53 protein-coding genes and 3 tRNA genes (1 of these 56 running past the window's edge) are annotated in these 57233 nt (G+C 57.4%); 22 read left to right on the top strand and 34 right to left on the bottom strand.

Annotation, left to right across the window (positions count from 1 at the left end; genetic code table 11):
• The 3 genes from ACIPF8_RS12410 to ACIPF8_RS12420 form a co-directional block, all read right to left on the bottom strand.
• On the bottom strand, window positions 1-1088 hold a 1088-nt coding region (locus ACIPF8_RS12410), incomplete at its 3' end, for a S8 family peptidase (RefSeq protein WP_400421327.1).
• Window positions 1089-1437: 349 nt separating this feature from the next.
• Window positions 1438-1698 (bottom strand): hypothetical protein, encoded by a 261-nt coding sequence (locus tag ACIPF8_RS12415; RefSeq protein ID WP_400421329.1) that lies wholly within the window; start codon window positions 1696-1698, stop codon window positions 1438-1440.
• A gap of 72 nt (window positions 1699-1770) precedes the next feature.
• Window positions 1771-2571 carry an MBL fold metallo-hydrolase gene (locus ACIPF8_RS12420; protein ID WP_400421331.1) on the bottom strand — a complete coding sequence of 267 codons (801 nt, stop codon included), beginning with the start codon at window positions 2569-2571 and terminating at the stop codon, window positions 1771-1773.
• A 290-nt stretch (window positions 2572-2861) separates the two neighbouring features.
• Between ACIPF8_RS12420 and ACIPF8_RS12425 the strand changes: the two genes are divergently transcribed.
• Complete coding sequence (locus ACIPF8_RS12425) at window positions 2862-3212, top strand: DUF805 domain-containing protein (RefSeq protein WP_400421333.1); 351 nt, start codon at window positions 2862-2864, stop codon at window positions 3210-3212.
• A 99-nt stretch (window positions 3213-3311) separates the two neighbouring features.
• Here ACIPF8_RS12425 and ACIPF8_RS12430 read toward each other — a convergent pair whose 3' ends face one another.
• The 4 genes from ACIPF8_RS12430 to ACIPF8_RS12445 are packed head-to-tail and all read right to left on the bottom strand — an operon-like array spanning window position 3312 to window position 7088.
• On the bottom strand, window positions 3312-3719 hold the full coding sequence (locus ACIPF8_RS12430; RefSeq protein WP_400421335.1) for a PPC domain-containing DNA-binding protein: 408 nt from the start codon (window positions 3717-3719) through the stop codon (window positions 3312-3314).
• Window positions 3712-4260, bottom strand: coding sequence for a PPC domain-containing DNA-binding protein (locus tag ACIPF8_RS12435; RefSeq protein WP_400421337.1), 549 nt, complete (start codon window positions 4258-4260; stop codon window positions 3712-3714). Before ACIPF8_RS12435 ends, ACIPF8_RS12430 begins: the two co-directional genes overlap by 8 nt.
• Complete coding sequence (locus tag ACIPF8_RS12440) at window positions 4257-5879, bottom strand: acyl-CoA synthetase (RefSeq protein ID WP_400421338.1); 1623 nt, start codon at window positions 5877-5879, stop codon at window positions 4257-4259. Before ACIPF8_RS12440 ends, ACIPF8_RS12435 begins: the two co-directional genes overlap by 4 nt.
• A 39-nt stretch (window positions 5880-5918) precedes the next feature.
• A complete protein-coding gene (locus tag ACIPF8_RS12445; RefSeq protein WP_400421340.1) occupies window positions 5919-7088 on the bottom strand; it encodes an acetyl-CoA acetyltransferase in 1170 nt (389 codons plus the stop codon).
• Window positions 7089-7542: 454 nt separating this feature from the next.
• Between ACIPF8_RS12445 and ACIPF8_RS12450 the strand changes: the two genes are divergently transcribed.
• From ACIPF8_RS12450 to ACIPF8_RS12465, 4 genes are all read left to right on the top strand, one after another.
• Complete coding sequence (locus ACIPF8_RS12450) at window positions 7543-8568, top strand: TRAP transporter substrate-binding protein (protein ID WP_400421342.1); 1026 nt, start codon at window positions 7543-7545, stop codon at window positions 8566-8568.
• Between the two features lie 11 nt (window positions 8569-8579).
• Window positions 8580-10454, top strand: a complete 1875-nt coding sequence (locus ACIPF8_RS12455) for a TRAP transporter large permease subunit (RefSeq protein WP_400421344.1) — start codon at window positions 8580-8582, stop codon at window positions 10452-10454.
• A 78-nt stretch (window positions 10455-10532) separates the two neighbouring features.
• Complete coding sequence (locus ACIPF8_RS12460) at window positions 10533-11306, top strand: SDR family NAD(P)-dependent oxidoreductase (RefSeq protein ID WP_400421346.1); 774 nt, start codon at window positions 10533-10535, stop codon at window positions 11304-11306.
• Window positions 11307-11320: 14 nt separating this feature from the next.
• On the top strand, window positions 11321-12118 hold the full coding sequence (locus tag ACIPF8_RS12465) for an SDR family NAD(P)-dependent oxidoreductase (protein WP_400421348.1): 798 nt from the start codon (window positions 11321-11323) through the stop codon (window positions 12116-12118).
• Window positions 12119-12148: 30 nt separating this feature from the next.
• On the opposite strand, the gene ACIPF8_RS12470 is transcribed toward ACIPF8_RS12465, so the two are convergent.
• Window positions 12149-13066: a LysR family transcriptional regulator gene (locus tag ACIPF8_RS12470; protein ID WP_400421350.1), complete on the bottom strand. Its 918-nt coding sequence runs from the start codon at window positions 13064-13066 to the stop codon at window positions 12149-12151.
• A gap of 238 nt (window positions 13067-13304) precedes the next feature.
• Between ACIPF8_RS12470 and ACIPF8_RS12475 the strand changes: the two genes are divergently transcribed.
• The 5 genes from ACIPF8_RS12475 (at window position 13305) to ACIPF8_RS12495 (ending at window position 17668) form a co-directional block, all read left to right on the top strand.
• On the top strand, window positions 13305-14333 hold the full coding sequence (locus ACIPF8_RS12475; protein WP_400421352.1) for a sigma-54-dependent Fis family transcriptional regulator: 1029 nt from the start codon (window positions 13305-13307) through the stop codon (window positions 14331-14333).
• A 278-nt stretch (window positions 14334-14611) separates the two neighbouring features.
• The gene (locus ACIPF8_RS12480) at window positions 14612-15166 is read left to right on the top strand and encodes an inclusion body family protein (protein ID WP_400421354.1); all 555 of its coding nucleotides are present in this window, start codon (window positions 14612-14614) and stop codon (window positions 15164-15166) included.
• A 191-nt stretch (window positions 15167-15357) separates the two neighbouring features.
• Window positions 15358-15897 carry a cysteine hydrolase family protein gene (locus tag ACIPF8_RS12485; RefSeq protein WP_400421356.1) on the top strand — a complete coding sequence of 180 codons (540 nt, stop codon included), beginning with the start codon at window positions 15358-15360 and terminating at the stop codon, window positions 15895-15897.
• 206 nt (window positions 15898-16103) lie between these two features.
• Window positions 16104-16190: transfer RNA gene (locus ACIPF8_RS12490), tRNA-Leu, on the top strand.
• A 473-nt stretch (window positions 16191-16663) separates the two neighbouring features.
• A complete protein-coding gene (locus ACIPF8_RS12495; protein ID WP_400421357.1) occupies window positions 16664-17668 on the top strand; it encodes a trypsin-like serine peptidase in 1005 nt (334 codons plus the stop codon).
• A gap of 180 nt (window positions 17669-17848) precedes the next feature.
• On the opposite strand, the gene ACIPF8_RS12500 is transcribed toward ACIPF8_RS12495, so the two are convergent.
• Window positions 17849-18955 carry a substrate-binding domain-containing protein gene (locus tag ACIPF8_RS12500; protein ID WP_400421358.1) on the bottom strand — a complete coding sequence of 369 codons (1107 nt, stop codon included), beginning with the start codon at window positions 18953-18955 and terminating at the stop codon, window positions 17849-17851.
• 364 nt (window positions 18956-19319) lie between these two features.
• On the opposite strand from ACIPF8_RS12500, the gene ACIPF8_RS12505 reads away from it, so the two are divergent.
• Both ACIPF8_RS12505 and ACIPF8_RS12510 read left to right on the top strand, forming a co-directional pair.
• Entirely contained in the window at window positions 19320-20300 is a 981-nt protein-coding gene (locus tag ACIPF8_RS12505) for an aldo/keto reductase (RefSeq protein ID WP_400421360.1), read from the top strand.
• Between the two features lie 115 nt (window positions 20301-20415).
• Window positions 20416-21636 carry a 6-phosphofructokinase gene (locus ACIPF8_RS12510; protein WP_400421362.1) on the top strand — a complete coding sequence of 407 codons (1221 nt, stop codon included), beginning with the start codon at window positions 20416-20418 and terminating at the stop codon, window positions 21634-21636.
• A gap of 18 nt (window positions 21637-21654) precedes the next feature.
• On the opposite strand, the gene ACIPF8_RS12515 is transcribed toward ACIPF8_RS12510, so the two are convergent.
• From ACIPF8_RS12515 to mprF, 3 genes are all read right to left on the bottom strand, one after another.
• Window positions 21655-22683, bottom strand: a complete 1029-nt coding sequence (locus ACIPF8_RS12515; protein WP_400421364.1) for a class I fructose-bisphosphate aldolase — start codon at window positions 22681-22683, stop codon at window positions 21655-21657.
• A gap of 246 nt (window positions 22684-22929) precedes the next feature.
• Entirely contained in the window at window positions 22930-24342 is a 1413-nt protein-coding gene (locus ACIPF8_RS12520) for a virulence factor family protein (protein WP_400421366.1), read from the bottom strand.
• Complete coding sequence (gene mprF, locus ACIPF8_RS12525; RefSeq protein ID WP_400421368.1) at window positions 24339-26948, bottom strand: bifunctional lysylphosphatidylglycerol flippase/synthetase MprF; 2610 nt, start codon at window positions 26946-26948, stop codon at window positions 24339-24341. The genes ACIPF8_RS12520 and mprF overlap by 4 nt, the downstream gene beginning before the upstream one ends.
• Before the next feature lie 158 nt (window positions 26949-27106).
• On the opposite strand from mprF, the gene ACIPF8_RS12530 reads away from it, so the two are divergent.
• Window positions 27107-27241, top strand: coding sequence for a hypothetical protein (locus ACIPF8_RS12530; RefSeq protein WP_400421370.1), 135 nt, complete (start codon window positions 27107-27109; stop codon window positions 27239-27241).
• 177 nt (window positions 27242-27418) lie between these two features.
• Here the strand turns inward: ACIPF8_RS12530 and ACIPF8_RS12535 are convergent, their stop codons facing one another.
• From ACIPF8_RS12535 to cysS, 10 genes are all read right to left on the bottom strand, one after another.
• The gene (locus tag ACIPF8_RS12535) at window positions 27419-27778 is read right to left on the bottom strand and encodes a hypothetical protein (RefSeq protein WP_400421372.1); all 360 of its coding nucleotides are present in this window, start codon (window positions 27776-27778) and stop codon (window positions 27419-27421) included.
• A gap of 83 nt (window positions 27779-27861) precedes the next feature.
• Window positions 27862-28263: a roadblock/LC7 domain-containing protein gene (locus ACIPF8_RS12540; protein ID WP_400421374.1), complete on the bottom strand. Its 402-nt coding sequence runs from the start codon at window positions 28261-28263 to the stop codon at window positions 27862-27864.
• Window positions 28264-28280: 17 nt separating this feature from the next.
• Window positions 28281-28805: a GTP-binding protein gene (locus ACIPF8_RS12545; protein ID WP_400421376.1), complete on the bottom strand. Its 525-nt coding sequence runs from the start codon at window positions 28803-28805 to the stop codon at window positions 28281-28283.
• Entirely contained in the window at window positions 28805-29554 is a 750-nt protein-coding gene (locus ACIPF8_RS12550) for a hypothetical protein (protein WP_400421378.1), read from the bottom strand. Before ACIPF8_RS12550 ends, ACIPF8_RS12545 begins: the two co-directional genes overlap by 1 nt.
• 763 nt (window positions 29555-30317) lie before the next feature.
• Window positions 30318-30411 (bottom strand) — tRNA-Ser (locus ACIPF8_RS12555).
• A 126-nt stretch (window positions 30412-30537) separates the two neighbouring features.
• A complete protein-coding gene (locus tag ACIPF8_RS12560) occupies window positions 30538-31788 on the bottom strand; it encodes an aspartate kinase (RefSeq protein WP_400421380.1) in 1251 nt (416 codons plus the stop codon).
• Window positions 31789-31908: 120 nt separating this feature from the next.
• Window positions 31909-33345, bottom strand: a complete 1437-nt coding sequence (gene tilS, locus ACIPF8_RS12565; protein WP_400421382.1) for a tRNA lysidine(34) synthetase TilS — start codon at window positions 33343-33345, stop codon at window positions 31909-31911.
• Window positions 33346-33359: 14 nt separating this feature from the next.
• On the bottom strand, window positions 33360-34334 hold the full coding sequence (locus ACIPF8_RS12570; protein WP_400421384.1) for an acetyl-CoA carboxylase carboxyltransferase subunit alpha: 975 nt from the start codon (window positions 34332-34334) through the stop codon (window positions 33360-33362).
• Between the two features lie 118 nt (window positions 34335-34452).
• Window positions 34453-35103, bottom strand: a complete 651-nt coding sequence (locus ACIPF8_RS12575) for a DNA-3-methyladenine glycosylase family protein (RefSeq protein WP_400421878.1) — start codon at window positions 35101-35103, stop codon at window positions 34453-34455.
• 4 nt (window positions 35104-35107) lie between these two features.
• Complete coding sequence (cysS, locus tag ACIPF8_RS12580) at window positions 35108-36529, bottom strand: cysteine--tRNA ligase (RefSeq protein ID WP_400421386.1); 1422 nt, start codon at window positions 36527-36529, stop codon at window positions 35108-35110.
• Between the two features lie 200 nt (window positions 36530-36729).
• On the opposite strand from cysS, the gene ACIPF8_RS12585 reads away from it, so the two are divergent.
• The 3 genes from ACIPF8_RS12585 to ACIPF8_RS12595 are packed head-to-tail and all read left to right on the top strand — an operon-like array spanning window position 36730 to window position 38689.
• Window positions 36730-37320: a peptidylprolyl isomerase gene (locus tag ACIPF8_RS12585; protein WP_400421388.1), complete on the top strand. Its 591-nt coding sequence runs from the start codon at window positions 36730-36732 to the stop codon at window positions 37318-37320.
• 48 nt (window positions 37321-37368) lie between these two features.
• Window positions 37369-37860: a peptidylprolyl isomerase gene (locus tag ACIPF8_RS12590; protein WP_400421390.1), complete on the top strand. Its 492-nt coding sequence runs from the start codon at window positions 37369-37371 to the stop codon at window positions 37858-37860.
• A gap of 31 nt (window positions 37861-37891) precedes the next feature.
• Window positions 37892-38689: a UDP-2,3-diacylglucosamine diphosphatase gene (locus ACIPF8_RS12595; protein WP_400421392.1), complete on the top strand. Its 798-nt coding sequence runs from the start codon at window positions 37892-37894 to the stop codon at window positions 38687-38689.
• Window positions 38690-38721: 32 nt separating this feature from the next.
• Here ACIPF8_RS12595 and ACIPF8_RS12600 read toward each other — a convergent pair whose 3' ends face one another.
• The 4 genes from ACIPF8_RS12600 to rnr form a co-directional block, all read right to left on the bottom strand.
• The gene (locus ACIPF8_RS12600; RefSeq protein ID WP_400421394.1) at window positions 38722-39432 is read right to left on the bottom strand and encodes a YceH family protein; all 711 of its coding nucleotides are present in this window, start codon (window positions 39430-39432) and stop codon (window positions 38722-38724) included.
• Between the two features lie 24 nt (window positions 39433-39456).
• The gene (gene cysE, locus ACIPF8_RS12605) at window positions 39457-40206 is read right to left on the bottom strand and encodes a serine O-acetyltransferase (protein WP_400421396.1); all 750 of its coding nucleotides are present in this window, start codon (window positions 40204-40206) and stop codon (window positions 39457-39459) included.
• 163 nt (window positions 40207-40369) lie between these two features.
• Entirely contained in the window at window positions 40370-41113 is a 744-nt protein-coding gene (gene rlmB, locus ACIPF8_RS12610; RefSeq protein ID WP_400421398.1) for a 23S rRNA (guanosine(2251)-2'-O)-methyltransferase RlmB, read from the bottom strand.
• A gap of 38 nt (window positions 41114-41151) precedes the next feature.
• Window positions 41152-43647: a ribonuclease R gene (gene rnr / locus ACIPF8_RS12615; protein ID WP_400421400.1), complete on the bottom strand. Its 2496-nt coding sequence runs from the start codon at window positions 43645-43647 to the stop codon at window positions 41152-41154.
• A gap of 164 nt (window positions 43648-43811) precedes the next feature.
• On the opposite strand from rnr, the gene ACIPF8_RS12620 reads away from it, so the two are divergent.
• From ACIPF8_RS12620 to ACIPF8_RS12630, 3 genes are all read left to right on the top strand, one after another.
• Window positions 43812-43896 (top strand) — tRNA-Leu (locus tag ACIPF8_RS12620).
• A 433-nt stretch (window positions 43897-44329) separates the two neighbouring features.
• Entirely contained in the window at window positions 44330-45631 is a 1302-nt protein-coding gene (locus tag ACIPF8_RS12625; protein ID WP_400421402.1) for an MASE1 domain-containing protein, read from the top strand.
• Window positions 45628-46419 (top strand): alpha/beta hydrolase, encoded by a 792-nt coding sequence (locus ACIPF8_RS12630; RefSeq protein WP_400421404.1) that lies wholly within the window; start codon window positions 45628-45630, stop codon window positions 46417-46419. Before ACIPF8_RS12625 ends, ACIPF8_RS12630 begins: the two co-directional genes overlap by 4 nt.
• 34 nt (window positions 46420-46453) lie before the next feature.
• Here ACIPF8_RS12630 and ACIPF8_RS12635 read toward each other — a convergent pair whose 3' ends face one another.
• Window positions 46454-48778, bottom strand: coding sequence for a patatin-like phospholipase family protein (locus ACIPF8_RS12635; protein WP_400421406.1), 2325 nt, complete (start codon window positions 48776-48778; stop codon window positions 46454-46456).
• A 209-nt stretch (window positions 48779-48987) separates the two neighbouring features.
• Between ACIPF8_RS12635 and ACIPF8_RS12640 the strand changes: the two genes are divergently transcribed.
• Window positions 48988-50124, top strand: a complete 1137-nt coding sequence (locus ACIPF8_RS12640) for a metallophosphoesterase (RefSeq protein ID WP_400421408.1) — start codon at window positions 48988-48990, stop codon at window positions 50122-50124.
• 9 nt (window positions 50125-50133) lie between these two features.
• On the opposite strand, the gene arfB is transcribed toward ACIPF8_RS12640, so the two are convergent.
• The gene (gene arfB / locus ACIPF8_RS12645) at window positions 50134-50553 is read right to left on the bottom strand and encodes an alternative ribosome rescue aminoacyl-tRNA hydrolase ArfB (protein WP_400421880.1); all 420 of its coding nucleotides are present in this window, start codon (window positions 50551-50553) and stop codon (window positions 50134-50136) included.
• A gap of 66 nt (window positions 50554-50619) precedes the next feature.
• Entirely contained in the window at window positions 50620-51366 is a 747-nt protein-coding gene (locus tag ACIPF8_RS12650) for a glutathione S-transferase family protein (protein WP_400421410.1), read from the bottom strand.
• Between the two features lie 131 nt (window positions 51367-51497).
• On the opposite strand from ACIPF8_RS12650, the gene ACIPF8_RS12655 reads away from it, so the two are divergent.
• Complete coding sequence (locus ACIPF8_RS12655; protein ID WP_400421411.1) at window positions 51498-52097, top strand: YceI family protein; 600 nt, start codon at window positions 51498-51500, stop codon at window positions 52095-52097.
• Window positions 52098-52120: 23 nt separating this feature from the next.
• Window positions 52121-53743: a gamma-glutamyltransferase family protein gene (locus tag ACIPF8_RS12660; RefSeq protein ID WP_400421413.1), complete on the top strand. Its 1623-nt coding sequence runs from the start codon at window positions 52121-52123 to the stop codon at window positions 53741-53743.
• 131 nt (window positions 53744-53874) lie between these two features.
• Here the strand turns inward: ACIPF8_RS12660 and ACIPF8_RS12665 are convergent, their stop codons facing one another.
• From ACIPF8_RS12665 to ACIPF8_RS12685, 5 genes are all read right to left on the bottom strand, one after another.
• Complete coding sequence (locus ACIPF8_RS12665) at window positions 53875-54198, bottom strand: chaperone modulator CbpM (RefSeq protein WP_400421415.1); 324 nt, start codon at window positions 54196-54198, stop codon at window positions 53875-53877.
• Complete coding sequence (locus ACIPF8_RS12670; RefSeq protein ID WP_400421417.1) at window positions 54198-55133, bottom strand: DnaJ C-terminal domain-containing protein; 936 nt, start codon at window positions 55131-55133, stop codon at window positions 54198-54200. The genes ACIPF8_RS12665 and ACIPF8_RS12670 overlap by 1 nt, the downstream gene beginning before the upstream one ends.
• Window positions 55134-55245: 112 nt before the next feature.
• Window positions 55246-55647: an OsmC family protein gene (locus ACIPF8_RS12675; RefSeq protein WP_400421419.1), complete on the bottom strand. Its 402-nt coding sequence runs from the start codon at window positions 55645-55647 to the stop codon at window positions 55246-55248.
• A 234-nt stretch (window positions 55648-55881) separates the two neighbouring features.
• Complete coding sequence (locus ACIPF8_RS12680; RefSeq protein ID WP_400421421.1) at window positions 55882-56205, bottom strand: Hpt domain-containing protein; 324 nt, start codon at window positions 56203-56205, stop codon at window positions 55882-55884.
• A 435-nt stretch (window positions 56206-56640) separates the two neighbouring features.
• On the bottom strand, window positions 56641-57233 hold the 3' portion of the coding sequence (locus ACIPF8_RS12685) for a methyltransferase (RefSeq protein WP_400421423.1). The gene runs 553 nt beyond the window's last position; the window shows 593 of its 1146 coding nt (coding positions 554-1146); its start codon lies beyond the right edge, outside the window — the gene reads right to left on this strand; the stop codon is at window positions 56641-56643.

The raw sequence follows: 57233 nt of genomic DNA on the forward strand, positions 1-57233 counted from the left end.
AAATTGATGGTGACAGTCGGCCCCAGCGCCAGCCGCTGATCGAACAACGCCGGGCCGTTGACTGCCTTGCTGGCATTGAGCAGGCCCCAGCCGTACGTAGCCGTATCGCGCATGTCGGTGGCGGTCGACAGGATGGTCTGGCGGATCAAATCGGCGTTCATCCAGGGAAAGGCTTGCTGCACCATGGCGGCGGCGCCGGTCACCGCCGGGGCGGCAAACGAGGTGCCGTAGACGCGTGCGCCGGCGACATTGGAGACGAAATCGCCGGCTGCCGCCAGGCACCAGTTGGCGGCCAGGCCGCAACGGTTGGCGTAGCTGGAGATCACGCCTGGTACGGTGTCGCTGGCTGCGTAGCCACTGCTGCCGCCGGCGCCGTTGACGGCGGTGACGGCGATCCAGCCGGTTTGCAGGTCGGGGAACATCAACGGCAAAGCCGCGTTCAATGACGGCTGCGCGCCGCCGTCATTGCCGGTCGACCAGATAAACAGGCCGTGTTGTGCTACATAAGGTTGATACAGGGCGTGCAAAGCCATCGCCTGACCCGCCGAAGCGCCATTGGCGCTGATGCCGTTCGACTGATTGAAGATGCGCACGCCCTTGGCGAATAGATCCTGATAGATCTGATTGTTGATCTCCAGGTCATCACCACTAGTACCGGCGGCAGCGCCTTGTATGAACACGCCGGGCGCCACGCCTAGCGTACTGCCGGCTAACACTTCCGCCACTTCGGTGCCGTGGATGCTGCCGTCGGCGCCAGCCGGGTTGTAGACCGTCTTGACGATGCGTCCGGCCAACTGTGGACTGTTGACGTTGAAATCGGTATCGACCACGCCGACGGTAACACCGGCGCCGGTATAGCCCTGAGCACGGGCGGCATTGACATTGCTGGGATCGGCCACATTGAGCATGGCTGGTGACGCTGGCGGCGTTACCGATGCAGAATTACCGCTGCTGGTGGCCGGAGGAGGACTGCTTACCGGCGGCGTAGTTGGAACAGCTGGAGAGGCCGGATTGGGATTGCTGCTACCGCCTCCCCCGCCACCGCAACCTGAGATCATTGCCAATACAGCAACAGAGATAATCGACAAGGATCTCCGGGCAGATTGCTCTTTGTCCATAACGCCCCCCATATATGTGCTTTGTCATCGGCCCGATCAATAACCGGGTCATCCGCTTGCAGCATTCACATACTCAGTCGCGCATCAGATTGCAATATCTACATTTATTTCTACACGGCAATTTATTATGCGCGTATTTAGCCGCATTGAACGTATTTTTGTTTCTCTGTGGAAATTTATACACAGGCGTCGAGACTGTCCCGTGGACTGATCTTGGCGCGGCTATAGAGCCGGGGAATTGAGTGGTTTAAGGTGGGGACCGCTGGCGCGTGGGGGAAATGCGAGACGAACGACCTGGATGCCCAAGCCTTTCGGTGTTTTATTGAAAGTCGGCACACTCGATCAAAATCGCTCCATCGACGGCAGTGCAATGCTTGCTTTCCGCCACATCAAGAATACGATCAACGCCATAGCCGAAAGCGCAAATCAATTCAGTGATGGAGCCGTCCCTGGCGCCGAAATACTCATGCAAGACTTCCTGCGACACTTGAAATGACTGCTTGCTACCGTCCGCCAATCCTGCGACAAACGAAATATCGCCACTGGCTGTCAAGATTGGTCCGGCAACAAGAGTCGTCATGCGTATCTCCAAAGCGGTTCTGCCAGAATCCTAGCACGGGCAAACTGAATTGCGAATGCCGCGACGCACGCCTCAAAACTCGCCGCCGGACTGTAACCAGCTAGTCGGCAAGCTATAGTGCCGCTCCGCCAACAAGTCGATGCCACAATCAAGCTGCTCAACCCAGTCAATGAAACTGGCGACCATCTCCCGTCCCTTGAACATGCAGCCGTGCTGCGGCACGATGCACTCGATATCAAGTTGGCGCACCATCGCCGCCCACAGCCGGCAGGCCCGATTGCCGCTCATGTAGCGGCGGTGGAAAGGCAGCATCCGCGGCACATGCGCGGCGAAATCAGTAACGGCTTGGGCGGCATCGGCATTGCTGACCATCGAGGCGCCGAGATCGCCGGAGAACAGTATTTTGCTGAGCGGATCGTAAAACTGAAAATTGCCCTCCGAATGCAGGAAATGCGCCGGCAAGGCAAGGATATGGCTATGTCCGAGCTGAATCTTGAAGCCCTCGTCAGGGATGGCAATGATGCGCCCGGCAGTTTTCCCTGGCGGACAAAAGTGCGGAATGAAACGCGACCAAAGCTTGGATATGACGATCTGGCATGCCGATCCGCTCAACCAGCGGCCGACGGAAGCGACGATGTCAGGGTCCGCATGCGAGGCCAGGATGTATTTCAATTCCTTCGGCGGGAAATAGCGACTCAGTGCAATGAAAAGTTCGTTATAGGTCATCTGCCCACCCGGATCGATCAATGCGCCTTGACCATGGTCGACAATGAAAAACTGGTTGGTCTGCACCACCTCGCCCTCGTCCTCCTCGACCAGATCCGAAAACATCACGCAGGCGTGCTGCCCATCGTTAAAAAGTTCTATTGCCATTGCTATGCCGGGTGAAATTAATGAATGGCGAAGCCTAGCGCGAAGAACAAATATTTCTTTTGATAAATATCAAGGAAGTTATGGATTTGGCCAGAATGGAGCACGCTTGAAAACCCATGCGGTCGCAACATAAGGATGCACCCTTAAAATTGCCAATCATTAATATTTATGTTGGGTTTTCTGCCGACTTTGCTATCATTGCCGCCAGGTAATCCTACCTAAATCCGTCGGCAGGCACGCCGTCTACCAACGCGTGCATTGCCCTTGCAGAAAACTTCAGGGGATCAAAAATGACGTTTACCGAAGCAATCAAAGTCTGTATCTCCAAATACGCCGATTTCAACGGCAGGGCTTCGCGCTCGGAATACTGGTGGTTCATTCTCTTTCTGGTCCTCGGCTCATTCGTGACAGACATAATCAGCCACAAGCTCAGCTTGCTGTTTTCGTTGGCGACATTGGTGCCGTTGATCGCTGCGGCTGCGCGTCGCCTGCATGACTCGAATCGCAGCGGCTGGCTGCAATTGATCGGGATCATCCCTGTTCTTGGTTGGATCGCCATGATCTATTTCCTGGTCCAGGAACCGAAAGAACCTAACAACTTTGGCCCGGCCCCAGTTGATCCGGCCCTGCCTGCTGCCTGATCGCCATCAGCCAAAAGAAGAGCGCCTGCCGAATACCGTTGCGGTAAACGCAGGCGCGCTCCATGCCCTTCCAGCTAGTGCCGGCATTCCCGGCCCGCTTCACATGCCGGCTTTTGCCAGTGCCGGCAACCACTCCTCTAGCGTCACTTCAAAAGTCATGCAAATCGGATTGGCGCCAGCCACAAACGGCCCGCCAAACACGTTGCCTTCGGTATCCGCCACCACGCCGGTCAGCGCGGCGCTGAGCGTGCCATCGTCGTTCGAGCGAACCTCGCCAGCCAGGCTGACAATCTCCACCGCCGGCCCTTTGACTTGCACGCACTTGCCATCCAAGGTGCCCAGGCAAGCATCCACCAGGCTACCCAACGCACCGCGCACAAAGGCATGGCGGAAGCCCTCGGCCAGGCAAAGCTTTTCGACACCCAGCACCAAATCCTCGTTAGGTGCGATACGGGCATAGGCAACCCGCCCCATTGCGCCGTTTTCTACTACGGTTGCGTCATTCATCAATGCTCTCCTCATGCGGTTGCAGTAGCGGTATATTGGTTTCCGGATCGAAGGTGACGCGCAGCTCGAAGCCGTCGAGCGATGTCACCAATACCGGAATCGGCCTGTTGCCGACGATGCAGGTGTGGGTGATGATATGGCCGCCCTTGACCGAACCGTCTTCGGCGCGGATCGCTGCGTGGCAATGCACAATCGGTTCGCCATGCTGGTTCTTGCCGATCGTGGCATTACCGAAAATCATGTAGACCCGGCCGGCATGGATCGGCTGCGAGTAAGCGATGACCGCCTGTTGCGTCGAATCGGGCCGCGCCACACAGTATTCGAGACTGTCGAAATAGCCGCCCAATATCGTGGTGGAAGCATTCTTGATGCCGATCGCCGCCAGCGGCTTGACGATGGCGTCGAACAGGCTCAAACCGGGTGTCAGCGCCAGGCGGATATGCCTGCCGCCTGCCGCATGCCGGCTTTGGATACGAATCGGATTGAACGGGCCGGGATGGATCAGCATGCGCGGCCGGTGGATCTGTGCGGAAGGTTTCATAGATGACAATCCCCCTGCGCTTCCAGCAATGACTTGATCTGTTTCTTGACGATCTTGCCGTAACCCGATTTCGGCATCGATTGCCAGAACACGAAGCGCCGCGGCCATTTGTATTTGGCAATGCGGCTCTCCAGGTGTTGCTGCAACTGCGCAGCATCGATTGCCACCCCGCTGTTGGCGACAATCACGGCAATGCCGCTTTCGCCCCACTTGGGATCCGGCAGACCCAGCACTGCCACCTCGGATACCGCCGGATGGGTCAACAACGCCTCTTCGATTTCACGCGGGTAGACATTGGAACCGCCGGAGATGTACATGTCGGACGAGCGTCCTGTGATGTACACGAAGCCGGCGCTGTCGAGATGACCGAGATCGCCGGTATGGAACCAGTCATCCTTGAAAGCTTTGGCGTTGGCTTGCGGATTATTGTGATAACCAAGAAACACCGCCGGCCCGCGTACACAGATTTCGCCGGTTTCGCCCGGCGCCAGTTTGCTGCCGGCGGCGTCCAGGATCGCAATCTCCATCCCGGTACGCGGCATGCCGCAACTGCCGATGCGCGCCAGCGGATCGCTGTCGTCGTCGGTATGCATATCGGCCGGCAGGAAGGTAATGTTGCCGGTGACTTCTCCCAGCCCGTAATACTGCACCAGCACCTTGCCCAGTTTTTGCAGCGCATGACGTTGATCGGCGCGATACATCGGCGCACCGGCGTAGATCACATGCCGCAACGAACTATGATCATAACGATCGACCGCAGTATCTTCGGTCAGCATCTTGACGATGGTCGGCACCGTGAACATGTTGTCGATACGATGCTTTTCGACCAGTTGCCAAACCTCTTCCGGCTGCAGCTTGTCCGTGGCCGGCAATACGCTGGCCGCACCGCGCGCGGTATTGACGATGGCATGGATGCCGGCGCCATGCGACAGCGGCGCCACCACCAGCGAGCGCGAACGATGCGACAAGCCCGGCAGCAAATCCGCCAGGTGATTGGTGACGACAAACGCCATCTGGCCATGCGTCAGCATGCCTGCTTTAGGCTGGCCGGTGGTGCCGGAGGTATAGAAAAACCAGAGCGGATCGTTGTATTCCACTCCCACTTCATCAAACGACAGAACGTTATCACCATGTCCGGCCAGGACTTCGTAATCGAGTTCGCCGGCGCGTGGATCGTGCAGCGCAATTACATGCGTCAGCGCCGGCGACACCGCCTTGACTGCATCGACGTAATCTGCAAATCCCTGGTCATACAGCATCACGCTGGCGGCGCTGGATTGCCCCAGATACGCCGCTTCCTGCGGCGTGATGCGCACATTGGTCGGCACCCACACCATGCCCAGCTTGAACGCCACCCAGGCGCTTTCGAAAATCTGCTGGTTGTTGCGGGAATGCACCAGCAACCTTTCGCCCTTCGCCACCCCAAGTTGTTGCAACGCTTGTGCGACGCGATCGACACGATCATTGATTTGCTTCCAGGTAGCGATGTTGTCGCCGATGATCAGACCGGGTTGGTCCGGGAAACGCCGGGCGACGTCGGATAGTAGCCGCCCCAGGTTCATGACTTTGTTTAACATTGTCTCGCTCTTATTATTGCCACGGTTATCAACGATGCTCATTTCACTGCGATCGGTCGATCGCAGAATCACCTCCCCTTATCAGACCACCCTTTCCAGGATGCTGACGTAGTTGGCGACTGCAGCGCCGCCCATATTGAAGACGCCGACATGGCGCGCACCCGGAATCTGCATGTCGCCGGCATCATCGCAAGCCTGCATCGCCGCCATCACGTGCATCGACACGCCGGTGGCGCCGATTGGATGCCCTTTCGATTTCAAGCCGCCAGACGGATTGATCGGCAAGCGGCCTTCGCGGCTGGTGACGCCGTCGAGAATCGCGTGTGCGCCCTGGCCCGGCTCGGCCAGCCCCATCGCCTCGTATTCCAGCAGCTCGGCGATTGTGAAGCAATCATGGGTTTCCACCAGCGACAAATCGTGTAGCCCCAATTTCGCCTGCGCCAGTGCTTTTTTCCAGGCCAGGCTGCCGGCCTCGAAGCGGGTTGGATCACGCCGGCTGAGCGGCAAGAAATCGTTGACCTGCACTGCTGCCCGGAACTGCACCGCGCGCGCCATGCCAGGCGTCGCATCGGCAGCGCTGAGGATGATGGCCGCGGCGCCATCGGAAATCAGTGAACAGTCAGTGCGCTTGAGCGGACCGGCAACGAACGGGTTCTTTTCCGACACGTTGCGGCAAAAGTCGTAACCCAGGTCCTTGCGCATGTGCGCATACGGATTGCGCATGCCGTTCTTGTGGTTTTTTGCAGCGATTGCCGCCAACGCATCGGACTGATCGCCGTAGCGTGTGAAATAGGCTTGCGCGATTTCGCCGAAAACGCCGGCAAAGCCGCCGGGTATTCCGGCCTCTTCCCTGGCGTACGAACATTTCAGCAATACATCGCCAACCGCTGCAGTAGCCAGCTCGGTCATCTTTTCAAAACCGATCACCAGCGCATGCCGCGATTGTCCCGACAAGACAGCCTGCAATCCGGAATGGATCGCCGCCGATCCGGTGGCGCAAGCATTCTCGACCCGCACCGCCGGTGTGAAGCGCAGTTCGGGAATGCCGTTGAACACCAGTGATGATGGAAAGTCCTGGTACAGGAAGCCGCCGTTGAAGGTGCCGATGTAGATCGAGCCGATATCGGCCGGGCTCAAACCGGCATGGGCGATTGCGGCTTTGGCGACGTCGGCGATCAGCACTTCCGGATCGATGCCATCCAGTTTGCCGAAGCGGGAATGGTTCCAGCCGGTGATGCAGGGAGCAGTCATGTGGAGTCCTAGTAGTAAGTGATTCGGTAAGTGATTCGGTAAGTGATTCGATGAGCGATTTGTTGAGTGATGCGCTGAGCAGTTCGGAAGCCATCAATGCAAAAACGGTGCCACTGAATCTGCGAGCTGCACACCATGCGCCTGCAGCCTATGAGAGACGGCAATTTCAATGCTGGAAGTAATCAAGCGCCAACCGAAAATTTGCTGCACTGCGGGAGCGACAGTTGTTTATTTGCTGCGACACCTGTCGCAGAAATTAAACACATGACATGATCTGCTGGACATCACATTTTTTCAGTGAAATGCTTGAACTGCGTTGCCGCGAGGGGCTTGGCGCCGCTATCGGAAAGCCGATCCGCTGCATGGCATCCTAATTGCTCTATCAGGTTCAAAGCAGTGTCACCGCCAAGTGTCCGATGTCATTTTTTAAAACTACAATCGAGGAGACAAACACATGGGTAATATTTCACGCCGTCATTTCCTGAAGACCGTTTCTGCCGCATCCGCAGTCGCTGCAAGCGGCCTGTACGCTACGCAAGCCCATGCCGCTGCCGAATTCACGTTGAAATTCGCCAACAACCTGCCGGTCACGCATCCGATGAACATCCGCGCCAAGGAAATGGCGACCAAGATCGGCGCCGAATCGAAAGGCCGGATCGACATGCAGATCTATCCGAACAGCCAGCTCGGAACGGATACCGACATGCTGTCGCAAATCCGCGCCGGCGCCATCGATTACTTCATGTTGTCGCCGTTGATCCTGGGCACCTTGGTATCGGATGCGCAAATCAGCGGCATCGGTTTCGCCTTCAAGGATTACAGCCAGGTATGGGCCGCCATGGACGGCGATCTCGGCGCCTACGTGCGCAAGCAGATTGCCGCTAAATCCACCATGTTCGCCTTCGAAAAAATCTGGGACAACGGCTATCGCCAGATCACCAACAGCAGCCGCCCGATCAACAAGCCTGAAGATCTCAAAGGCATGAAACTGCGGGTGCCGCCAAGCCCGCTATGGACCTCGATGTTCCGTGCTTTCGATGCCGCACCGACCAGCATCAACTTCGCCGAAGTGTACTCAGCACTGCAAACCAGGATCGTTGAAGGCCAGGAAAATCCGCTGGCGATCATTTCCACCGCCAAGTTGTATGAAGTGCAGAAATACTGCTCGGTGACCAACCACATGTGGGATGGCTTCTGGTGCCTCGGCAATAAGAAATCGTTTGAGAAATTGCCCAAGGACCTGCAAGACATCGTCACCCGCAACGTCAACGCCGCCGGCATGTTGCAGCGGGTCGACACCAAGGCGCTGAACGATTCGCTGGTGGCTGACATGAAGACCAAGGGCCTGCAGTTCAACGACACCAGTAACGAAGCCTTTCGCACCAAACTGCGCAGCGCCGGCTTCTACGCTGACTGGCACAAGAAATTCGGTGAAGAAGCCTGGGCCGTGCTGGAGAAATACACAGGGAAACTGGTGTAATGGAAGCGGCCATGACCTATACCCCTCCGGTACAGGGCAATTTACCGGCGCGCTTGCTGGCGGCACTCAACCGTGGCGTCATGCATGTCGTCGCTGCAGTCGCCGCCGCACTGGTGGTGATAGAAACGCTGGTGCTGCTGATCGGCGTGATCTACCGCTATGCCTTGCACGATCCGCTGATCTGGTCGGATGAGCTGGCTTCGACGCTGTTCATCTGGCTATCGATGCTGGGCGCAGTGCTGGCGCTGGATCGCGGCGAGCACATGCGCCTGACCGCCATCGTCAACCGCCTGTCCGACAAATGGCGTATCTGGTTCGAGACCGTGGCCGCACTGATCGTCTGCATCTTCGTGTTGATGATCATCCATCCCGCCGTCGACCATGCGACCGAACAGATGGCCATCACCACTCCCGCGCTGGAAATTCCGGACGGGTTGCGCGCCGCGGCGTTGCCGGTCGGCGCAGTCCTGATGCTGCTGGCGGCGCTGGCGCGCATGGCCAGCCACGCCACGCTCAAGCAAGTGGCGTCCGCAGTAGCTGTGGTCGGCCTGGTTGCTCTCGCTCTATGGCTGGGTCGCCCGGCCCTGCTGGCGATGGACAATTACAATCTGATCGTGTTCTTCGTGCTGCTGATCGGCGTATGCGTGGCGGGCGGCATCCCGATTGCGTTTGCCTTCGGCACCGCGACCATGGCCTACTTGGCGCTGGTCACCGGGGCGCCGATGATGATCGTTGTGAGTCGCATGGATGAAGGCATGTCCAGCCTGATCCTGTTGTCGGTGCCGTTGTTCGTGCTGCTCGGCTCGTTGTTGGAAATCAGCGGCCTGGCGCGTACCCTGATCGACTTCATGGCGTCGCTGCTCGGCCATGTGCGCGGCGGCTTGCAGTACGTGCTGCTGGGCGCGATGTTCCTGGTCTCCGGCATTTCCGGCTCGAAAGCGGCAGATATGGCGGCGATTGCACCGGCGTTATTTCCGGAAATGAAAAAGCGCGGTTCCAAACCGGAAGAACTGGTGGCGCTACTGTCCTCGTCCGGCGCGATGACCGAAACCATCCCGCCCAGCCTGGTGTTGATCACGATCGGTGCGGTATGCGGCGTCTCGATCACGGCGCTGTTCGTCGGCGGCTTGATGCCGGCGGTGATCGCCACCATCGCCATCGGCATCGTCTGCTGGTTCCGCGCCCGCCGCGAGCCGATGCCGGACGTCAAACGCGCTCCCTTGTCGCTGATGCTCAAGACCATGATCGCGGCGCTGCCGGCGCTGGCCTTGCCAATGCTGATCCGGGTTGCCGTTATCGAGGGGGTTGCCACCGCAACCGAAGTTGCCACCATCGGCGTCGCCTACACCGTTGTGGTTGGCCTGATCATGCACATGTTCATGCGTCACCTGGATTTCAAGCGGCTGTATCCGATGCTGGTCGAAGCAGCCGCCCTGTCTGGCGCGATCCTGTTGATCATCGGCATGGCGACCTCGATGGCCTGGGCGCTGACGCAATCCGGTTTCTCGGCCAAGCTGGTGGCGCTGATGCAAGGCGTGCCAGGCGGCGGCATGGGCTTCCTGCTGATTTCGATCGTGATCTTCATCGTACTGGGCAGCATCCTGGAAGGCATCCCGGCGATTGTGCTGTTTGGCCCGCTACTGTTCCCGGTGGCGCGCTCGCTCGGCATCCACGACGTTCACTATGCGATGGTGGTGATCCTGGCGATGGGCATCGGCCTGTTTGCACCGCCGTTCGGGGTCGGCTTCTATGCCGCCTGCGCGATCGGCAAGGTATCGCCCGACAAAGTGTTCAATCGGGTCTGGGGTTACCTGGCGGCGCTGGTTATTGCGTTGCTGCTGGTGGCCGCCGTGCCCTGGATTTCAATCGGTTTCCTTCCTAAATAATCTGCAACCCAACCTGCAATAATTTTTGCAACAAGCGCGGCCTGCCATACCAGGCAGGCCGCCATCCTCGGAGACAACATGAGTCAAATCGATAGCGGCGCCCACAAAGTGGCGCTGGTGACTGGCGCAGCCTCGGGCATCGGCGCTGCAATTGCAGAACGCCTGGCGGCCGACGGCATGACGGTGCTGGTAGCCGACATCAACCGCGAAGCCGCAGCCGCAACCGCAGCCGGCATCGTCGCCCGCGGCTACTCGGCAGCGCCGCTGTTGATGGATGTCAGCAATGCTGAATCGATTGCCGAAGCCTTTGCCAATGTCGGCAAGGATTACGGTCGCTGCGATGTCCTGGTGAATAACGCCGGCGTCGCCAAGACCTTCGGCTTCCTCGATTTTCCGCTGGAAAACTGGCTGCAGACCATGAACATCAACCTGACCGGCGTGATGCTGTGCGGCCAGCATGCGGCGCGCTTGATGATGCCCCGGAAATGGGGGCGCATCGTCAATATCTCGTCGGTATCCGGCATCCGCGCCGGCACTGGCCGTACCGCCTACGGCACATCGAAAGCGGCAGTGATCGGCCTGACGCGGCAGATGGCGGTCGAACTGGCGGAGCACGGCATCACCGTCAATAGCGTCGCTCCGGGTCCGGTCGATACGGCGTTGACGCAAGCCCTGCATTCACCGGAGACGCGACGCAGCTTTACCGATGGCGTGCCGATGAAGCGTTATGGCAGCCCGGCCGAGATTGCCGCCGCCGTGGCCTTCCTTAGCAGGCAGGACGCCTCCTATATCACCGGCCACGTGGTGCCGGTCGATGGCGGCTTTGTCGCTGCCGGCGTGATGAGCATCTGAGTAAGGGACATACGATGAAACAGGTCATGGAAGGCAGGATCGTGATGGTGACCGGCGCCGGTTCAGTTGGCCCCGGCTGGGGAAACGGCAAGGCTGCGGCAGCGCTGTATGCGCGCGAGGGCGCCAGTATCCTGGCGGTGGATCGCAATCTGCAGGCCGCCGAGCAAACCTGCGACCTGATCCGCGCCGAAGGTGGCGTGTGCGAGGCGATCGCCGCCGATGTCACCAAGGCAGCAGATGTGCAAGCCTGCGTGGAGATGGCAATGACGCACTTCGGCCGCATCGATGTCTTGCATAACAATGTCGGCATCGCCGAGGTCGGCGGCCCGGTCGAAACCAGCCAGGAAAGCTGGGATCGGGTGATCGCGGTCAACCAGACCAGCCTGTTCCTGACCAGCAAATATGTATTGCCGATCATGGTCCGGCAAAAGAAAGGCGCCATCGTCAACATTTCCTCGGTGGCGGCGCTGCGCTGGGTCGGTTTCCCCTATGCAGCCTACAGCGCCAGCAAGGCAGCGATGCTGGCCCTGACCAAAAACATCGCCATGCAGTACGCTGCGCTAGGCATCCGCGCCAACTGCATCTTGCCCGGCATGATGGATACGCCAATGATCCGCGAACCGCTGAAGGACGTCTACGGCGGCGACATCGAAGAAATGCGCAAGAAACGCGATGCACAGTGCCCGATGGGACACATGGGCAACGCCTGGGACGTGGCGCATGCGGCGCTGTTCCTGGCCTCCGACGCCGCCCGCTACATCACCGGTGTGGACTTGATCGTGGATGGCGGCTTGTCACTCAAATGTGACTAGGCTTGAACAGTTAAGCTTGATTAAATTTGATTAAATTTGATTGAGTGGGAACCGGCCATCCTGCAGGTTCTTCCATACTTCCTGGGCCGTATCGACAAACGTGCGCACGCAAGGATTGCGGTTCTCCTTGCTCCAGATTACCGCCACTTCGACCATCGGCGCATTGAGCAGGGGCATGAATACCGTGCTGTCCAGATGCATCGCCTGCATCGAGCTCGGCACCATCGCCACGCCCAGCCCTTCCCCTACCAGATTGACGATGGTCTGCTGCAGGTTGGTTTCCAGCTTGATGCGCGGCCGGAAACCGTTGGCCTGGCAGCAGCCGACGATCAGGTCGAAGACCAGCGGCGCAATCGTGCGCGGAATGCTGATGAAAAACTCCTCTGCCAGTTCTTGCGGCGAAATCCGTTCGCGCGTTGCCAGTCGGTGATTTTTCGGTAGTGCAGCCACCAGCGGCTCGCAAAAAATCGTCTGGCTGCCAAGGCCGGTGCAATCCTCAGGGCGATACATGATGCCGACATCGGTCTTGCCATCCTTGATGTCGAGCGCCAGCAGGTTCGGCACATACTCACTCAGCCGCATGTCGACTTCCGGATAGGCGGCGGAATAATGGCGCGTCACCGAAGGCAGGATGTTATAGGCCGACGACATCATGAAGCCGACCGACAGCGCGCCAATCTTGCCATTGCCGGTCGACACCGCATTGCGCCTGGCCCGCTCCAGCGCGTTGAACACTTCCGTCGTATCACTGTAGAAATGTTGGCCCGCCTCAGTCAATTGCACGCTGCGCTTGCTGCGGTCGAACAGTTGCACGCCCAGTGCCCGTTCCAGCGCAGCGATCTGCCGTGTCAACGGCGGCTGGGAAATATGCAGGAGCGCCGCCGCCCGGCCGAAATGCAAGGTTTCGGCAACCGTCCTGAAATAAGTCAAATGGCGAAGCTCTATCATCTGATACCTTTAAGGTATTAATGGAGTGACTATATTGTATTGGAAGTTATTAAACAAGCTCGTTATTCTTAGCCACAGAGACAGCCGGTATGCAGCCACGGCAGAGCGGATCACTGGCTCTCGGAGACAGCAGGCGCAAGCGGCCACAAGCCGCCACAAGCCACAAACGACGCCGCCAATATAAAAAAGCAGTTCATAACAGGAGACGATGATGCCGACACAAACGGTAGCAGTATCCATGGACCAAACCCAGGCCAGCACCTCCCCTTATCGCTCGCTGGACGATTTATGCGGCGGTGATCCGCAAATGCAGGAATTGATTACCCGCGGCAAACGCCTGATCGACAAAGGCATCCCCATTCTGATACTCGGCGAAACCGGCACCGGCAAGGAATACCTGTCGCGCGCCTTGCACGCCTACAGCGAACGCCGTGCCGCGAACTGGGTCGCCGTGAACTGCGCCTCAATACCGGAAAGCCTGGCCGAGAGCGAACTGTTCGGTTATTGCAAAGGCGCCTTCTCCGGCGCCCTGCCCGGCGGCATGAAAGGCAAAGTCCAGCAAGCCCATCGCGGCACGCTATTCCTCGATGAAATCGGCGACATGCCATTCTCCCTGCAGACTAGGCTGCTACGCGTCTTGTCCGAGCGCGAGGTGGTGCCGCTGGGCGCAGCACAACCGGTCAGCATCGACATCCACCTGATCTGCGCCACGCATCAAGACCTGAAGATACTGGTGGCGCAAGGCAGCTTCCGCGAAGATCTGTATTACCGCATCGCTGGCGGCGTGTTGCGCCTGCCGGCACTGCGCACACGCGCCGACAAGCAGGCGCTGATCATGCAAATGATTGCCGACGAAATGGCGCCGCTTCAGGTTTCAGAACGCATCATCGCCCCGGCCGCACTGCAGCAGCTACTGGCCTATCCGTGGCCCGGCAATCTGCGCCAGATGCATGCGGTGATCCGTTATTGTTGTGCCGTGATGAGCGGCAGCCGTATCGAAACCGGCGACTTGCCGGAAGAACTGATGCAATTCCATGTGCCCGACGGCCACCGTTCAGGCAACGTCGTACAAATCCAGCCAAGGCAGTCTGTCAGCCCGATAAAGGACGAACGTTCGCGCGTGATTGATGCGCTTAACGGCAGCCGTTGGAACATCTCGGCGGCCTCACGCCAGCTAGGCATGTGCCGCGCTTCTCTATACCGAAAATTGCGGCAACTCGACATTCCGCATCTGCGCGACCAGGCGATGCCGGCTTATGCCGCTTAGCCACATCTCACGTAACAACACGTAGCGGCGCGTAACTTTATAAGACGAAAATCGTCGTCTTATGAAGCTCTGCCGCGCACTTTTTTTTTACTGATCTGGAAAAATTTTGTAACACGTCTCGATTGGCAGCCTACCGATCCAATGTGCACATTTCGAAGCTTATACAACTGCGATGTTTGACAGATTCCAACCCACAAATTTGGTGCCACTATTGGCGCGGCACTGAATGGTGCCAACGGGTTACTTCCATAAACTGTCAACAGCGTAGGAGTAATATCATGCCATCAGATTTAATCTTAGCCGCCAGTACACAACAGGTTAATGTGCTTGTTGTGATCGATACCGAGTACGTTAAAAAAAACTACCCGAATCCAAGCAAAGACCAGAATCATCCGACCGGCATTAACCATAGCAGTCAGTTCATGATCTGCACCGGATCGCGCGGCATCATCAGCGGTCAAGGCACGGCCGATCTGAACTTCAGGGCAAACGTCGGCGACACAGTGGCATTCACCGGCGTGTCGATCTATGACAACGCCGACGATGCCGTAATCGTCTATGGCATCCAATACTGGAAACGGGATAACGTTTTCAATCAGTTCGTACCTGATCTGGTCACACGCACCGGCGCCGTAATACCAAATTCCGATTCGCCAAACGGCTTGCCGGCAATTCAGACAAAAACCAATTTCTCGAGCTTCGATTCAAAAATAAAAGCTGCCGGCACGGAAGATTTCTACGTCTTCTTTGCGCTCTACACACTTTCGGATAATGGTGAAAACCAGAACCTGTTCGGTTACTACTACTGGGATCCAACCATCACGGTAGCCTGATGCGTTAGTCGAGTGCAGGTCGAGTCGCCACTATAGGCGGCCGGTCAACAAGCGCTAACAGCATGCAGTACCAAGCCTGGACCACGCACGCGGAGTCCAGGCTTTTGCATTCGCACGGGCGGCTTCGCCAGACAGCACGTACAGGGCAAATCGCATACACTACAGCTCCCGACAATCAACCCGGAACCAGTATGAAATCTGCCCTACTAGTCATCGATGTCCAACAAGGATTGTTCGACGAAACACCGCATCCGTTCGAAGCCGACACAGTCGTCGAGCGCATCAATACGCTGGCTGCCCGAGCACGCCAGGCCGGTGTACCGGTAGTTTTCATCCAACATGAAACCGCAGACGACGAACTGGCGCACGGCTCGCAAAACTGGCAACTGCAATCCGGATTGCAAGTCGAGCCTAACGACGTCAAACTGCGCAAGACCACTCCCGACTCCTTCCTGCGCACCAATCTTGAAGAGTTGCTGGATTCCTGGAACGTCGATCAAGTCGTGATCTGCGGCTACGCCACGGAATACTGCGTCGACACCACCACCCGCCGCGCCGCCGCCCTGGGCTACCCGGTCATCCTGGCTGCCGACGCCCACACCACCCACGACAAGCAGCACGCCAGCGGCCAGCAGATACGCACCCATCACAACGTCACACTATCCGGCATCGACAGCTTCGGACCACGGATCAAGGCTGTGCCAACGGCCGAATTGCACTTTGGGGAATAGATTTTTCGGCGCGAAAATCATCACATCGGCCAGACACCGCTTTCACTGGCGAAATCCTGGTAGGATCAGGCGCAGTTTCTGAAATTGCGCCAGGCCTGGCCAGAGGATGGTTTTACTAACAAGAACCTGTTAGAATGCGCCCCTGTCCAATATCACAGACAATGCCTGTCGATATTCCTTGTGCGCATTATTGAAATGACACAGCTGCCCGAGTGGTGAAATCGGTAGACACAAGAGACTTAAAATCTCTCGCTCGAAAGGGCGTGCCGGTTCGATTCCGGCCTCGGGCACCAATAAATAGCATCATAAGAAAAAAGTAGGAATATATTTTCTTGTGATTCAACGAGTTATAAATTTCACTCGACCTCAATTCCCAACATCCCTCACACAACATGCCCTTCGGGTAAAAGTTTGAGGCATCCGTAATCCCCCTCCCTTTACGCCGGCTGCAAGCTGACATCCGGCATGCTGATGTTCTATTCCGCAAATCTTGGCATGACTCACTTTGTACGTATCAAGCATCAGGCAACAACGGTTTACAGAAACTGATTGTTAAAGTATTGATATCACAAAAAGATATCCGTAGACTTGGCAGTTCCGACGGGAAACGAAATGCCATTTCGATTCCGACTCAGGATTTCGATAGATTCACGGTCACTGCGACTGAAATTCAGCGCGGCTCCCCCACGTTTCAACACGTAGCCAGCCCGTATTTCCTGATCCTGAGATCGATCGTCCCGCCCTCAACTCAACGGAACTCTATTTCATGAAACATCGCACCTTCCTGCGGATTGCCAATAACTCCGTCGCAATGACCTTGGCGACACTTATTGCGGGCTCCGCATACGCTACCGTAAATGTACCAACTGGTGTGAACACCACAATTCCTGCCCCGCGTGCTCTCGTTAGCCCACCGCAAAATGAGCAAGCCGTGCGCGATTATTGGACTCCTGCGCGCATGATAGCGGCGCAGCAAAGCGGAGGCGGCGGTGAGTATGCCCCAGAGGTAGTCATTACGCCTGGAGGTGACTATCTCGGCTACAGCGAGATGGAGAAACCTTATTCCGACAAGAAATTATCACGCCTTACCGGCATACTGTTTTACCGCAAGGAGAACGATGCTCCGACCCATTGCTCCGCCTCTGTTATCGCCTCCAACAGCAAGAGCCTGATCGTCACGGCAGCGCATTGCGTCATGGATTCGAGGAAGAATTGGAGTAACTATTTAATGTTTGTCCCAGCATACAATAGCAAAGATGGAGTGGTCTCCGCGCCGCTAGGAACATGGCCGATCAATCAAACATTTGTGTCACAAAGTCACACAAATAATGACATCGCTTACACCGACGTTGCAGTTGCCAGGGTTTACCCCTTATCTGGCCAAAAATTGGAAGAGATCGTGGGTGAAGGATTTGGTTATACGCTATCGGAAAATGAGAAATTTCCCATTGTAAAAGTGCTGGGCTACCCTGGGGGAGGCTACGATGGCGGCACGCAACGCTTCTGCGACAGCCATACCCGAACGAGCACAAACCCGGAACGTCCAATTGACGACTTGGAAACCATAAACTGCACCACGATTTCAGGCAATAGCGGCGGTCCAATCTTGTTGCAAGACAAATCCGATCTCCCTCCAAGAGTGGTTGCTGTAGTCCACAACTTGACGGAACAAACCAGACTGAGAAGGTATGTCTTCCCTGAGCTGTATCGCGAAGCTGATGATCTGGGAAGCACATATTCCACGCAACATCTGATCAATCCTTTTCAATAGTCAGACGTATCCGCTGCAACCCAAAATACAGCGAACCCCGATTCCGGCGAAGGTATTGATTTTTAGCGCTGCTCCATTGCCGCAATGACCTCGAGACAACTTACCTCTCGCTCCATCGAGAAAACCATGTGGCCGCCCGCAGCCAAAAACTGCGGGTAGCTGCACAGATCCTCGCGCGAATCATTTCCCCCAGATTTTCTTGTACTCCGTCCGATAGCCGTTATTCGGCTCAAACGTATTCTGCTGGCCGCCATGAAAGGCAATGTTCTGTTCGGTGACCAGGTATGTCGGCGTGGTGTAGGCGCTGGCCTTGTCGCCGGTAAAAGAACGATTCAACTCATCGATGATCTGCCAGCCCTGCTGCCCGAAAGGTTCCGGCACGGTAGCGACCTGTACGGTCTTGCTGCGGATGCGCTGGTAGGCCGATTCGGTACCGTCACCGGCAGACAATGCCTCGATCTTGCTGCTGGCAATAATGGCCGCAGATGCCGGTGTCGACAGAAAATCGAGATATTGGTCATTGACGCCGATGATGTGTGTCCATTTCTTGCCGAAGCGCTGTGTCAGCGAGGTCAGCAAGGCTGGCATCTTGTCGGCGGATGTATTGGCTGGCAATGCCTCCACGCTCAGCAGGCTGCAGGTCCGGCATTGCTTGATGGCGGCAACGATTTCATTCGACTTGGCCTGGGAATACAAACTGGCGGGATCGGTAAATACGACTACGCCGGCCTTGCCGTTTGAATTGACCACGCCCAGCAACGCCGCGATCTGCGCTTCATCCTTGAGATCGCCGGTGACGTTGGTGAACAGGCCGTCGCTGGGGCCGATCCTGGTCGAAGCATGCCAGCCCACCACGGGCACGTTTGCCTTGTTAGCGGCGTTCATTTCATTCGGCTGCTCGTTGGCGCTGATCCCGGCCAGCACGATGCCGTTCGGTTTCAGGGCAAGCGCGCGGCTGAAGGCTTCCGCGTGCTTGCTGTTGACACCCCAGCAATCGATGGTAAAGACCTCCCAGCCAGCTACCGCAGCGGCTTCCTTGACTGCGTTGGAAACGCGTAAAACGGCATTATTTTTGAAGTCCGAGGCGATCAGCACTATCAACTTCTTTTGCGCCGGAATTTTCGGGCCGGTGCTGGGGCCGTCCCAACTGTTTTTAAAGGCCATCGCCTTGGCCAGTTTGGCGTTGGCCCGATTCAGGTACGCGGTTGGATCTTCCTGGGCGAATGCTGAACCGGCCAGGGCGAAGGCGAGCGCCATCGCTACAAAATTAAAATTAATCAATTTCATTATTTTTCAATCTGGATTTGACTGCAATTATTCGGAGCGGGATCGCCGCCTGTTTTTGTGTGCAGATAGTCTTCGACAACTAATTTCAGTGCGTGAAATCTTCCAAACCTAATTGATGCTTTGTCCCCCTAAAAAAACCGCCTCCCTAAATGCAATAGACGATTTTCGCCGCCTAGCTTACGCAAAGCGCAAATAATTGTCCATGCAAAATCGATGCCCGGATCCAGCCCTGTTGGCTGCGTCGGGGTCGAACGGCCTGAAAGCACTCCTACGGTGCAAAAAGCCCTCTAGCGACCCGGCAAACGGGTATCGCGGCGCTGGTCTACACTAATGGATCTGAGTATTTAATATTTTGGAGCGACAAATGATCAAACAGCGCAAATTGGGAAGCGGCGGATTAAGCGTATCGGCCATGGGGCTGGGCTGCATGGGCATGAGCACCGCCTATGGCGCAGCCGACGAGGCCGAATCCATCGCCACCTTGCACCGGGCGCTGGAACTCGGCATCACTTTTTTCGACACTGCCGAGCAATACGGCCCGTACGAGAACGAAAAACTGCTCGGGCGCGCCTTCAAGGGGCGTCGCCATGAAGTGGTGCTGGCAACCAAGTTCGGCTTCAAGATCGAAAATGGCGCCACCACCGGCGTTACCAGTGAGCTGAGTCACATCCGGCAAGCCGTGGAAGGCTCATTGCGCCGGCTCGGCACCGATTACATTGATCTGCTGTACCAGCACCGGATTGATCCGGCGGTGCCGATCGAAGACGTGGTAGGCGTGATGGCCGACCTGGTGCGGGAAGGTAAAGTCCGCCACCTTGGCTTGTCGGAGGCAGGCGTTGCCAATATCCGCAAGGCGCACGCTGTGCATCCGATCAGTGCGCTGCAGAGCGAATATTCGCTGTGGGAGCGCAACCTTGAAGCCGACGTCCTGCCGACCCTGCGCGAACTTGGCATCGGCCTGGTGCCGTTCAGTCCATTGGGACGCGGGTTCCTGAGCGGCAGCGCACAACGGGCGGAGAGCTACCCTGCTTCCGATTTCCGTCATCTGGATCCGCGCCTGCAAGGCGAAAATTACGACGCCAACATGCGCGCAGCGCAAGCGGTGAAAGACATCGCTAGTGCGAAGAATGTCACGCCCGGGCAGGTTGCATTGGCCTGGGTACTGCAGCAAGGCGAGGATATCGTACCGATTCCCGGCACCAAGCGCCGCACCTATCTGGAGCAAAACGTCGCCGCTGCCGACGTCACGCTGAGCCCGCAGGAAACGGCGGCGCTGGAGCAAGCGCTGCAGCAGATCGCCGGCGAACGCTACAGCAAGGAAAGAATGGCCTGGGTCGATCGCTGAGGATATTCGCCTCCGCCTGCCTGCAAGGGTAGAATCGAGCGGCGCTTGCACGACCTGTTGGTATTCAACCAGGTATTCAACCAGGTATTCAACCAAGGATAGAGGAGAACATCAAATGCATTCCGGGAAAATCCTGGTCGCCCAGGGCGGCGGTCCGACAGCAGTGATCAATCAATCGCTGGCAGGCGTGGTGCTGGAAGCGCGACGCTTCAGCGGCGTCGAACGCGTATATGGCGCACGCCACGGCGTGCGCGGCATCGTGAATGAAGACTTCGTCGACCTGACGCAGGAAACCAGCCACAACCTGGAGCTGGTGGCGAATACGCCCTCCTCGGCGCTCGGCTCCACGCGCGACAAACCGGATCTCCAGTATTGCCAGGAAATCCTCGAAGTCCTGCGCCTGCACCAGATCGGGCAATTCTTCTACATCGGCGGCAACGACTCATCCGATACCTTGCGCATTCTCAGCCTGGAAGCCGCCAAGGCGAACCACCCTTTGCGCTGCATCCACATTCCCAAAACCATCGACAACGACCTGGTCGGCCATGATCATTCGCCGGGCTTCCCATCGGCGGCACGCTTCGTGGCGCAAGCGTTTGCCGGCGCCAACCTGGACAATGCTTCCCTGCCGGGCGTCTACGTCGGCGTCGTCATGGGGCGTCATGCTGGCTTCCTGACTGCCGCCGCCGCACTCGGACGGAAATCCGCCGATGACGGCCCGCATCTGATTTACCTGCCTGAACGCACCTTCACCACCGAACAATTCCTGGCCGATGTAAAGGCCGTCTACGACCGTCTCGGTCGTTGCGTGGTGGCCGTCTCCGAGGGCATACACGACGCCTCTGGAGCAGCGATTGCCAGTCTGCTGACCAGCACCGTGGAACGCGACGCGCACGGCAACGTGCAGCTCTCGGGCACAGGCGCCCTGGCCGATTTACTATGTGAAGAGATCAAATCCAAGCTGAAGATCAAGCGCGTCCGCGGCGACACCTTCGGTTACCTGCAGCGCTCCTTCATGGGTTGCGTATCCGATGTCGACCAGCGCGAAGCACGCGAAGTCGGCGAAAAAGCGGTGCAATATGCGATGCGCGCCGGCCGCGACGGCTCGGTGGCGATCCAGCGCATTGGAGATTATGCAACCGATTATGCGTTGCTGGAGCTCGATACCGTGGCCGGCAAGACGCGCGTCATGGAAGACGCCTTCATCAGCGCCAGCGGCACCGACATCACTGACGCCTTCAGGCAGTATCTACGCCCGCTGCTGGGTTCAGGCATGCCCGACTGGTTCCGGCTGCGGGAAAATCCTGTGGCCAAGCTGCGCGCCGCCAAGGGCTGAGCGGCAGCAAAGCGGTCGTCAGGCCACGCTATCGCCTTCCATGGCACGCGTATATTTCCCATCGCGTGCCAGCCCGTTCAATTGACAGCGCCTGAAAAACGTCTCTTGTGCGAGCGCGACATTGTCTTCCTGCCCTTTCCAGGCCGCCAACACCGGGGACTGCAAGGCCCGCCCGTAGGAAAAACTCACCTGCCAGGGATGCGCAACCTGCATGTTCATCGCGTTCAGATGATCGGTGGCGTCTTCCGCACTTTGTCCACCGGACAGGAAAACGATGCCCGGCACCGCCGCCGGCACGCTGCTGGTCAGGCAATGCATCGTGGCGTCTGCAACTTGCTGCACCGTGGCTTGCTGCGCACACTTGATGCCGGCAATCACCATATTCGGTTTGAGCAGGATGCCTTCCAGCGCCACCCCGTGCGCATCCAGCTCCGCAAACACAAACTTCAGCACTGACGAGGTCACCGCAGCGCAGCGCTCAATGGTGTGAGAACCATCCATCAGCACTTCCGGCTCCACGATCGGCACAATACCGGCCTCCTGGCAGAGTGCAGCGTAGCGCGCCAACGCATGCGCATTGGCGCGAATCGCATAGGGACTCGGAATATCGTGCTCGTCGATTTCGATGACCGCGCGCCATTTCGCGAATTTCGCTCCCAACTGCTTGTATTCAAGCAGCCGCTCACGCAAACCGTCCAGTCCTTCCGTGATTTTTTCGCCGGGATGCAGGGCCAATGCGCTGACACCCTTGTCGACTTTGATCCCCGGCATGATGCCGCGGCGCGTCAACAACTCGGCAAACGGCGTGCCGTCGGAGGCGCTTTGACGCAGGGTTTCATCGTAGAGAATGACGCCGCCGATGTACTGTTCGATACCGGCGCTGGTAAAAAGGATTTCACGGTAGCGGCGGCGATTTTCTTCGCTGGCCTCCACCTTGATGGCATCCAGCCGTTTCTTGATCGTCGGACCGCTTTCATCCGCTGCCAATATGCCCTTCTGTGCTGCAACGATGGCGCGCGCCGTCGTTTTCAGTTCGTCGATGTTCATAGTTTGCCCCGTGGATGACTACGGAAAGTACCGGACTCATGCTGCCAAGTATGACATGGCAAGGCAATATCAACTTCTTGCGGACAAAAAAAAGCCCGCTGTACCTTGCGGCGCGGGCTGAATCCAAACCTTGAGAGGTGTTGGAGGAGACAGGAACAACTATATCGCACTGCAGCATATCAGTCTGCTTGATTGTTGTGATACCAGATATTCACTGTGAAAATATCACAACATCAATCCATCCAATCACTTCCAGGCTGCATCCAGGATGATGCCGGCGAGACGGTCATAGTTGCCGTCAAAATGATGGCCGCCAGTTAGCTTGATCAGTTTAACCTTGCTGCCATCCAGGCCCGGGCAAGCCGAATCGGTCTCTTCCGCGCCGTAGATACACATCCCAAGGCCGGCCGGCAATTTGGCTACTTCGGCTGGGATCGGCAAACCGTCATTGCTGGAACTGACCCAATTGGTCAGATGGAATTGGAAATCGGCCTTCTTCCCCAAGCCCATCATCGCCACCAGCGGCACGCTGGAACGCGCCGCGGTGGACAAGCGGTTGGCCACAAAGGGCAAAACATCCGCCCCCTGCGAATAGCCGATCAGCAGCACCTTCGATTTTTTCCAGCGGGCCAGGTAAAAATGCATCAGGCGCTCTACGTCCGCCGCGGTCGATGCCGGCGTCCGCGCACTCCAGAAATAACGCAACGAATCGATGCCGACCACTGGGATGCCGCGCTTGGACAAGGCCGTCGCCACATCGCGGTCAATCCCGGCCCAGCCGCCATCGCCACTGATCAAGAGAGCCATGGTGTCGGCATCGTGCCCGGCATCCGCCTGTGGCAGCGCGGCGACCTCAACTATGGGCAAATCGGAAACCGCTGCCGGCGGCGTCTGTGCTGTCGCCACCTGCTTCGGATTCATGGCGGTATAAGCGGCTTTAAGCTGCGGCAGTGGGTCCTTGCCGGTCACCGTCGTCAATTCCGCACCGGATACAGCCGCGACAAACGCTTGAGTTGTTTTAACATCGCATTGCCCGGCGCTTGCTGCATCGGCATCCAGCAACACGCGCCATGCCGCAGGCAATTTGGCAGCGGGCTGCAGCTCCACCCCACCGCCCTTTGCGCGCGCCTTGAAATGCACGTTCTCGCCTTTGCAAAGCGGTTTGCGCAAGGTCAGCGTCGGGCAAAATCCGAGTGTCAAGGCACCACTGAAGGTGTTCGCCGGTGCTTGCGCCAGCATCGCGTAAGCCAGCGTTGCGCCGGAAGACTCACCGACCAGCAACGGCGGATAGTATCCCGGCAATTTTTCATAGGCCTGCACGAAACGGCTCAGGTTTTCCAGATCGCCATCCGGGAACGCACAATCGCCACCGTCAGCATTCAGACTGGCAAACAGCTGCGGCGTACTGATGCCGGCCACCAGCGCACCCTGCTGCGCCAGCGCCTGGGCTTGACGAGCGGCGCTCTGGTCCCAGCCAGCGGCGCCGGAAAGCAGCAGCACAACGCCGTTGACCGTTCCGGCAGGCCGATAAATTTCGACATCCTTGAAACGACCGTGACTCAGGCTGTGGTGCGGAGTGTCAACGCTCGCGCCAAAACTGGCCGAGGTTGCCGCCAGCATTGCGGCCACAACCGCCAGTCCGATGAGTTTTTTCTTCATTTGCCGATTGCTCCCTTGAGTCCGCCGCTGATCAACGCTGCCGTATCGGTGAATGCGAAAATCGGCGCCAGTCCCCCTTTGCTGACCAGGTAGCGCGCTTCCCACACCGGATCGAACTTATCCTTGAAACTGCGCAGACCACGGAAATTGTAGAAACGCCCGCCGTGCAGGAATAACATGCGCCCGAAGCGTTGCCAGCGCGAGCCTAGTTGATGATCTTTCATGCCCGACATCGGCGCCATGCCCAGGCCGAAACGCTGGAATCCTTGTTCCTTGAAATGCAGCATCAGCTTGGCAAACAGGAAATCCATGGTGCCCGGCGGCGCATCCGGCAATTGGCGCATCAGATCGATCGCCGCTTCGACGCGCGACTCCTGCGGGCACATCAACGTCGCAAATGCGATGATCTGCTGCTGGCGGCGAATCACTGCGACCGGCTGGCGCAGGATATACTCGTCTTCAAAACCGCCCAGCGAAAAACTCTTCTCGCGCGTATCATGCTCGGCCAACCAGGCGTCGGATACGGCGCGCAGCTCGTCGAGCAGCGGCGGCAATTGCTCCACTGCGACGATGTCGAAACTCAAGCCCTCGCGTTCGGCACGATTGACGCCATGCCGCAAGTTTGCGCGGCGTGGCCCTTGCAGGCTGAAATCGTCGAGCGGTACATAGGCTTCCTCGCCCAATTTGTACACGCGCAAGCCAGCATCCAGATACATCGGCAAAGTCTGCGGCCGCACTTTATAGAAAGCGGCGCGGCCACCGTGGCTGTCGGCCAGTTCGATGAAACGCCAGATCAGTTCCGACCATTCGCGCTGATCACCGACCGGATCGGACAAAGCCACCCACGATCGATTATGTTTGGCGAACATGATGAAGCTATTGCCGGACGTAGAGAACAATAGGCTCTTGTCGCCCATCAATGCCAGGCAGGCATCGGCAGCGGCTTGCTTGCTGATCAGCGCGCCGGCGCGCTGCAACTCGTCTTCGCCAGGCCGTTCAGCGACGCCGGCGGAGCGCCGGAACAACTGCCACAAGCCCAGGCCCAGCGCCATGATCGCCACCACCATCAAGGTCCGCATCGAACGTGGCGCGTAATCGTCAAAGGCGAACTGCCACCACATGCGATCGGCAAAATCGATGTCGCGATAAGCGAACAAAAGTATCCAGCCGCAGGCGGCCAGCACGCAGGCCACGGCAATCAACCAGCCCGGCTCGAAAGTCTGTGAAAACAACGAGGATTTGCGGTCAAACTGCTTGCGTGAAATCACCAGCAGCGAAGCCAGCACGAACAACACGATGAACTCGGAAACCGCGATCCCCTTGGGCAGCGCCAGGATACCGGCAATAATCGTCAAGCCAAGCGAAGCCCACCAGGCGGCATCCAGCCGATGCAACAGACCGCGCGCCAGGAACAGCATCGCCAACCCGGCCACACTGCCGATCAGATGAGAGGCCTCCACCACAAACAGGGGAACGTGCAAGCGCAGCAGTTCTTCAGCATGGCGGGTCGCCGGCGTCACGCCGGAAATCAGCAACATGGTGCCGGTAACCAGCGTCAGCGCCGTCAGCAGCCAAGGCGACAGCTTGACCGCAGCCCGTGCCACCGGCGCACCGGCGCCGGCACGGGCTTCGAAGCCGGCCAGCAATGCCGTTGCCAGCAGCAGCGGCAGAAAGAAATAGATGCTCCGATACAGCAGCAGCGCCGCCGCAATATCGCTGGTCGGCGCATGATTGGCACAAGCCAGCAAGATCACTGCTTCAAATACACCGACACCGCCCGGCACATGGCTGATCACGCCAAGCGCCATCGCGATCGCGTAGAACGCAACGAAAGTCGGCAAATCGATCACGCCACTCGGCAGCAAGAACCACAAGGTCGCAGCCGCCGCGCTCAAATCCACCGCAGAGATCACCAACTGGCGCAGCGCCAGCCCCGCCTCCGGCAAACGCAGATTCCAGCGGCCGAACAGCAACAACTCACGCCGCGCCGCGCATAAAGCGATAAATCCAGAGACGCCAAGCAGTACCAACACAGCAATCGCGCGCAGCAACCAGCTCGGGATAGACGCCATGGCTTCGACTTGCGGCGCGCCCCACAGCAAACCGATGGCGCCGAAAGTCGTCATGCCCAGCCCGAATGCAGTGGCATTGAAGGCAATCGCCTGCGCCACCTGCGATGCCTCGACGCCGCTAGCCGTGTACAGGCGCATGCGCACGGTACCGCCGGTCAGCACGCCCAGCCCGATAGTGTTACCCAGCGCGTAGGCAATGAACGAAGTCAGTCCGATGGTCCTGCCTTTTACCTTGGCGCCGACATAACGCAAGCTGGAAAAATCGTAGCCAGCCAGGGCGCAATAGCTGACTGCCGTCGCCAACATCGCCAACAACAGATTACTCAGCGGCGTGTGCTTGACCGCATGCACGATGCTGCGATAGTGGACGTTCGCCAGCAAGCTATGCAAGGACTGGAAAACCAGCGCCCCCAGAATCAGGACGATCAATACAGTTATCCAAGGCCGCCAGCTGATGCCGGCCGCCTTGTTTTCGGAGGGAACAGTACTTTCTGCCGAACTATTTGTTTGTGATGAAGAGATATGACGTGCCATGGAACCTTAGTATGCTCAGTCGCGCGCCCACAGGGAAAACCGTGGGCTGCCAGGACGACCGGGAATTGCCAGTTTACAAAGATGAATTCGATACGGCAAGTATTGTCTGAAGAGATTACCTGATTTCAGTCAATACAGTGCACGCAGGAGATTTGACAGTGGAATTGAAGAAAAATGCCGTAAAAACAAAACTGTCGCACATTATCATCAAAAAATCGCCTTATGCGCAGCGCATTTCCGGCAAAGCAGTGTCTTTGTCGCGGCAGTATGAGAGGAAAGCAACGGCCAGTTGAGCAGGCAGGACGTTTGCTCCTGCCCAACCAGTCGTCGGTACAAAAACCGGCAGTTCATCCTCCACCCTTTGATATTGCTCGCCAAGGATGGAGGTGAGCGGCTTATTCGAATACGTCAAACGGTAGAACCAAAATCTGGTGCGAGTGACCCGGAATTTTACCGGGCACGTCGTCCACTTATAACGTTAATGCTTGCTCGCACTCCAGCACCTTGCGGCGTGCCAAAGCCAGGTTGGATTTGCCCTTATCCAAAACCATATAGATAAATAGACCTTCGTTTTTTTCGACCGGTCGCAGGATGTGATATTGCTTGCCAAGTGTAATGAGAATGTCTTCTATGGAGTCCTTGAGTCCGAGGCTTTTCATGGTTTTCAGCTTGGCGCGAACCACTTCGGTGTTGCCGGCAGCAGCCAACTCCAAGTCAACGCCGGTTCCGCCAGAACCTAGAAGCATTCCGCTATTGCTGTCCACAATTGCCGCGGCTAATCCACCATCGATACTCAACAAGTTTTCAACGACGACGTCAATATTGCTCATACTTCCCTCGCTTGGTAATTAGTGGCGTTGAATAGAAAAACATCACCGTCGGCCACCTAGCATCGGTGATGCCTGGAGCAGAATTAGTGACTGATATCTAGTTGTTGTACAAAATTTTTGGCAATTTTATCGACCACCCACACCGTGTGCCCGAGATTCGCATCCTGGTTGGTAACGACGCACAGTAAATAAGGATATTTGCTGTCCAGGGATCGGAAAATGATCCTTCCCGTTGGCGTTTCAAGCATCAGGCGATCGCAGCCGCTGAAACCGACCTCCTTGCCCACTGATCGCGCAATGGCAACCAGCGAGCTGGTCATTGCCGAGAGACGGACCGCGCTGAATTCCTGCTTCGGATCATAGATGGCTACGTCCTGACCATCCAGCGTTGTTATGACAGCAGTAGTTATGCCGTTTAGGGGGAGTTCTATTTGATCGAATACCTGATTAGCTGCGATTGATGCCGACAACAGATTGGTTTTCATTTTTTTTGTCATGATTTTTATATGGTGGCCATCAACGGCGAAAATATATCCAGCGCATCGAGCATCTGTAATTTTTCACGCACATCCGCAGTAATGACGGGCACTGCGAAGCCTAGCTTGTCTGCCAACTCCGATGAAAAACGATCAGCCGTCTCGGCGCTGACCGGCCGCGCCAACAGCAACATGCAAGGCATCGTCTCGGAAAAGGAATGAACAGTCCGCACATACTGCTCCGCCATATAGATCGCATCCGGCTGATTTGCATCAATCAGCACGATGACCCCAATGGCTATGGATATCAGCCAGTTCCGCATGAACTCGAAGCGATCCTGCCCCGGACTCCCGTAGATATGCAATTCCTCGCCATTACCCAGATCTATCACGCCGAAGTCGGCGCCAACCGTGGTGCTTGCCTTTGCAGACGATGAAAGATCCATATTGGGAACGTCGCAATCGACCATCACATCCCCGCACAAAGACCGGATAGCCGTAGTTTTCCCGATCCCCATCGGCCCCAGCAATACAATACGAAGCCCGCTCATTATCGCTGCCTCTCCAATTCATCTGATCGAGCCCTGCCCAACCATTGCTTCATTTTTTTCACCAGCGAGTTCACCCCGCTCACGCGCGGCTCCGCAACGATTGCATTGGTTGATGCATTGCTGTCGTCGTGCTGCATGGTTTCCTCGACAAGCACGCCATGTTTTCTCAACTCATCGAGAAACAAAAACGCCTCTTGCTCCGTCAAGCCACCGTCAGCAAGAAGCCAATCCAGATCGATTGATTTTTTCGTCATGACGACGAGAATTTTTTGGAAGCGGACCGTGAAAAAACTTTGCGGCAAGTTGATCCATCTCGATATGCGGTAGTTGTTTTTTACTTTTTTATTGGAGCTACTCAAGCCGGTATTGACGCCTCGAAGTTCAAGTAAGCGCAAGGTGGCTTGATCCAGCACATCAACCAGATCACTGACCCGAAAATGCGCCGGCAAAATCAGGTCTTCTTTGTGTTCCGGGTCGGAATCTTCCCGGGAAATCCAGATGCGGACACAGCCCGCCGGAAGTATATTTAGGTCGTGAAAAGTCGTAGGTTCCAGCAGCGCCACAGAGGCGACCTTCTGATCGGATGAGGTCCAGTCGAATATTGTTTTTTTTCTGGCAATCTGCATCATGACTGCATAGCGCAGCAGCTCTTTTTCAGCCAGATGCCTGGTACAAATGAAAGCGGCTTCACGCGCCGGGAGAATCTCGTCCGATGGCATCAATCCTGATGCGTTGTCGCAGCTGAGCATTTGTTTTCCCCGCAAACTGATTCAGAATGACGTTATATAAATGAAACAACTATCAGACGTTGCTTCAGGATATTTTTACATCAGGAATTCTTGTTCGAAGCTTACAAATGTACCGACCAATTTAATGCAGTCGGCTTTCACAGGATGGAAAGCCCAATCATTGGGTGTGGCGACAGCGTCAACGTATCAAAGCGGCGTTTAAATGCTTGCGAATCATACAAGTGCACATTCACTTAACATTTAAATAGTGCTTGCTGGTAATAATAAACCAATCAAGCGGTTTAAAAGTAAATTAATTTCAAGCAATTTTCTTAATTTTCTGAGCCAATCTAGCCAGGCTAGTAGATGCATTGATTTGAGTGCCGGAACATCCCTGCCCCTAGAACATGTACTAGGTAACGATAAACAATTGTCAACCATTACTATATAACAATTGTTTGTTGTTACGTTTTTTTACACATAGGAAATTAAGTTACTTGAAGAAACATTGAGGAAACGCGTCGTTTTGCAGCACAGCGATGTGAGAAATTGGCGCCCGATCCACGCATGGCGCCCAACATTGAAAGCTCCAAGGGGTTGCGTTAAAAGCACTTCCCTGCGCGATCAGATTTACGGCAGCTGCATTCAACAGCGAAACTGTGAATACTCGATAAAGAGGAGACTGACGAACTTTCATCCGGGAGATGACAAAACAAAAAACCCGCATCCTCGTAAAGAGAGATGCGGGTTTCTGAGCTTCTTTGAACCGCCAGAAGCGTGTTCTTGGCGGAGACGGTGGGAGTCGAACCCACGATACAGGTTTAAGCCCATATGCTTCCTTAGCAGGGAAGTGCCTTCGACCACTCGGCCACGTCTCCACACTTAAAACGGTATTAGAACTGCACCGCTGTAAGGCCACGCATAATAACTTTTCATGCGGATTTGGTCAATAAAACTACGCCTAAAAAACAGTTTTTTTTGAATTTTTTTTAAAAAAGCTCAAATCAAGCCGTTTCCAGACCAAAAGCCTTGTGCAACGCACGCACGGCCAACTCCATGTACTTCTCATCGATCAGCACCGAAATCTTGATTTCGGAGGTCGAGATCATCTGGATATTGATGCCCTCTTCCGACAAGGTGCGGAACATTTGCGAAGCGATGCCGACATGGCTACGCATGCCGACGCCGACCACGGAAACCTTCGAGACCTTGGCGTCACCGGTGATGCTGGCCGCGCCAATATGCGCCTTGACCTTTTCGTTCAGCACATCCATTGCCTTGGTGTATTCACCACGCGGCACGGTGAAGGTAAAGTCTGTTTTGCCATCGACCGACTGGTTCTGGATGATCATGTCGACTTCGATATTGGCGTCGGCAACTGCGCCGAGAATCTGGTACGCGATGCCTGGGCGATCCGGCACGCCGAGTACGGTGATCTTGGTCTCGTCGCGATTGAATGCGATGCCGGTAATGGTGGCTTGTTCCATCTTGGTGTCTTCCTCAAACGAAATCAGGGTGCCGGAAACGGTTTCTTCTTCCAGCGGTATCAAAGGGTCAGTCAGCGAGGACAGCACGCGCGTCGGCATCTTGTAGTTGCCGGCAAATTCGACGGAGCGAATCTGCAGCACTTTCGAGCCCAGCGATGCCATCTCCAGCATTTCTTCAAAGGTCACGGTCTTCAAGCGGCGCGCATCCGACACCACGCGCGGATCAGTCGTGTAGACGCCGTCGACGTCGGTATAGATCAGGCATTCCGAAGCCTGCAGCGCAGCAGCAACCGCTACCGCCGACGTATCCGAACCGCCGCGACCCAGAGTGGTAATATTGCCGAGGTCATCGACGCCCTGGAAGCCGGTAATGATGACTACTTTACCCGCATCCAGATCTTGCCGTACCTTGACGTCGTCAATCGAGCGAATCCGCGCCTTGGTGTGGGCCGAATCGGTCTTGATGGGAACTTGCCAGCCTGCATAGGAAACAGCCTGCTTGCCGATCGCTTGCAATGCCATTGCCAGCAGCGCAACCGAAGCCTGCTCGCCGGTGGAGGCCAGCATGTCAAGTTCGCGCGGATCGGGCTGGGCGCTAATTTCCTTTGCCAGGCCCAGGAGGCGGTTGGTTTCACCGGACATCGCGGAGGGCACCACGATGATTTGGTGGCCGGCGTCATGCCATTTGGCGACGCGCTTGGCGACATTCTTGATGCGCTCGGTCGAGCCCATCGAGGTACCGCCGTATTTGTGAACGAATAAAGCCATAGGGAGTGAGAAGTGGACGCAGTGCAGGGAAAAGAAAAATCAACCCTTAAATGTACCCGCAACAGGCCTTTATGACAAGTAGCTTACCAAGTCAATTGTCCACATTACCAGTATTGGCAATTAACGCCGAGCATCTTTCCTCATTGGCAACGGATCGGCTTGCCATCTCAAGGCGATATGCGGGCCTGCTCCGGTGGCCAGGCAATGGCAATCGAAACCGATGCCGGCGGCAAACAGGATCTGCTTGCCGTTACTCACCAACGGCAGGCATTCGCGCTCCCAGGCGGGAATATCGCATGCCTGATAGTGATACTTGATGCTTTTTGTCGGGCGGTTGAACGCCAGCTTGAGGCGCTCGCCTCCCGAGCGATATTGGATTTGCAACGGTTGTTCGCGCAGCCAGGCAGCATCGACGCCCTGCTCCGACGGCTCGAAATGCATGACGCCGCCGAATTCGGCAAAGCGCATTTCAGTTTCACCATTCCAGCGGAAAGCCCGTGGCTCAACCTCGGAACGATCGGTGTCGTCGCGCGGCGTCAGGAACACGCGGTTCCTGTGGCGGCGGATGTGGCAATCAGGATGCGTCACGCACAATTGCGCATCGGCCTTCGCCTCCAGCAATTGCTGGCGCATTTCGCTCAGCCATGCGCTGGAAGGCATGCGCAAGCCATGCAGGCCGAACCAGTAGCGCAACAGGTTATCGATGCGCTCGGGATTCAGTTGGCGCAGACGCTCCAGATCGATGCATTCGCCATCGGCGCAAGCAGCCATGTCTTGCTCTGCCAGCTCGACCACCAATTTTTGCGTCGACTGCATATGGCCGGCGCTGCGTGTGAAACGCTCCTGGAAACCGGGAAAATATTGCGCCAACACCGGCATTACCTGTTGCCGCAAGGCGTTGCGGGCATAGCGCGGATCGTGATTCGATTCGTCCTCGACATAGGCGAGCTGTTCCGCAGCGGCATAGCTTTCCAGCGCCGCGCGCGACACTTTCAGCAATGGCCGCGCCATCAGCAGATCGGCCTGTCCGAGCAGGTCCGGCGCCGCGTTCCAGCTATCCATGCCGGACAAGCCTGCCGCACCGGAGCCACGCAATAATTGCAGCAATACCGTCTCGGCCTGGTCGTCCAGATGGTGCGCAGTGAGCAGCAACGGCACTTGATGCTCGGCGCACATTGCGCCGAGCGCCGCATAGCGGCCGATACGAGCGGCTTCTTCCACGCCGCTCTTGTCGCTGTCGCGCAATGCCACGCGACGGCTATCGAAAGTGACGCCCAGCGCGGCACATTGCTCGGTGCAATGCGCCAGCCAGTGGTCCGCATTGGCACTGATGCCGTGATGTACGTGAAAGGCGAACAATGTGATGCCGTGCGCGGCGGCGTAGCGCGCCGCCACATGCAGCAGGACGGTGGAATCCAGCCCGCCGCTGTAGGCGATCGCCAAGTGGGACAAAGGCGACAAACGCGACAGAGCTGGACCAGCTTGCGCTGCAATGCTTGCCAGCGTGCTTTCGAAGTGCTCGGAGATACTTCTTGTTGCTTGAATATTTTTTGACACGCTTATTGACACATTTACTCTGATGCCAGCACTTCCTTGAATTTGCCGTAGCTCATCAATTTTTCATGGCGTGCAGCCAACAAATCCTTGGTCTTGACGCCTTGGAACTGGCGCAGTGTGTCGGCCAATGCGCGCTTCAGCAAGGAAGCCATCTGTTTCGGATCGCGATGGGCGCCGCCCAACGGCTCGCTGACGATCTTGTCGATCAGGCCAATCGCTTTCAAGCGATGCGCGGTCAGGCCCAATGCATCGGCAGCATCGGAAGCGCGCTCGGCGGTCTTCCACAAAATCGACGCACAACCTTCCGGTGAGATCACCGAATAAGTCGCGTATTGCAGCATCAGCACCGCATCGCCGACCGCAATCGCCAGCGCGCCGCCGGAGCCGCCTTCGCCGATGATGGTAGCGATCAGCGGCACTTTCAGTTCAGCCATCGCGTACAGGTTGTGGCCGATCGCTTCCGACTGGCCGCGCTCTTCAGCGTCGATGCCAGGGAATGCGCCCGGGGTGTCGACAAAGGTGAAGATCGGCAAGCCGAATTTTTCTGCGACCTTCATCAGGCGCAACGCCTTGCGATAGCCTTCCGGTTTCGGCATGCCGAAGTTGCGCAGCGCGCGCTCCTTGGTATCGCGTCCCTTTTGATGGCCGATCACCATGCAAGCCTGGCCGTTGAAACGCGCCAGACCGCCGACGATTGACTGGTCATCGGCATAGGTGCGGTCGCCGTGCAGCTCATGGAAGTCGGTGAATATTTCATTCACATAGTCCATGGTGTATGGACGTTGCGGATGACGGGAAATCTGGGAAACCTGCCAAGGCGTCAGTTTTGCGTAGATGTCCTTGGTCAGTTGCTGGCTCTTTTTCGAGAGGCGGTCGATTTCTTCCGAAATGTCGACAGCTGAATCGTCCTGGACGAAACGCAGCTCTTCGATTTTGGCATCCAGTTCGGCAATCGATTGTTCGAATCCGAGAAATGTTGTTTTGCTCATGTTATTCCTTTGATTACACCGCCGTTACCGGCCAGCTAATGCATTGCGGGGCAGAGTTTAACAGTTCTCGCAACGCGACAAACCACTCGATCCCGAATTCACCAGTCATGATTCAATATTAATATTCTATAGGTTCAGGGTCCAGGCTGCGCCACAGGTACCAGGTTGCCACCGTGCGCCACGGCTCCCAGTTGGCCGAGACTTCGCGGGCATCGCTGCGCGAAACCGGCTCGCCGGAAAAATAATTGACGCTAATGCCTTTGAGCAACCCGAGGTCATCCAGGGGCAAAATATTGGGCCGGAGCAAATTAAATATCAAAAACATCTCCGCTGTCCAGCGTCCGATGCCGCGAATCTGGGTCAGATCCGCAATAACTTCCTCATCTTCCATCTCGATCCATTGATCGGCATGGACCCGTTTTGTCTTGAAATGGTCAGCCAAATCCAGGATATATTCCGCTTTACGCTTGGACAAGCCGCACGCCGCCAATTCTTCCGGACCCGCTTTCAGCACTTGCGCAGGGGTCGATTTTGGACAGATTAACAGAAATTTTTGCCAGACAGATTCGGCCGCCTTGACCGAAATCTGCTGGCCGACGACAGAGCGCGCCAGCGTCGTAAACGCCTCGCCGCGACCGATCAGGTGCAGATCGCCAAACTGGGGAATCAACTTGCGCATGATACGGTCACGCTTCATCAACTCTACCTTGGCATCCTCCCAATACGCAGGCACAAAAACCTTGGAGTCGACAGCTATCGTTTTTAGCATACGGTTATGCCCTTCGCCATTCGGTTTGACCACCAGGCCGGTCTTCAAGCAGTATTCCAGCAGCTAACAATTCGTTGCGAATCCGGTCGGCGGCGGCGAAATCGCGAGCTGCTTTTGCCGCGTGACGCGCTTGGATTTTGAGCAGGATATCTTGCTCCGACAACGCTGCTTCCGCAATGCCATTTACAACAATATCAGCACCGGCCATCGCCCGGCCCTTGAGAAAATCTTCGGGAACGCGCTGCAGCAATCCGAGCGCTCCAGCCAAGCCTTTGAGCTGGCGCGCCATCGCCGGCGACTTGCCCTTATTGATCTCATTGGCCAAATCGAACAACGCTGATATCGCCATCGGCGTATTGAAATCGTCGTTCATCGCTTCGGCAACGCGCAGTGCATGGGCCTCCTGCCAATCCAATGGCAAGTCGTCGGCCACCACTTCCTTCAACGCTGTGTACAAACGCGTCAGAGCATGTTTGGCGTCGTCCAGGTTGGTGTCGGCGTAATTCAACGGGCTGCGGTAATGCGCGCGCAGGATGAAAAAGCGTACCACTTCGGGATCGTACTTTTTCAGGACGTCGCGGATCGTGAAGAAATTGCCGAGCGACTTCGACATCTTTTCATTGTCGATACGGACGAAACCATTGTGCATCCAGTAGTTGACGAACTGATGGCCATGCGCACCTTCAGACTGCGCGATTTCGTTTTCATGATGCGGAAACTGCAGGTCCTGGCCACCGCCATGGATATCGAATTGTTCGCCCAGCAGATCGCCGGCCATGGCCGAGCATTCGATGTGCCAGCCTGGACGCCCATGACCCCATTGCGACGCCCACTTGACTTCTTCCGGCTCGCTTTGCTTGGCGGCTTTCCACAACACGAAATCGAGCGGATCGCGCTTGCCGACATTGACATCGACGCGTTCACCGGCCCGCAAGTCGTCGAGCGATTTGCCGGACAGCTTGCCGTAACCGGCAAAATCACGCACCGAATAATTGACGTCGCCATCGCTGCCCTGGTAAGCCAGGCCGTTGTCTTCGAGCTTCTTGATCAGGGCCAGCATCTGCGGCACAAACGCGGTGGCGCGCGGCTCATGGTCTGGCTTTTGCACGCCGAGCGCGGCCGCATCTTCATCCATGGCCTGGATGAAGCGTCCGGTCAGTTGCGAAATCGTCTCGCCGTTTTCCACCGCCCGCTTGATGATCTTGTCGTCGATGTCGGTAATATTACGGACATAGGTGACGTCGAAGCCAGACTGGCGCAGCCAACGCTGCACCATGTCGAACACCACCATCACGCGGCCGTGACCAAGATGGCAATAGTCATACACGGTCATGCCGCATACATACATGCGGACCTTGCCCGGTTCAATCGGAGAAAACGGCTGCTTCTCACGCGCCAGCGTGTTATATATTTTCAGGTCGCTCATGGGAAGTTACCGGTTAAGGCACAGAAGTATTGCACGCTGTTCTACACATTCACGCACTCGTATTACTTTCGGTTGCGCAATGTTGGTGCAACAAGATCGCCAAAACTCTTTTGTCGTGCTTAGTTTGATAAAATGTTGCTTTTCGCCGCAGTATATCATTGCTCAAATGCGAAATCGCATCACTTACCTGAAGGAATTTTATGCCAGCATCTCTTCGTTTGTCGCGCCGCAAGTTCACATGTGCCTTTGTTTCGATGTTCGCCGCAGCAACCCTGGCCGGCAGCCCGGCCTTGGCCAGCGCAGCCGACCTGCCGCATGTTCTGTTGAAAACCAACATGGGCGACATCGTCCTCGAACTGAATCCGGAAAAAGCCCCGAAGACCGTCAAGAATTTCCTCAGCTACGTCAACAGCGGGCATTATAACGGTACGATTTTCCATCGCGTGATCGATGGCTTCATGATCCAGGGCGGCGGCATGACCAAGGATATGGTCGAGAAACCGGCGCCGAACAAGGTTGAGAACGAAGCCAAGAACGGCTTGAAGAACATCGCTTACAGCGTCGCCATGGCACGCACTGCGGACCCGCAATCGGCCGGCGCGCAATTCTTCATCAATGTCAACAACAATGAATTCCTCAACTATCCCGGCCGCGACGGCTGGGGTTATGCCGTATTCGGCAGGGTAATCAAGGGCGTTGATGTGGTCGACAAGATCAAGAAGGTCAAGACCGCGTACCAGGACGTGCCGACTACGCCAGTCATCATCGAATCGGCCACAGTCACCAAATAAATATAATTTTTAGCAATCATTCATTTTAACCACCAGATAGGAAATACCATGGCTGTCATCCTCACCACAAACCACGGCAACATCAAAATCGAACTGGACGCTGAAAAAGCGCCGAAGACCGTAGAAAATTTCCTGGCCTACGTTAACGCCGGTCACTACAGCGGCACGATTTTTCACCGTGTCATCCCTGGTTTCATGGTCCAAGGCGGCGGTTTCGAGCCAGGCATGAAGCAAAAGCCAACCAACGATCCGGTCGAAAATGAAGCCAAGAACGGCCTCAAGAATGAACCGTACACATTGGCCATGGCCCGCACCTCGGCGCCGCATTCGGCATCTGCCCAATTCTTCATCAACGTCAAGAACAACAGCTTCCTCGACTATCCAGGCCAGGACGGCTGGGGCTATTGCGTATTCGGCAAAGTGGTCGAAGGCCAAGACATCGTCGACAAGATCGAAGGCGTCAAAACGACTCGCACCGGCATGTTTGCCGATGTGCCGGTGGATGACGTCGTGATCGAAAAAGCGGAAGTCGTCGCTTAATCCCTCACTCTCTATCGCTTATCGCCATCCAATGACAGCCACAGTCCCGAACACGCCGGTGCAACCGCCCGCGGTTGCACTCTTCATCTCCGACCTGCACTTGCAGGCGGCGCATCCACGCACTACGCAAGCCTTCCTGGATTTCCTGCAGGGGCAAGCCAAGCATGCGCAGCAACTCTATTTGCTGGGTGACCTGTTCGAGTACTGGGCTGGCGACGACGATCTGGAGACGCCATACAATCGCGAGATTGCCGAAGCGATCCGGCAGGTCAGCGATGCCGGCGTCCAGGTATTCTGGATTGCCGGTAATCGCGATTTCCTGGTTGGCGATACGTTTGCCCGGGCGGCAGGCCTGACCTTGCTGCCCGATCCATCCGTTATCCATGTCGCAGGACGAAGCCTGGCGATTGCCCATGGCGACGCCCAATGTACCGATGACCTGGCCTACATGCAGTTCCGCGAGCAAGTGCGGCAGCCGCAATGGCAGCAGCAGTTCCTGGCCTTGCCGCTGGCGCAGCGCAAAGCGATCATCGCCGGCGTGCGCAAGGAAAGTCAGGAAGAACAGCGTCACAAATCGATGGAAATCATGGATGTCAATGCAGCCGCCATCGATACACTGTTCGACACCACTGCCACCAGTACCCTGATCCACGGCCATACGCATCGGCCGGCTTGCCACAAGAGCGGCGCAGGCGACAATGCCAGGACCCGTTATGTATTGCCGGACTGGGAATACGATGTCAAGGCGCAGCGCGGCGGCTGGATTGCCATTGATGCAGACGGCGTGATCCGCCGGTTTGGATTTGACGGCCAGGAATTGGCTGAATGAAATGCACGCAGGGTGGGCACCCTGCTCCACAATTAGTCAAACTGTCGCTTGAACTCTGCAAACTGCAGCTGCAAATCGTCCATCTGCAAGCGCAAGCCAGCAACTTCCTCTTCCAGCTGAGCAATCCGATCCTGGCTGCCAGCCCTCACCACAGCAGCACTTCCCGACATCGCATCGGCGATCGCCTGCTGCTCCAACACTTCCTCGCCAGCCAGTAAATGCGCATAGCGCGGTTCCTTGGTGCCGGGCGATTTCGCCAGGCGCGCCACCAACGGCGGATATTTATCGATCAGGAATTGCAGCGCTGTTTCCACTTCGACTACCGAAGCAAATTCATGCAGCCGACCGCAGCGGCTGCGCAGTTCGCCGGCAGTCTGGATACCGCGCAGCATCAGCGTGGTCAGTACCGCCAGCTTGTCCTGCTCCAACAGCCATTTGACGCGCATGCGGTGCTCATACTTGGGCACGCGGGCGCCAGCCTGGTTAACTTCAGCCACAAGCTTGCGCTGTATCAGACGTTGCAGGATATCGAGCACAGTCGGCTCGGCAATCGACATCACCGGATCGCGGCTCGACAACTGGTTGCAGCCGTTGACCAGCGTATTCAGCGACAGTGGATAATTATCCGGCGTCAACGCTTCCTTTTCAGCCAGCACCGCAAGCACGCGGATTTCAAATGGATCGAGAAACTCGTCGGCGTCAGTGCTTTCACCGGCCGCGACACTGCTCAGATCTTGACTCATTGATTCCTCTCCTGGCACACGATCCTACTCAACCAATTTATTCAGCTGATCCGGATCAAATTTCTCCAATTCAGGCAAACTCTCGCAAGCGATGCCGGATTTTTTCAGCAACGCGATGATGCGATCAATCTGATGCTCCTGCGCTGCCGCATTATCGATCAAGCCATGCAAAGCCTTGGATAGCGGATCGTCGCCGTTAGGTGTAACGCCATAAGCGGCAAACATACGTGCCGCAGCATCATCCTTGCTGCCGCTGCTATCCTTCAGGACGATACGCGCCGGATTGCCGACCGCGGTCGCACCCGGCGGCACTTCCTTGACCACCACGGCGTTGGAACCAACCTTGGCGCCTTCACCCACAGTAAAGCCACCCAGTACCTTGGCGCCAGCGCCGATGATGGCGCCGCGCGCCAGCGTCGGATGACGCTTGGCGCCCTTGTTCAGCGAAGTACCGCCCAATGTGACGCCTTGATAAATGGTGCAATCATCGCCGACTTCGGCTGTCTCGCCGATCACCACGCCAAAACCGTGGTCGATGAAGACGCGGCGGCCGATGGTGGCGCCCGGATGGATTTCAATTCCGGTCAATGTACGGGCGATATGCGAGATGAAGCGGCCTGGCCATTTGAAGCCATTGTGCCAGCAGTGATGCGCCCAGCGATGCAGGATGATTGCATGCAGCCCGGGATAGCAGGTGAGCACTTCCCATTGGGTGCGTGCGGCGGGATCGCGCGCCATGATGTTGGCAATGTCTTCACGAATGCGGCTGAACATAGGGGGTGTCGATTGAATGCGGAGGCGTAATGGTATTCCAAATTACGCCCGCCGTCTTTTGCTACGAAAGTCCGATAAACCGGCCGGGATTTGTCCGGAATTCAAGCTGCCGGCGCCGTAACGCATGGCTGGCCATCATTCCGGAAGGTACTGCGGAGAGGGATCAACAACCCTTGACCATGCGCTGGCGACGGGCTTCGTACAGGCAGACGCCGGAGGCAACCGAGACGTTCAGGCTTTCGACCGAGCCGAACATCGGCACGTTCACCAGCACGTCGCAGGTTTCGCGCGTCAGGCGGCGCATGCCCTCCCCCTCAGAACCCATGACAATCGCAGCCGGGGTCGAGAAATCGGCCTCATACAGACCTTTTTCGCCATCTTCGTCAGTGCCGATCAGCCAGATTTCGCGCTCTTTCAATTCACGCAGCGTGCGCGCCAGGTTGGTCACGGTGATGTACGGCACGGTTTCAGCCGCCCCGCTGGCAACCTTGGCTGCCGTGGCGTTAAGGCCCACGGCACGGTCTTTCGGAGCGATCACTGCATGCGCACCGGCGCCGTCAGCAACCCGCAGGCAGGCACCCAGATTGTGTGGATCGGTGATGCCGTCGAGGATCAACAATAGTGGCGGACCAACAATCGCGTCCAGCAATTCGTCCAGGTTACGCGCCAGCGACAATTCGCCGGCTTTGGCGACAACGCCTTGATGGCGACGCGTGCCGACGATATTCGACAAGCGCTGGTCGTCCACTGGAATAACACGTACACCCGCGGATTTCGCCGCGTGCAGCAAATCCTGCATGCGGCGATCGACGCGGCTGGCATCCACGTATATCTCTTCCACCGACGACGCTTCATGACGCAAACGCGCGGTGACGGCGTGAAAACCGAAAATCATTTTACTTTTCATATTCTTCTATCTACCTGATTCTATCTTCTGACTATCTACTATCTTTTACGCTTGCTCGACTTCGTGAATCCTTTTGGAGCACGCGATTTTTCTGCGATGGCCGGCGCCTTGGCCGTCTTGCTGGCCTTGGCTTTCTTGGCTTGGGTTAGCTTGCCGCCGGCACCTGCGGTGCTGGTGGTTTTGGCTGCAGTGGTCACGCCGGCCGGCTTCTTCGGCGCGGCCGTTTTTGCCCCAGCCTTAGGCTTGGCGCCACGTCCTTTTTCGCTTTCGGCGCGACGCGCTTCGTTCTTGAGCACAGTCTTGATGCCAGGCTCATTGACCAGCCGCAGATCAATCTTGCGCGCATCGAGGTCGACCCGGCTGACCTGTACCGTGACCCGGTCGGTCAGCTGGTAACGGATGCCGGTTCGTTCGCCGCGCAATTCGTGGCGTGCTTCATCGTACTGGAAGTAATCGGCGCCAAGCTCCGTCACGTGCACCAAACCTTCGATGTACAGGGCGTCGAGCTGGACAAAAATACCGAAGGTAGCAACACCGGAAATGACGCCGGTGAACTCTTCGCCCAGCTTGTCGCGGATGAAATAGCACTTGAGCCATGCTTCGACATCACGCGAAGCTTCATCGGCGCGCCGCTCATTGGCTGAACAATGCACCCCGAGCGCTTCCCAGATAGCCAGGCTGCCCTCGTTCTTTTTCTTGCCAGCGGCCTTGTCTTCGGCCTGCTTCTTGCGACCGGCCGGCGACAGCATGGTGTTCAGCGAGCTGGTATCGAGCCCCTTCGGATCGTAGCGCTTACCTTGCAAAATCGCCTTGATCGTGCGGTGTGTCAGCAGATCGGGATAGCGGCGGATCGGGCTGGTGAAGTGCGCATAGGATTCATACGACAGGCCGAAGTGACCGATGTTCTCCGGGCTGTAGACCGCTTGCTGCATCGAGCGCAGCAGCATGGTCTGCAACAGCAGCGCGTCGGGACGCGCCTTGATCTTCGGCATCAGCTCGGCGTAATCGGAGGCGGACGGTGTATCGCCGCCAGCCAGCGTCAGTCCGACCTGCTTCAGGAAAGTCCGCAAGACCGCCAGCTTTTCCTTGGTCGGATGGGCATGGATACGGAACAGACCAGGATGCTTGTGACGCTCCATCAGGTCGGCAGCACAAACGTTGGCTGCCAACATGCATTCTTCGATTACCTTGTGCGCATCATTGCGGGTGCGCGGCAGGATTTTTTCGATCTTGCCGGCAGCATTGCAGACGATGTAGGTTTCGGTGGTTTCGAAATCAATTGCACCGCGCGCCTGGCGTGCCTGCAGCAACGCATGGAACACCTCATACAGATGCAGCAGATGCGGCACCAGGCCAGGACGCTTGGCCGCTTCCGGTCCCTTGGTATTGCCCAGGATCGCGGCAACTTCGGTATACGTCAAGCGTGCAGCGGAGTGGATCACCGCTGGATAGAACTGATAAGCCTTGATCTCACCCTTGGCGCTGATCACTGCATCGCATACCAATGTCAGGCGATCGACATCGGGGTTCAGCGAGCACAAGCCGTTGGACAGCTTCTCCGGCAGCATCGGAATGACACGACGCGGGAAGTACACCGAAGTACTGCGCTCCAGCGCATCGACATCCAGCGCATCGTTGGGCTTGACGTAGTGGCTGACGTCGGCAATCGCGACAATCAGACGATAACCGTTGGCGCGGCCGATCTTGACCGGCTCGCAATATACGGCATCGTCGAAATCGCGGGCGTCTTCGCCGTCGATGGTAACCAGCGGCACATCGCGTAAATCGACGCGATCTGCCAGGTCGGCGGGACGCACTTCGCCCGGCAGCTTGGCAGCCATTTTCTTGGCAGCTTCGGAAAATTCGTGCGGCACGCCGTACTTACGCACTGCGATTTCGATTTCCATGCCTGGATCGTCGATATCGCCGAGGATCTCGACGATCTTGCCGACTGGCTGGCTGTAGCGTGAAGGTTGCTCGGTCAGCTCTACGCTGACCACCTGCCCGGTCTTGGCCTTGCCCGGCGAACCAGCCAGGATGATGTCTTGGCCAATGCGCTTGTCTTCAGGAGCAATCACCCAGACGCCGTTTTCATTGAGCAGACGTCCGATTACATGGGTGTTGGCGCGGGTCACGACTTCGACAATCGTCCCTTCCGGACGGCCGCGGCGGTCGGTGCCGACGATGCGCGCCTGGACGCGGTCGCCATGCAGCACTTTCTGCATTTCCTTTTCCGGCAGGAACACGTCGTCGCCGCCTTCGTCCGGGATCAGAAAGCCATAGCCGTCACGATGGCTGCTGACGCGGCCTTCGATAAAGTCGGGCGAATTGGTCAATTTGTAGATGCCGCCGCGATCCGGTTTGATCTGGCCATCACGCTCCATGGCGTTGAGGCGGCGCGTCAAACCATCCATTTCATCGGGTTTGACATTGAGTGCAGCAGCGAGAGCGGCGGCGTTTTGCGGTTCGGTAGAGGTCCGCAGAAGGCCGAGAATTTCCTCTCGGCTAGGGATTGTGTAGGAATATTGGCTCAAAAGGCTATTTTCAACAGATTGTTATTCAACAAGGCTCTTAGTGTAACGGAGGATTATGACTTTCTCCTAACCAAGCAACTTTATATATCACTTAAATATCTCTTCTTTATCCTCACCAACTAGTTGACATATTTTTGAAATAGCCTATAATCTCGCTCTCTCAAGCCCACGTGGCGGAATTGGTAGACGCGCATGGTTCAGGTCCATGTGCCGCAAGGTGTGGGGGTTCGAGTCCCTCCGTGGGCACCATATACCATAGACTAGACCCTTTTCGGGGTCTAGCTCTCCGCAAGTTTCACTGCACTTCCGGCGTCGCATTACATGCGGCGCGTTGGTGATTATAGTGAAAATCAGGATTTACTTCCCTTTGTTTTTCTATTCGTTTTGTAATGCGCGCATTGCCAACGCTGATTTGGCGCGTATTTTTTACGGGACGATTCGGGGCCAAGTCCTTGCTTCGCCATAACCATAACCGGCAACATTCACTCCCACTCCTCCATCAAGCATGTGCCGGACACTCCAACGAAACGAGTGACTCGCGCCCAGTAATTCATTCGTCATTATTCCGTCGTAATTACTCAGTCTCAATTATTGCTTGCTGCTCAACTTATAATGAGCGGCTAAAATGCGTCGACAGCGGCAGCATCAACCTCAATCGGCAAACACCACAAGGACATTCACAGTGAAACTGACCAATCAATTTGTCACCGCACTGCTATGGGGATTGTTGTACCTGGTCATGGGTTACATGTCGCACCAGTTGAATGGCCCGATTGCCGCGACCGGCTATATCTGGCTGCCGGCCGGCGTCACGGTAGCCGCCTTCATGCTCACTAAAACCTCGCGCTGGCTGCCGCCGATCATCGGCTTCGTTGTCGCGCAATTGATCCTGGGCTGGATCGAGGACCGCAATGTCTTGCGCATGGCATTATTTGCGCTGGATGAGATCGGCGTCGCCGCGATTGCCGTGGCGCTGGTGCGGATGACGCAATTGCCGATGGAAGGCCTGTATTTCGTGCGCGGCCTGCTGATCGCTGGCGTCACCTGTAGCGCCGTCAGCGCCGCAATTGGCGCAGCCTGGTTCCTGCTGGTCTTGAATGTGCCGTTCTGGCCGACCGCTGGTGTGTGGGCCGCCTCCGACCTGGTCGGCATCCTGATCGTGACACCGGTGCTGGCCGGCTGGTCGCGCTTTCACGCCATGCGCTCGGGAGGCATGGATCGTAGCGACTTCCTGCTCGGCCTGGCGGCCTTCATCGCTCTCGGCATAACCTCTTTCATGATTTTCGATGGCGACACCATCAGCAACCTGTCGATCGGCGTCAACTTTGCGCTGACTTACATTCCGTTGTTCTTCGCAGCGGTCGTCACGCTGCTGTGGGGCGGACGCGGCGGTTCGCTGGCGGTGGCGATGCTGGCCTTCTTCGCCCTGCTCAATACCGTGCAAGGCGATGGCCCGTTTGCCGCCATCGGCGCGCTTGCCAATAACTACTCACACCATTCGCTGCTGGAAGCCCAGTTGTACCTGGCAGTCGCGGCATTGCTGTGCCTGCTGATCAGCGCCCTGAAAACCACACGTGAGCAATTGCATGAAGACGCGTCGCAATGGAAGAGCGATGTCGAGCTGGCCCTGACCGTCAGCCGCCAGCTGGTCTACAGCATCGATCCGCATAGCAGCAAACTATGCTGGAACGGCGACCTGCGGGGATTGCTCGGCGTCAGCATCGACACCTTCAGTGATCTCGATCATGTGCTCAGCCACGTCCATCCGGACGATCGCGCCCAGTTGCGCAGCCGCTGGCTCGACGACACGAACGACGACGCCCGCCCCGATCTGCAATTCCGGCTATTGCTGCCGGCCGGCCAGGAAAGCCAGGTGACCGACATGAGTGCGGTATTGCTCGATTCCGACGAAAGCGTCGCCATGGTAGCCGGCGCCTGGCGACTCAACATCAAGGAGGTCGCTCAGCCACGGGGCCAACAATGACCAATCGTACCGGGGCGCTGCTGATCCACGGCTTGGGCGGCACGCAATTCGATCTCGGCCCGTTGCACAAGGTGCTGCAGCGGGCCGGCGTGGAGACGCACGCGGTCACGCTGCCCGGCCACGGCACCCAGCCTGAAGACCTGGTGTCGGTGCGCGCCGAGGACTGGCTCGATGCGGTCGTTGCCAGCTATCGTGAACTGGCGCCGCAGTACGACACCTTTCATGTGCTGGGCATGTGCATGGGATCGCTGCTGGCGCTGGCCCTGTGCGAACGGGTGCAGCACAACAAAGGCAAGCTGGTGACGCTGGCGCCACCAATCTTCATTGATGGCTGGTCGACACCGTGGTATCGCGGTTTGCGGCATCTGGTGTACTGGATTCCGGGGCTGCCGGCGCGCATGAAAGTAGAGGAAGATGAACCGTTCGGCATCAAGAATTCGACGGTACGCGCAATCGTCAAAGCCAAGTTCGCGCGCGGCGACAACTTCCATTACCGCTGGGTGCCGTTGGCTTGCGTGCGCCAGGTCGACCGGCTGCGCCGTCAGGTGCAGGCGAATGCCCACAAAATCATTTGTCCGACCTTGGTGGTGCACGCCCGCGAGGATGAATTGACCAGCCTGAAATCGGCAGAATTCCTGCGCGACACCTTGACCGATGTGCGCGTGGTGGTGCTGGAGAACAGCTACCACATGATTTGCGTCGACAACGACCGTGAAAAGGTCATCAACAGCGTATTGGAATTTTTCGGTTATCCGCCGGCGCCGGCGCGGCGGATGCGCGGCGCCTAGCGGGCTATAACAGCCCGCTAAGCGCCGCGCTTCGTCAGAACACCCGGCCCAACTGCAAGTACAGATTCCACACTCCGCGTGGCGCCAGTGCCGCGCCAAAGTAAACCGGCCCCAGGAAGCTGTTGCCGCCGACGAACATGCTGGCGCTCTTCTTGAGCGGACCAGTACCGAATGCGGTGCGGGTTTGCCACACGTCGCCGACTTCCAGGCTGGTTCCCAGCACAGTGCTACGCAATCCTGGCAAATCCAGATCCGGCATGTCGCGCAGATAGGTCAGCCGGCTGTACAGCAAGTAGTTGCCGGAGAACTGATCAGGCGCATACGCCGACAAATGCTGGAAACCTCCCAGCGAAAATCCCAGGCCGCCGTTTCCGCTGACGCCATTCTCTTCGTTGCCATAGGTGCCGGCCGCCTCCAGCGCGAAATTCAAGGTATTGCCGCCGCGACTGACTGCCCACAGCCCCTTGGCCTGGGCGTCGCTATAGCGGTTATCCGCACCGCCAAAACCGACGTTGCTGGTGGCGGAAAGATAATAGCCTTTGCGCGGAAACAGCGGATCATCGAGCTGATCGATGGTGAGCTTGGCGCTGTACACCGGCTGCTTGATCCGGAACGAATCGAAGAGCCCTTCCGAGCCGATCGGGATGTTGTAGGATGGCGAGGCGACCAGCCACTGATAATTGATACCGGTCCGGAACTCACCCAGGCGCCCGATCGGGATGCCGAGGTCAACCCCGATTTTGGTGGTATCAACCCGATACGCGGTAACAGGCACCGTGTCCGAGGTGGCATCGTCATCCGAGAAAATGTCCAGATGCCGGCGCCCGTATTCGGCATATGGCGCTACATACAGGCCGACAGTGTTCCATATCGGCTGCCGCAACTCGGTATGCAGGCTGGCCTGCTTGCTGCCCAACACGACATCATTGCGCCACTCCAGGCCGCTCTCCGTTATCCACGGCAGTCGATGACCGATCTGCAGGTTGAAGTCGCCGCGGCCATTGAAGCTGTTTGACACACCCAATCCGAACAGCAGAAAATGCGGCCCCCAGGATTTGGCATCCGCATCAATTTTCAAGACGTTGTTACCGTCCTCGGTTACCAGTTCCTGCGTGGCGCTTTTGAAGTCGCCATTGGTTGACAAGCGCGCCATGTCTTGATTGAGCGCCACAGGATTATAGAAATCCCCTTCTTTCACATCCAGCGAACGGCGCACCACTGCCGCCGGCACCGGTCCGCGGCTGTTGACTTCAATCTTATCGATGCGGGTCTCCTGCGCCAGTACCGGCCCGCCGGTGCGCCCGGCCAGATAGGATTTCCACTGTTCTGGCGGCAACGCCAGCGCTTCCAGCTTGGCGCGCTGGCGCTGCGCTGCTGCGTAACCGGCAGCAACGCCATCCTTGCCGCGCGAGAAATCGGCAAACGACAGATCGCCCAGATCCGGCTCGATCAGCACATCGCCTTTCTTCAACAAACCGATCTGCTGCTTGACGTTCTGCCGAATCAGGATGGTCACCATCTGCTGCGCCACCGCGGTCGGCGAATCGAGCGTCGACGGGTCTTGCAGGTCGGTGGCGATGTTGACGGCAATGATGATGTCGGCACCCATGTCGCGCGCCAACTGGACCGGCAAGTTACGCACCAGGCCGCCATCGACCAATGTGTGGCCATCCAGCTTGAGCGGCGCGAACAGGCCTGGCACCGCCATGCTGGCGCGGATCGCCCGCGGCAACGAACCTTGCTTGAGGATTACCTCATCACCGCTGCCGAGATCGGTTGCCACCGCACGGAACGGCGTCGGCAGCTTGTCGAAAGAAATATTCGCCGGCAACTGCGGCGTCCAGTTCTGTAGCAAGAACAGCAAATTATTTCCCTGCACCAGACCGGACGGTAGTTTCAATTTGCCGTCGCCGTAGCCAGCCGACAAACCAATCGGATACTGAAAATCGTCTTCGCGCTGCGACTGCGGCAATTCGGCGCGTTCATTGCGATCGAAAGCGATGTCGCTCAGATTGGTGCCGGTCAGTATGTGATCCAGTTCGTCAGCCGACAAACCGCTTGCGTAGAGCCCGCCGACCACCGCTCCCATACTGGTGGCAGCAACGTAATCGATCGGAATGTGCATTTGCTCGAGCGCCTTCAGCACGCCAAGATGGGCATATCCGCGGGCGCCGCCGCCGGACAGCACCAGGCCGATGCGTGGCCGGCCATGCGCCTCCACCGTTGCCGTTTTAGCATCTACCGCAGCCGCGTCGGCTGCCACCGCGCCGTTCACATGCAGCAGCCCCAGGGTCAGCGTCGCGCATGCCGCTGCACCAACAAGTCGGGAAATCACGTTATTTCGTTTAAAAAGAAGCATGGAGACCTGAAAAACACCGGCTGGCGATGGAATTAAGCAATAAAGGCATGATTATATTGGAATAACACTCACCCTTTAAGGCGGTGGACGGTGGTATCGCATGTCTTCACCCCCTATTGAAGCCAACAGACGCGCCCCAATATGGGCAGCCAGCGCAATTGGTTTCACAACCGGTTATCGCCCCCTATTCATTTCTTACAGGTATCCCCATGCCGTCGCGTTTCGCCATTTCGGTTGTCCTCTTCCTGCTGGGCGTGCTGCACGCTTATATCGGCTGGCGCCTGATCCCTGCATTGCCAAGCCTGCCGGCGCTGCAATGGCTGCTAGGCATCTGGCTGCTGCTTTCCTTGCCGTTGATTCCTGGCGGCCTGTTGTCGCGCTTCATCAAGCAGCAACCTTTGGCCGATCGGCTTGCTTGGGCCGGCATGCTGGCGATGGGCGTATTTTCGTCGCTGCTGATCGCCACGCTGGTACGCGAACTGTTCCTGCTGGCGGCGCCATGGCTGGGCCTGCACGGCGCCGAATGGTCGAGCTGGAGTGCGTTGGCGGTGCTGCTGGTGGCGGCACTGGCTACCATCGTTGGCTTCTTCAACGCGCGCCGCCTGGCGGCGGTGATCGACATCGACATCCCGATCAGCGGCTTGCCAGCCAGCCTGCACGGCTTCACGATTGCCCAGATCAGCGACATCCATGTCGGCCCGACCATCAAGCGCGGCTATCTCGATTCCATCGTCAACAAGGTCAACACGCTCAAGCCGGACCTGATCGCCATTACCGGCGACCTGGTCGACGGCAGCGTAGAGGAACTGGCGCCGCATACCGCGCCGCTGGCAAATCTGCGCTCACGCCACGGCTCCTATTTTGTGACCGGCAATCATGAGTATTATTCGAATGCGCCGGAATGGGTAGCTGAAGTGCGCAGGCTTGGAGTGACCGTGCTGATGAATGAGCATGTGGTCGTGAATCATCAAGGCGCCTCGCTGCTGGTAGCCGGCGTCACCGACTACAGCGCCCATCATTTCGACGAGGCGGAACGTAGCGATCCGCATGCTGCACTGGCCGGCGGACCGGCTGACGTTGCGGTCAAGCTGCTGCTGGCGCACCAGCCGCGCTCAGCCGCCGCAGCAGCCGATGCCGGCTTCGACCTGCAACTGTCCGGCCACACGCATGGCGGTCAGTTTTTCCCCTGGAATTTATTCGTGCCGCTGCAACAACCTTATACGGCAGGCTTGAACCGGCTGCGCAATTTGTGGGTGTACACCAGTCGCGGCACCGGTTATTGGGGGCCGCCGAAACGGCTGCTGGCGCCATCTGAAATTACGCGCCTGAGATTAGTCCCACTCTGATTTCCGAATCTACAACACTACCTTGCCGCGCATCTGCTTGTCCTTGCCGCGGCGGGTTTTGCTGTCTACACGCTTGAGTTGCGAACTGCGGCTGGGAGTGGTCGGCCTTCTTTTCTTCGGCACGATGGTGACGCTCAGCAGCAGCTCCTGCAAACGCCGCAGCGCTTCAGCCTTGTTCTTTTCCTGGCTGCGCGATTGCTGCGCCTTGAGAATGATGACGCCATCCTTGCTGATGCGCTGGTCGCTATCCCGCAGTGCCAGCAGTTTTTCCTGGTAAAAAGCCGGTAGCGACGAAGCCTCGATAGCAAAGCGCAAATGGATTGCCGACGATACCTTGTTGACGTTCTGACCGCCCGGGCCTTGCGCACGGACGGCAGTGATCTCGATCTCATCCAATGGGATCGCAAGCGTATCGGTAATGCGCAGCAGTTTATCGTCGTTACGGATCAGCATGCGCGCCATTATGGCACGCATGCCCGGCACCTCGGACTCACATCACTTCTTTACCGCAATCGTCTTGCGCAAATCCTGCAACAGTATTCCGGCCGCCTTGGCTTCGGCTTCATGCCCCGGCTCGCGCCATGTCTCTACAAGAGCATCGGCCTGCCATTGCTGCATCGACGCCAGGTTCAGCAAGCGCGTTGCGTAGTTCTGCGCAGCCGGGCTTAACTTGAGCCCGTAGGTCTGCACACGGAACGCCACCGGTGCAAAGAAGGCATCGACCGCGGTAAAACGCGCGCCAGCCAGAAATGGCCCGCCAAACTGCTCCAGCCCCTGCTGCCACAATTCGTCAATGCGGTCGACATCCTGCGTGAGCGCAGCCGGAAATTCTTCCAGCTGTACCCGGATCCCGCAGTTCATTGTGCAGCGCTCACGCAGCACACCAAAGCCGGAATGCATTTCGGCAGCGGCGCAGCGCGCCCAGGCTCTTGCCTGCGGATCGCCGGGCCAGACGCCATCATGGCGCTCCGCCAGATATTCGACGATGCCAAGCGAATCCCACACCGTGGTTTCGCCGTCGGTCAGGGCCGGCACTTTACCGGTCGGCGAAAATCCGCGAAACGCATCCCAGTTGGAACCCTCGGCGAACGGCACCACCTGCTCGTTGAACGCGATGCCGAGTTCACGCAGCAATACCCATGGCCGCAGCGACCACGACGAATAATTCTTGTTGGCGATATACAACTGATACATGATGTCAGTGACTCCTGGGTTGAATTGCCGACCTGGCTGAAAATGCATTTTAATATTTCTGAATGGGAATATCCATGGCGATGTATCGTTGTGCCTGAGGAGCGAGCATGATGTTCTGCCCGAAGTCAATTTAAAATGCAACATCCGATGCGACCAAGAAATTCACTGGAACGATAGCCATGCCGAATTCATTTCGACCGCCCCGCGCGCTGCAATTTCTTCCAATGCTGCCGTTGCTGTTGGCATTCAGCAGCAACGCCAGCCTGGCTGCGGACCACTACCTGATCGACCCGGAGCACACCTTTTCCTATTTTGAATACAGTCACTGGGGTTTGTCGCAGCAGCGTAGCCGTTTCGACGGCACCGCCGGCAGTATCGAACTGGATGAATCGACGGGGAGCGGGACCATCGATATCGAGATCGATGCCTCCTCGATCAGCACCGGCAGTGAAAGCTTCAACCAGATCATGCGGTCCGGAGATTTTTTCGACACAGCCAACTATCCGAAAATCAGCTTCAAGTCGTCCAGCCTGCATTTCGAGGACCAGCAACTGAAACAGGTCGACGGCGACCTGACAATCAAGGGCATCACGCACCCGGTAACGCTCGACATCAGCCATTTCAATTGTCGCTTCATGCTGCTCTATGGGAAGCGTGCCTGCGGCGCCAACGGTTCCGCAAAAATACTGCGCAGCGATTACAAGCTCGGTCGCTATGCGCCATTCGTCAGTGACGACGTGACGCTGCACATCAGCGTCGAGGCAATCAAGGAATATTGAATTTTCAAGATAGGAGCTCAAGCATGTCATTCAACTGGACCAATCCCTACCCCACCACGCGGATTCCATTGTTTGCCCGCAATGCCGTCGCGACGTCTCATCCGCTGGCAGCGCAAGCCGGCGTGCGCATGCTGCTCAAGGGCGGCAATGCCGTCGACGCCGCGCTGGCGGCCGCTGCTGCACTGACCATAGTCGAGCCGGTTTCCTGCGGTCTGGGCAGCGATGCCTTCGCGATTCTGTGGGATGGCACGGCCTTGCATGGTTTGAACTCTTCCGGCGTTGCTCCAGCGGCTTGGGACCCAGCCTATTTCAAACGTAAATACGGCGAACAATCGAACCGCCTGGCGCAGCAACCGCAACGCGGTTGGGACAGCGTCACCGTACCGGGCGCCGTGGCCGGCTGGGCGGCCCTGCATCAACGCTTTGGCAAGTTGCCGTTTGCAGACATCATGGAGCCTGCCGCTGAAATCGCCGAACGCGGCCACGCCATCGCGCCGGTAGTGGCGCACAAATGGGCCGCGGCCATTCCTGCGCTGCATGACCAGCCCGGCTTTGCGCTAGCCTTCATGCCTAATGGACGAGCGCCGGCGGTAGGCCAGAAATTCATGCTGCCCGATGCCGCGCGCAGCCTGCGCATGATCGGCACCAGCAACGGCCGCGCCTTCTACGAAGGTGCATTGGCGGAGCAAATCGTCGCTTTCAGCCACGACTGTGGCGCCGCCATGACGATGGCCGACCTCGGCAATTATCAGCCGGAATGGGTGACACCGATCAGCAAGCGCTATCGCGGCTACGACGTGCATGAAATCCCTCCCAACGGCCAGGGCATTTCGGCGCTGATGGCGCTCGGCATGCTCGATCAGTTCGACCTGGGCAGCCTGGCGCTCGATTCCGCCGATGCACAGCATCTGCAAATCGAGGCAATGAAACTGGCCTTCGCCGATCTGTACCAATACGTCGCCGACCCACGCGCGATGCAGGTAACGCCGCAGGAAATGCTGAGCGATGCTTATCTGAGCCAGCGCGCCAAACTGATCAACATGGATCGCGCCACGCAATTCGAATTCGGCATGCCGCGCAGCGGCGGCACCGTGTACCTGAGCGCCGCCGATGAAAACGGCATGATGGTGTCGTTCATCCAATCCAACTATATGGGTTTCGGCTCAGGCGTGGTGGTGCCGGGGACCGGCATCAGCCTGCAGAACCGCGGCGTCGGCTTCTCGATGGACCCACGCTCGGCCAACGTGGTTGCGCCGGGCAAGCGCCCTTTCCATACCATCATCCCGGCCTTCCTGACCCGCGACGGCGCGCCAGTGATGAGTTTCGGCGTGATGGGCGGCGACATGCAGCCGCAAGGCCATGTGCAAACGCTGGTGCGCATGCTCGACTACCAGCAGCAACCGCAAGCTGCCTGCGATGCGCCGCGCTGGAAGGTCAATCGCGACTTCTCGCTGGATGTCGAGACCACGATGGATGCGGACGTGGTAGCAGCGTTGAAGGCGCGCGGCCATCGCTTGCAGTCGATTGCCGACCCCTACATGGATTTCGGTTCCGGCCAATTCATCTGGCGCCTGTCGGACGATCCGGAACAAGGTTATGTCGCGGCCAGCGATAGCCGGCGCGATGGCCAGGCCGCGGGATTTTGAAATTTGCCACAGTCAGGACTGCGCGGCGCATCGAATGATGCGCCGACACGGCATTGTTTTATCGCGCCTCGCTGAGCATTGTTAATGGCTGATATCCCATGCGCTTAGTCCTCCGGCGGCCTCAAACCAGATCAGAACGAATGCGGTAGCCTGGCGTCCATCGCCGCCAGCTTGGCCTCCAGCAGACGTATGCGCTGCATCAGATTGAGGGCTACCGCCAGGCCGTGCGTATCCAGTTCAAAATCGTCGCGCAAGCGGCGTGCGGTCCTGGCGACCACGATGGTTTGCGAGCGGAACAGATACACGGGCGCCTCACGATCATCCGGCTCGATCGCGCCGATCTCCACCAGGTCAGCCAACTCCGCATTGCTGAGGCCGGAAAATTCGGCCAGTTCTTCCAGCGAACACAGGTCGGCATCGTTGAGCCAGACAGATTCCACGACAAGACTGGTCATCACGCTTCTCCTTTAGCACGTGGATTGAAGGTCGATTCGGCCGCAAGCTGTTCAAACAGTTCGCGCTCGCGTTGCGTGGCCGCCTTCGGCACCTCTATCCGGATTACCGCATACAAATTTCCCTGTTCGCCCGAGGCCGACGGCAAGCCGCGCTTGGCCAACCGGAACTGGCGATTGGCGGCAGTGCCGGCCGGGATCGACAGCTCGACCTTGCCACCCAATGTCGGCACCTGCACGTTGGCGCCAAGCACTGCTTCCCAAGGCGCCAGCGGCAGATCGATGTAGAGATCCTTGCCGGTGACACGGTACAGGGGATGCGGAATCACTTTCATCACGACATACAAATCGCCGTGCTTGCCGCCGTCATGACCCTGCCCGCCTTTACCGGCCAGCCGCAAGCGCTGCCCATCTTCCGCACCTTTCGGAATGCGTACCCGATAGGTGTGTGGGACCCGATGCAACTTGCCGTGCTCGTCATACTCCGGCATGCTCAGCCTGACGTCGGTTTCACCGCCGTCATAAATCTGCTCCAGTGTGATTGGCGCATTGACTTCATAGTCTTCGCCCCTCACAGGCCGTGGCCGACCGCCGTGCCCGCCACCATGGCGCGAGGCGGCAAAGGCGGCCAGGATATCGGCCATGTCGACATCGCCGAAGGAGGCGCCTGAATCGCTGAAGCCTTGCTGCCATGATTGTGGCGGCTCAACGTTCTCGCCGGCCTGATGCGTGCCAAGCTGATCGTAGGCCGCGCGCTTTTCCGCATCCTTCAGTGTTGCGTACGCTTCGGCGACTTCCTTGAATTTCTCTTCGCCGGCCGGGTCCTTGGACACATCCGGATGGTATTTGTGCGCCAGCTTGCGATACGCCTGCTTGATTTCCGCGGTGGTCGCAGTACGTTCGACGCCGAGGGCGCTGTAATAATCTTTAAATTTCATGTTGTCCTTTGCCGTTGATTGGTAACCTGCCGACAATTTGCCGGCAACTTACGAGCAATAAAACCTGTCGCAAAGAGTCTACGCGGGAGTTCCTGTCAGTTCTTCAGGAATATCAGGCCGCCGGCGTCCTGCTAAGCGTCGTACGAATTTCAGTTCCGCGCTTGATGGTCTTGGTGACCGGCGTCTTTTCGCAAATCTCCGCCAGCCTGGATAACTGCTCCTCGCTCAACGGCGCAGCAAAAGCGATTTCCCGCGTGATCGATTCCACACCTTGCTCATCACGTACAAACCTTAGTTGTGCATCGATGCGGCCAAGTTCCCATTGTTTGCGGTCGGCGTACATGCGCAAGGTCAGCGAGGTGCATGCGGCCAGGCCGGCCAGCAGCAGTTCGTACGGGGCGGGTCCGCTATCGGTGCCGCCGTTGCTCGTGGGTTCGTCGGCCACTATCTGATGTGAGCGGGCCTGAATGTGCTGGGCGTAACCGGAATTGCTATGCAGATGTACTGATGCCATACGCGTTCTCCATATCGACGTGGAATTGCTGCCTCAAGCATGCCGGGGCGGCAAGCAAGAAGTGGATATTGAGACTATAGCGTCTTTGGGAGGGGACGTTGCTGGCAATCTGCCGACATGCAACAAATTGTCCAAGGCGGACAGGAATCCGAATCAATCAGGAGGAATATCGGATGGATCAATTGGACCATTGCAGCCCGATCCAATCGCCGGATTGCAGGGCGTCACAGGCAGTCAGCCCGGCGCGACCTGCTGGCGCAACGAAGCGCAGGCTTCGACCAACTTGCCATGGTCGACTGGCAACCCGTTATTCAAGATCGATTCGATGTGCAACGCGGCAGTGACAGTCGGCGTCATGCGAAAAATCATGGCGGCGCCTTTCAAGCGATGCACAGTATCCTGCAGGGCGGCATAATCGCGATGCTCCAGCGCTTGTTCGATGCCAGCCAGGTCTTGCCTGGCGCTGACCAGGAACAAGTCATTCAAGCTGAACTCGACGTCGCTCAGGACCGACGGCAAAGGTGAGCTGGGACCACCCAGATTGTTGCTTTTATTCATTTCGTCCACTTCTAGTGATTGTTACGACACATCGCCGTCTTCTTCTGCGGAATGTGCAGGAAAACACAGCAAAATGAGCGAAATGCATCGTTCTCCTCTTTGTAGAGAGAACACGCTCACCATTTATCGTCAAATGACTAGAGATAGCCTAAATTTAGTGAATACTTGCAGCAATAGCAAAACTATATATTTCACAATAGTTAACATTCGGCGGCAACAATCCACAACGCAGATTGACGAAACCGCCGAATTTACAACAAATATTTCCATTGGGAAATGATTTAGATCTGCTGCCTCGGTGCCAAGCCCTGAAGTAGGGCTTGGCCTGCGCATGATTTGTCATTGCATCAAGCGATCCAATTTACTGCCCCGTTGCCCCATGATCCGTGGTTAATCCGGGTTAACCCTGCCTCATGTTGTCTTACTCACGCACGCTCAGCGAACGGACAGGCGCCACAACGATGTCAGCTCGGCCGCGCGCGCGGCATGCAAGGGGTCGCTCGGATCGGAGGCTTTCGGATGCTGTGGGCGAATATCGATTTTCTCCAGCACTTTCAAGCCGCCGGCGTCGATTGCTTCGATCAGTTCGGCGCGCGATCGCAAGGCCAGGTGTTCCGCCAGATCAGACAAAATCAGCCAGCCTTCGCCGCCCGGCTCAAGATGCGCTGCCAGGCCACCCAGGAAACCACGCAACATGCGGCTCTCCGGATCGTAGACTGCATGTTCGATGGGCGAACTGGGACGTGCCGGAATCCAAGGCGGATTGCAGATTACCAGCGGCGCCCGCCCCTCAGGAAACAAGTCTGCCTGCACCAGTGTCACCTTGTCGTCGACGTCGAGGCGCGCCAGGTTCTCGCGGGCACACGTCAATGCGCGTGGATCCATATCGGTAGCAATAATGCGGGCAACGCCGCGCTTGGCCAGCAAGGCTGCCAGCACGCCGGTGCCGGTGCCGATGTCAAAAGCCAGTTTGGTTGAAGGCAACGGCGCTTGCGCCACCAATCCGATGTATTCGCCGCGCACCGGCG

The sequence above is a fragment of the Collimonas sp. NPDC087041 genome (genome assembly GCF_044745265.1).
GTDB lineage: Bacteria > Pseudomonadota > Gammaproteobacteria > Burkholderiales > Burkholderiaceae_D > Collimonas.

Excerpts from the sequence above, each read along its gene's own strand:
- ACIPF8_RS12415 (WP_400421329.1), bottom strand. The coding sequence starts at position 1,698 with ATGACGACTCTTGTTGCCGGACCAATCTTGACAGCCAGTGGCGATATT.
- ACIPF8_RS12420 (WP_400421331.1), bottom strand. The coding sequence starts at position 2,571 with ATGGCAATAGAACTTTTTAACGATGGGCAGCACGCCTGCGTGATGTTT.
- ACIPF8_RS12425 (WP_400421333.1), top strand. The coding sequence starts at position 2,862 with ATGACGTTTACCGAAGCAATCAAAGTCTGTATCTCCAAATACGCCGAT.
- ACIPF8_RS12430 (WP_400421335.1), bottom strand. The coding sequence starts at position 3,719 with ATGAATGACGCAACCGTAGTAGAAAACGGCGCAATGGGGCGGGTTGCC.
- ACIPF8_RS12435 (WP_400421337.1), bottom strand. The coding sequence starts at position 4,260 with ATGAAACCTTCCGCACAGATCCACCGGCCGCGCATGCTGATCCATCCC.
- ACIPF8_RS12440 (WP_400421338.1), bottom strand. The coding sequence starts at position 5,879 with ATGAGCATCGTTGATAACCGTGGCAATAATAAGAGCGAGACAATGTTA.
- ACIPF8_RS12445 (WP_400421340.1), bottom strand. The coding sequence starts at position 7,088 with ATGACTGCTCCCTGCATCACCGGCTGGAACCATTCCCGCTTCGGCAAA.
- ACIPF8_RS12450 (WP_400421342.1), top strand. The coding sequence starts at position 7,543 with ATGGGTAATATTTCACGCCGTCATTTCCTGAAGACCGTTTCTGCCGCA.
- ACIPF8_RS12455 (WP_400421344.1), top strand. The coding sequence starts at position 8,580 with ATGACCTATACCCCTCCGGTACAGGGCAATTTACCGGCGCGCTTGCTG.
- ACIPF8_RS12460 (WP_400421346.1), top strand. The coding sequence starts at position 10,533 with ATGAGTCAAATCGATAGCGGCGCCCACAAAGTGGCGCTGGTGACTGGC.
- ACIPF8_RS12465 (WP_400421348.1), top strand. The coding sequence starts at position 11,321 with ATGAAACAGGTCATGGAAGGCAGGATCGTGATGGTGACCGGCGCCGGT.
- ACIPF8_RS12470 (WP_400421350.1), bottom strand. The coding sequence starts at position 13,066 with ATGATAGAGCTTCGCCATTTGACTTATTTCAGGACGGTTGCCGAAACC.
- ACIPF8_RS12475 (WP_400421352.1), top strand. The coding sequence starts at position 13,305 with ATGGACCAAACCCAGGCCAGCACCTCCCCTTATCGCTCGCTGGACGAT.
- ACIPF8_RS12480 (WP_400421354.1), top strand. The coding sequence starts at position 14,612 with ATGCCATCAGATTTAATCTTAGCCGCCAGTACACAACAGGTTAATGTG.
- ACIPF8_RS12485 (WP_400421356.1), top strand. The coding sequence starts at position 15,358 with ATGAAATCTGCCCTACTAGTCATCGATGTCCAACAAGGATTGTTCGAC.
- ACIPF8_RS12495 (WP_400421357.1), top strand. The coding sequence starts at position 16,664 with ATGAAACATCGCACCTTCCTGCGGATTGCCAATAACTCCGTCGCAATG.
- ACIPF8_RS12500 (WP_400421358.1), bottom strand. The coding sequence starts at position 18,955 with ATGAAATTGATTAATTTTAATTTTGTAGCGATGGCGCTCGCCTTCGCC.
- ACIPF8_RS12505 (WP_400421360.1), top strand. The coding sequence starts at position 19,320 with ATGATCAAACAGCGCAAATTGGGAAGCGGCGGATTAAGCGTATCGGCC.
- ACIPF8_RS12510 (WP_400421362.1), top strand. The coding sequence starts at position 20,416 with ATGCATTCCGGGAAAATCCTGGTCGCCCAGGGCGGCGGTCCGACAGCA.
- ACIPF8_RS12515 (WP_400421364.1), bottom strand. The coding sequence starts at position 22,683 with ATGAACATCGACGAACTGAAAACGACGGCGCGCGCCATCGTTGCAGCA.
- ACIPF8_RS12520 (WP_400421366.1), bottom strand. The coding sequence starts at position 24,342 with ATGAAGAAAAAACTCATCGGACTGGCGGTTGTGGCCGCAATGCTGGCG.
- mprF (WP_400421368.1), bottom strand. The coding sequence starts at position 26,948 with ATGGCACGTCATATCTCTTCATCACAAACAAATAGTTCGGCAGAAAGT.
- ACIPF8_RS12535 (WP_400421372.1), bottom strand. The coding sequence starts at position 27,778 with ATGAGCAATATTGACGTCGTCGTTGAAAACTTGTTGAGTATCGATGGT.
- ACIPF8_RS12540 (WP_400421374.1), bottom strand. The coding sequence starts at position 28,263 with ATGAAAACCAATCTGTTGTCGGCATCAATCGCAGCTAATCAGGTATTC.
- ACIPF8_RS12545 (WP_400421376.1), bottom strand. The coding sequence starts at position 28,805 with ATGAGCGGGCTTCGTATTGTATTGCTGGGGCCGATGGGGATCGGGAAA.
- ACIPF8_RS12550 (WP_400421378.1), bottom strand. The coding sequence starts at position 29,554 with ATGCTCAGCTGCGACAACGCATCAGGATTGATGCCATCGGACGAGATT.
- ACIPF8_RS12560 (WP_400421380.1), bottom strand. The coding sequence starts at position 31,788 with ATGGCTTTATTCGTTCACAAATACGGCGGTACCTCGATGGGCTCGACC.
- ACIPF8_RS12570 (WP_400421384.1), bottom strand. The coding sequence starts at position 34,334 with ATGAGCAAAACAACATTTCTCGGATTCGAACAATCGATTGCCGAACTG.
- ACIPF8_RS12575 (WP_400421878.1), bottom strand. The coding sequence starts at position 35,103 with ATGCTAAAAACGATAGCTGTCGACTCCAAGGTTTTTGTGCCTGCGTAT.
- cysS (WP_400421386.1), bottom strand. The coding sequence starts at position 36,529 with ATGAGCGACCTGAAAATATATAACACGCTGGCGCGTGAGAAGCAGCCG.
- ACIPF8_RS12585 (WP_400421388.1), top strand. The coding sequence starts at position 36,730 with ATGCCAGCATCTCTTCGTTTGTCGCGCCGCAAGTTCACATGTGCCTTT.
- ACIPF8_RS12590 (WP_400421390.1), top strand. The coding sequence starts at position 37,369 with ATGGCTGTCATCCTCACCACAAACCACGGCAACATCAAAATCGAACTG.
- ACIPF8_RS12595 (WP_400421392.1), top strand. The coding sequence starts at position 37,892 with ATGACAGCCACAGTCCCGAACACGCCGGTGCAACCGCCCGCGGTTGCA.
- ACIPF8_RS12600 (WP_400421394.1), bottom strand. The coding sequence starts at position 39,432 with ATGAGTCAAGATCTGAGCAGTGTCGCGGCCGGTGAAAGCACTGACGCC.
- cysE (WP_400421396.1), bottom strand. The coding sequence starts at position 40,206 with ATGTTCAGCCGCATTCGTGAAGACATTGCCAACATCATGGCGCGCGAT.
- rlmB (WP_400421398.1), bottom strand. The coding sequence starts at position 41,113 with ATGAAAAGTAAAATGATTTTCGGTTTTCACGCCGTCACCGCGCGTTTG.
- ACIPF8_RS12630 (WP_400421404.1), top strand. The coding sequence starts at position 45,628 with ATGACCAATCGTACCGGGGCGCTGCTGATCCACGGCTTGGGCGGCACG.
- ACIPF8_RS12635 (WP_400421406.1), bottom strand. The coding sequence starts at position 48,778 with ATGCTTCTTTTTAAACGAAATAACGTGATTTCCCGACTTGTTGGTGCA.
- ACIPF8_RS12640 (WP_400421408.1), top strand. The coding sequence starts at position 48,988 with ATGCCGTCGCGTTTCGCCATTTCGGTTGTCCTCTTCCTGCTGGGCGTG.
- ACIPF8_RS12650 (WP_400421410.1), bottom strand. The coding sequence starts at position 51,366 with ATGCATTTTCAGCCAGGTCGGCAATTCAACCCAGGAGTCACTGACATC.
- ACIPF8_RS12655 (WP_400421411.1), top strand. The coding sequence starts at position 51,498 with ATGCCGAATTCATTTCGACCGCCCCGCGCGCTGCAATTTCTTCCAATG.
- ACIPF8_RS12660 (WP_400421413.1), top strand. The coding sequence starts at position 52,121 with ATGTCATTCAACTGGACCAATCCCTACCCCACCACGCGGATTCCATTG.
- ACIPF8_RS12665 (WP_400421415.1), bottom strand. The coding sequence starts at position 54,198 with ATGACCAGTCTTGTCGTGGAATCTGTCTGGCTCAACGATGCCGACCTG.
- ACIPF8_RS12670 (WP_400421417.1), bottom strand. The coding sequence starts at position 55,133 with ATGAAATTTAAAGATTATTACAGCGCCCTCGGCGTCGAACGTACTGCG.
- ACIPF8_RS12675 (WP_400421419.1), bottom strand. The coding sequence starts at position 55,647 with ATGGCATCAGTACATCTGCATAGCAATTCCGGTTACGCCCAGCACATT.
- ACIPF8_RS12680 (WP_400421421.1), bottom strand. The coding sequence starts at position 56,205 with ATGAATAAAAGCAACAATCTGGGTGGTCCCAGCTCACCTTTGCCGTCG.